This is a genomic window from Afifella sp. YEN Y35 (assembly GCF_047553465.1).
GTDB classification, from domain to species: Bacteria; Pseudomonadota; Alphaproteobacteria; order Rhizobiales; family Afifellaceae; genus Afifella; species Afifella aestuarii.
Genome location: NZ_CP180203.1, coordinates 57,672 through 113,904, shown reverse-complemented (window position 1 = coordinate 113,904; position 56,233 = coordinate 57,672). Strand labels below are relative to the sequence as shown.

The 56,233-nt window shown below is 63.5% G+C and carries 53 protein-coding genes (1 of these 53 running past the window's edge); 15 read left to right on the top strand and 38 right to left on the bottom strand.

Annotation, left to right across the window (positions count from 1 at the left end):
* The first annotated feature begins 68 nt into the window (after positions 1-68).
* Positions 69-818, top strand: a complete 750-nt coding sequence (gene phnF, locus ACK8CP_RS00520) for a phosphonate metabolism transcriptional regulator PhnF (RefSeq protein WP_234628837.1) — start codon at positions 69-71, stop codon at positions 816-818.
* Here the strand turns inward: phnF and ACK8CP_RS00515 are convergent.
* The 13 genes from ACK8CP_RS00515 to ACK8CP_RS00455 all read right to left on the bottom strand — a co-directional run bounded on the left by ACK8CP_RS00515 (position 781) and on the right by ACK8CP_RS00455 (position 14,043).
* Positions 781-2,124, bottom strand: coding sequence for a glycerophosphodiester phosphodiesterase family protein (locus tag ACK8CP_RS00515; RefSeq protein WP_414832980.1), 1,344 nt, complete (start codon positions 2,122-2,124; stop codon positions 781-783). The two genes, phnF and ACK8CP_RS00515, sit on opposite strands and share 38 nt — an antisense overlap.
* A 140-nt stretch (positions 2,125-2,264) precedes the next feature.
* Positions 2,265-2,567, bottom strand: coding sequence for a cytochrome C oxidase subunit IV family protein (locus ACK8CP_RS00510; protein ID WP_414832979.1), 303 nt, complete (start codon positions 2,565-2,567; stop codon positions 2,265-2,267).
* Positions 2,564-3,208, bottom strand: a complete 645-nt coding sequence (locus tag ACK8CP_RS00505; protein ID WP_414832978.1) for a cytochrome c oxidase subunit 3 — start codon at positions 3,206-3,208, stop codon at positions 2,564-2,566. Before ACK8CP_RS00505 ends, ACK8CP_RS00510 begins: the two co-directional genes overlap by 4 nt.
* Positions 3,201-4,862, bottom strand: a complete 1,662-nt coding sequence (gene ctaD / locus ACK8CP_RS00500; RefSeq protein ID WP_414832977.1) for a cytochrome c oxidase subunit I — start codon at positions 4,860-4,862, stop codon at positions 3,201-3,203. Before ctaD ends, ACK8CP_RS00505 begins: the two co-directional genes overlap by 8 nt.
* Positions 4,855-5,802 carry a cytochrome c oxidase subunit II gene (coxB, locus tag ACK8CP_RS00495; RefSeq protein WP_414832976.1) on the bottom strand — a complete coding sequence of 316 codons (948 nt, stop codon included), beginning with the start codon at positions 5,800-5,802 and terminating at the stop codon, positions 4,855-4,857. The genes ctaD and coxB overlap by 8 nt, the downstream gene beginning before the upstream one ends.
* Positions 5,799-6,593 carry a hypothetical protein gene (locus ACK8CP_RS00490; protein ID WP_414832975.1) on the bottom strand — a complete coding sequence of 265 codons (795 nt, stop codon included), beginning with the start codon at positions 6,591-6,593 and terminating at the stop codon, positions 5,799-5,801. Before ACK8CP_RS00490 ends, coxB begins: the two co-directional genes overlap by 4 nt.
* Positions 6,590-6,940 carry a hypothetical protein gene (locus tag ACK8CP_RS00485; protein WP_414832974.1) on the bottom strand — a complete coding sequence of 117 codons (351 nt, stop codon included), beginning with the start codon at positions 6,938-6,940 and terminating at the stop codon, positions 6,590-6,592. The genes ACK8CP_RS00490 and ACK8CP_RS00485 overlap by 4 nt, the downstream gene beginning before the upstream one ends.
* The gene (locus tag ACK8CP_RS00480) at positions 6,933-7,991 is read right to left on the bottom strand and encodes a hypothetical protein (RefSeq protein ID WP_414832973.1); all 1,059 of its coding nucleotides are present in this window, start codon (positions 7,989-7,991) and stop codon (positions 6,933-6,935) included. Before ACK8CP_RS00480 ends, ACK8CP_RS00485 begins: the two co-directional genes overlap by 8 nt.
* Positions 7,988-8,485: a c-type cytochrome gene (locus tag ACK8CP_RS00475; protein ID WP_414832972.1), complete on the bottom strand. Its 498-nt coding sequence runs from the start codon at positions 8,483-8,485 to the stop codon at positions 7,988-7,990. The genes ACK8CP_RS00480 and ACK8CP_RS00475 overlap by 4 nt, the downstream gene beginning before the upstream one ends.
* Entirely contained in the window at positions 8,482-9,000 is a 519-nt protein-coding gene (locus ACK8CP_RS00470) for a DUF3341 domain-containing protein (RefSeq protein ID WP_414832971.1), read from the bottom strand. The genes ACK8CP_RS00475 and ACK8CP_RS00470 overlap by 4 nt, the downstream gene beginning before the upstream one ends.
* Positions 8,997-10,307, bottom strand: coding sequence for an NrfD/PsrC family molybdoenzyme membrane anchor subunit (nrfD, locus tag ACK8CP_RS00465; RefSeq protein ID WP_414834309.1), 1,311 nt, complete (start codon positions 10,305-10,307; stop codon positions 8,997-8,999). The genes ACK8CP_RS00470 and nrfD overlap by 4 nt, the downstream gene beginning before the upstream one ends.
* 83 nt (positions 10,308-10,390) lie before the next feature.
* Entirely contained in the window at positions 10,391-13,213 is a 2,823-nt protein-coding gene (locus ACK8CP_RS00460; RefSeq protein WP_414832970.1) for a 4Fe-4S dicluster domain-containing protein, read from the bottom strand.
* 176 nt (positions 13,214-13,389) lie between these two features.
* Positions 13,390-14,043, bottom strand: a complete 654-nt coding sequence (locus tag ACK8CP_RS00455; protein ID WP_414832969.1) for a cytochrome c3 family protein — start codon at positions 14,041-14,043, stop codon at positions 13,390-13,392.
* Positions 14,044-14,352: 309 nt separating this feature from the next.
* On the opposite strand from ACK8CP_RS00455, the gene ACK8CP_RS00450 reads away from it, so the two are divergent.
* Positions 14,353-15,360 carry an SDR family oxidoreductase gene (locus tag ACK8CP_RS00450; RefSeq protein ID WP_414832968.1) on the top strand — a complete coding sequence of 336 codons (1,008 nt, stop codon included), beginning with the start codon at positions 14,353-14,355 and terminating at the stop codon, positions 15,358-15,360.
* Positions 15,361-15,484: 124 nt separating this feature from the next.
* On the top strand, positions 15,485-16,522 hold the full coding sequence (gene galE / locus ACK8CP_RS00445) for a UDP-glucose 4-epimerase GalE (RefSeq protein WP_414832967.1): 1,038 nt from the start codon (positions 15,485-15,487) through the stop codon (positions 16,520-16,522).
* Between the two features lie 18 nt (positions 16,523-16,540).
* Here the strand turns inward: galE and ACK8CP_RS00440 are convergent, their stop codons facing one another.
* From ACK8CP_RS00440 to ACK8CP_RS00410, 7 genes are all read right to left on the bottom strand, one after another.
* Positions 16,541-17,440: a CehA/McbA family metallohydrolase gene (locus tag ACK8CP_RS00440; protein WP_414832966.1), complete on the bottom strand. Its 900-nt coding sequence runs from the start codon at positions 17,438-17,440 to the stop codon at positions 16,541-16,543.
* Positions 17,441-17,552: 112 nt separating this feature from the next.
* Positions 17,553-18,386: an IclR family transcriptional regulator gene (locus ACK8CP_RS00435; RefSeq protein ID WP_414832965.1), complete on the bottom strand. Its 834-nt coding sequence runs from the start codon at positions 18,384-18,386 to the stop codon at positions 17,553-17,555.
* 281 nt (positions 18,387-18,667) lie between these two features.
* A complete protein-coding gene (locus ACK8CP_RS00430) occupies positions 18,668-19,576 on the bottom strand; it encodes a LysR substrate-binding domain-containing protein (protein ID WP_414832964.1) in 909 nt (302 codons plus the stop codon).
* 96 nt (positions 19,577-19,672) lie between these two features.
* Positions 19,673-20,791 carry an ABC transporter ATP-binding protein gene (locus tag ACK8CP_RS00425; RefSeq protein WP_414832963.1) on the bottom strand — a complete coding sequence of 373 codons (1,119 nt, stop codon included), beginning with the start codon at positions 20,789-20,791 and terminating at the stop codon, positions 19,673-19,675.
* A 2-nt stretch (positions 20,792-20,793) separates the two neighbouring features.
* A complete protein-coding gene (locus tag ACK8CP_RS00420; RefSeq protein WP_092810207.1) occupies positions 20,794-21,678 on the bottom strand; it encodes a carbohydrate ABC transporter permease in 885 nt (294 codons plus the stop codon).
* A complete protein-coding gene (locus ACK8CP_RS00415; RefSeq protein WP_307155679.1) occupies positions 21,675-22,574 on the bottom strand; it encodes a carbohydrate ABC transporter permease in 900 nt (299 codons plus the stop codon). Before ACK8CP_RS00415 ends, ACK8CP_RS00420 begins: the two co-directional genes overlap by 4 nt.
* A gap of 108 nt (positions 22,575-22,682) precedes the next feature.
* A complete protein-coding gene (locus tag ACK8CP_RS00410) occupies positions 22,683-23,945 on the bottom strand; it encodes an ABC transporter substrate-binding protein (RefSeq protein WP_234628856.1) in 1,263 nt (420 codons plus the stop codon).
* A 178-nt stretch (positions 23,946-24,123) separates the two neighbouring features.
* On the opposite strand from ACK8CP_RS00410, the gene ACK8CP_RS00405 reads away from it, so the two are divergent.
* Complete coding sequence (locus tag ACK8CP_RS00405; protein ID WP_170130501.1) at positions 24,124-25,206, top strand: LacI family transcriptional regulator; 1,083 nt, start codon at positions 24,124-24,126, stop codon at positions 25,204-25,206.
* 30 nt (positions 25,207-25,236) lie between these two features.
* Complete coding sequence (locus ACK8CP_RS00400; protein ID WP_414832962.1) at positions 25,237-25,953, top strand: D-lyxose/D-mannose family sugar isomerase; 717 nt, start codon at positions 25,237-25,239, stop codon at positions 25,951-25,953.
* Between the two features lie 10 nt (positions 25,954-25,963).
* Here ACK8CP_RS00400 and mgrA read toward each other — a convergent pair whose 3' ends face one another.
* Positions 25,964-27,001 (bottom strand): L-glyceraldehyde 3-phosphate reductase, encoded by a 1,038-nt coding sequence (gene mgrA, locus ACK8CP_RS00395; RefSeq protein ID WP_414832961.1) that lies wholly within the window; start codon positions 26,999-27,001, stop codon positions 25,964-25,966.
* Between the two features lie 259 nt (positions 27,002-27,260).
* Between mgrA and ACK8CP_RS00390 the strand changes: the two genes are divergently transcribed.
* A complete protein-coding gene (locus ACK8CP_RS00390; RefSeq protein WP_414832960.1) occupies positions 27,261-28,832 on the top strand; it encodes an AAA family ATPase in 1,572 nt (523 codons plus the stop codon).
* Between the two features lie 8 nt (positions 28,833-28,840).
* Here the strand turns inward: ACK8CP_RS00390 and ACK8CP_RS00385 are convergent, their stop codons facing one another.
* Positions 28,841-29,824, bottom strand: coding sequence for a zinc-dependent alcohol dehydrogenase family protein (locus tag ACK8CP_RS00385; protein WP_414834308.1), 984 nt, complete (start codon positions 29,822-29,824; stop codon positions 28,841-28,843).
* Between the two features lie 149 nt (positions 29,825-29,973).
* On the opposite strand from ACK8CP_RS00385, the gene ACK8CP_RS00380 reads away from it, so the two are divergent.
* Positions 29,974-32,733 (top strand): bifunctional acetate--CoA ligase family protein/GNAT family N-acetyltransferase, encoded by a 2,760-nt coding sequence (locus ACK8CP_RS00380; protein WP_234628860.1) that lies wholly within the window; start codon positions 29,974-29,976, stop codon positions 32,731-32,733.
* A 96-nt stretch (positions 32,734-32,829) separates the two neighbouring features.
* Here the strand turns inward: ACK8CP_RS00380 and bchJ are convergent, their stop codons facing one another.
* Together bchJ and bchE are read right to left on the bottom strand one after the other, a co-directional pair.
* Entirely contained in the window at positions 32,830-33,450 is a 621-nt protein-coding gene (gene bchJ, locus ACK8CP_RS00375; protein ID WP_234628861.1) for a bacteriochlorophyll 4-vinyl reductase, read from the bottom strand.
* A 57-nt stretch (positions 33,451-33,507) separates the two neighbouring features.
* A complete protein-coding gene (gene bchE, locus ACK8CP_RS00370) occupies positions 33,508-35,277 on the bottom strand; it encodes a magnesium-protoporphyrin IX monomethyl ester anaerobic oxidative cyclase (RefSeq protein ID WP_234628862.1) in 1,770 nt (589 codons plus the stop codon).
* Between the two features lie 393 nt (positions 35,278-35,670).
* Here bchE and ACK8CP_RS00365 point away from each other — a divergent pair, with 393 nt between their 5' ends.
* On the top strand, positions 35,671-36,681 hold the full coding sequence (locus tag ACK8CP_RS00365; protein WP_414832959.1) for an NAD-dependent epimerase: 1,011 nt from the start codon (positions 35,671-35,673) through the stop codon (positions 36,679-36,681).
* Positions 36,682-36,690: 9 nt separating this feature from the next.
* Here the strand turns inward: ACK8CP_RS00365 and ACK8CP_RS00360 are convergent, their stop codons facing one another.
* Positions 36,691-37,407 (bottom strand): fumarylacetoacetate hydrolase family protein, encoded by a 717-nt coding sequence (locus ACK8CP_RS00360; RefSeq protein ID WP_414832958.1) that lies wholly within the window; start codon positions 37,405-37,407, stop codon positions 36,691-36,693.
* Between the two features lie 162 nt (positions 37,408-37,569).
* Between ACK8CP_RS00360 and ACK8CP_RS00355 the strand changes: the two genes are divergently transcribed.
* From ACK8CP_RS00355 to ACK8CP_RS00340, 4 genes are all read left to right on the top strand, one after another.
* Positions 37,570-39,156 (top strand): peptide ABC transporter substrate-binding protein, encoded by a 1,587-nt coding sequence (locus ACK8CP_RS00355; RefSeq protein WP_234628865.1) that lies wholly within the window; start codon positions 37,570-37,572, stop codon positions 39,154-39,156.
* Between the two features lie 126 nt (positions 39,157-39,282).
* Positions 39,283-40,206, top strand: a complete 924-nt coding sequence (oppB, locus tag ACK8CP_RS00350) for an oligopeptide ABC transporter permease OppB (protein ID WP_234628866.1) — start codon at positions 39,283-39,285, stop codon at positions 40,204-40,206.
* Between the two features lie 8 nt (positions 40,207-40,214).
* Positions 40,215-41,348, top strand: a complete 1,134-nt coding sequence (locus tag ACK8CP_RS00345) for an ABC transporter permease (protein ID WP_414832957.1) — start codon at positions 40,215-40,217, stop codon at positions 41,346-41,348.
* Position 41,349: 1 nt separating this feature from the next.
* Positions 41,350-43,008: an ABC transporter ATP-binding protein gene (locus tag ACK8CP_RS00340; RefSeq protein WP_414832956.1), complete on the top strand. Its 1,659-nt coding sequence runs from the start codon at positions 41,350-41,352 to the stop codon at positions 43,006-43,008.
* 62 nt (positions 43,009-43,070) lie between these two features.
* Here ACK8CP_RS00340 and ACK8CP_RS00335 read toward each other — a convergent pair whose 3' ends face one another.
* Positions 43,071-43,742 (bottom strand): class II aldolase/adducin family protein, encoded by a 672-nt coding sequence (locus tag ACK8CP_RS00335; RefSeq protein WP_128291134.1) that lies wholly within the window; start codon positions 43,740-43,742, stop codon positions 43,071-43,073.
* 141 nt (positions 43,743-43,883) lie between these two features.
* Between ACK8CP_RS00335 and mtnA the strand changes: the two genes are divergently transcribed.
* A complete protein-coding gene (gene mtnA / locus ACK8CP_RS00330; RefSeq protein WP_414832955.1) occupies positions 43,884-44,990 on the top strand; it encodes an S-methyl-5-thioribose-1-phosphate isomerase in 1,107 nt (368 codons plus the stop codon).
* A gap of 15 nt (positions 44,991-45,005) precedes the next feature.
* Here the strand turns inward: mtnA and ACK8CP_RS00325 are convergent, their stop codons facing one another.
* Positions 45,006-45,479 (bottom strand): MarR family winged helix-turn-helix transcriptional regulator, encoded by a 474-nt coding sequence (locus ACK8CP_RS00325; protein ID WP_234628869.1) that lies wholly within the window; start codon positions 45,477-45,479, stop codon positions 45,006-45,008.
* A 69-nt stretch (positions 45,480-45,548) separates the two neighbouring features.
* Here ACK8CP_RS00325 and ACK8CP_RS00320 point away from each other — a divergent pair, with 69 nt between their 5' ends.
* Together ACK8CP_RS00320 and ACK8CP_RS00315 are read left to right on the top strand one after the other, a co-directional pair.
* Complete coding sequence (locus ACK8CP_RS00320; protein WP_414832954.1) at positions 45,549-46,280, top strand: NAD-dependent epimerase/dehydratase family protein; 732 nt, start codon at positions 45,549-45,551, stop codon at positions 46,278-46,280.
* A 136-nt stretch (positions 46,281-46,416) separates the two neighbouring features.
* Complete coding sequence (locus tag ACK8CP_RS00315) at positions 46,417-46,782, top strand: cupin domain-containing protein (RefSeq protein WP_414832953.1); 366 nt, start codon at positions 46,417-46,419, stop codon at positions 46,780-46,782.
* A gap of 126 nt (positions 46,783-46,908) precedes the next feature.
* Here the strand turns inward: ACK8CP_RS00315 and mtnK are convergent, their stop codons facing one another.
* The 11 genes from mtnK to ccoO all read right to left on the bottom strand — a co-directional run.
* A complete protein-coding gene (gene mtnK / locus ACK8CP_RS00310) occupies positions 46,909-48,204 on the bottom strand; it encodes an S-methyl-5-thioribose kinase (protein ID WP_414832952.1) in 1,296 nt (431 codons plus the stop codon).
* A 92-nt stretch (positions 48,205-48,296) separates the two neighbouring features.
* Positions 48,297-48,488, bottom strand: a complete 192-nt coding sequence (locus tag ACK8CP_RS00305) for a hypothetical protein (protein ID WP_414834307.1) — start codon at positions 48,486-48,488, stop codon at positions 48,297-48,299.
* Entirely contained in the window at positions 48,419-48,988 is a 570-nt protein-coding gene (locus ACK8CP_RS00300) for a glutathione S-transferase N-terminal domain-containing protein (RefSeq protein WP_414832951.1), read from the bottom strand. The genes ACK8CP_RS00305 and ACK8CP_RS00300 overlap by 70 nt, the downstream gene beginning before the upstream one ends.
* Positions 48,989-49,126: 138 nt before the next feature.
* Positions 49,127-49,558, bottom strand: coding sequence for a hypothetical protein (locus ACK8CP_RS00295; RefSeq protein ID WP_234628874.1), 432 nt, complete (start codon positions 49,556-49,558; stop codon positions 49,127-49,129).
* Positions 49,551-49,751, bottom strand: a complete 201-nt coding sequence (gene ccoS / locus ACK8CP_RS00290) for a cbb3-type cytochrome oxidase assembly protein CcoS (RefSeq protein WP_128291128.1) — start codon at positions 49,749-49,751, stop codon at positions 49,551-49,553. Before ccoS ends, ACK8CP_RS00295 begins: the two co-directional genes overlap by 8 nt.
* Positions 49,748-52,054: a heavy metal translocating P-type ATPase gene (locus ACK8CP_RS00285; protein ID WP_414832950.1), complete on the bottom strand. Its 2,307-nt coding sequence runs from the start codon at positions 52,052-52,054 to the stop codon at positions 49,748-49,750. Before ACK8CP_RS00285 ends, ccoS begins: the two co-directional genes overlap by 4 nt.
* Positions 52,051-52,548 (bottom strand): FixH family protein, encoded by a 498-nt coding sequence (locus ACK8CP_RS00280; protein WP_234628876.1) that lies wholly within the window; start codon positions 52,546-52,548, stop codon positions 52,051-52,053. The genes ACK8CP_RS00285 and ACK8CP_RS00280 overlap by 4 nt, the downstream gene beginning before the upstream one ends.
* 8 nt (positions 52,549-52,556) lie before the next feature.
* Positions 52,557-54,089: a cytochrome c oxidase accessory protein CcoG gene (gene ccoG / locus ACK8CP_RS00275; protein ID WP_414832949.1), complete on the bottom strand. Its 1,533-nt coding sequence runs from the start codon at positions 54,087-54,089 to the stop codon at positions 52,557-52,559.
* A gap of 355 nt (positions 54,090-54,444) precedes the next feature.
* Positions 54,445-55,377: a cytochrome-c oxidase, cbb3-type subunit III gene (gene ccoP, locus ACK8CP_RS00270; RefSeq protein ID WP_234628878.1), complete on the bottom strand. Its 933-nt coding sequence runs from the start codon at positions 55,375-55,377 to the stop codon at positions 54,445-54,447.
* 2 nt (positions 55,378-55,379) lie between these two features.
* A complete protein-coding gene (locus tag ACK8CP_RS00265) occupies positions 55,380-55,586 on the bottom strand; it encodes a cbb3-type cytochrome c oxidase subunit 3 (RefSeq protein WP_128291124.1) in 207 nt (68 codons plus the stop codon).
* A gap of 4 nt (positions 55,587-55,590) precedes the next feature.
* On the bottom strand, positions 55,591-56,233 hold the 3' portion of the coding sequence (ccoO, locus tag ACK8CP_RS00260) for a cytochrome-c oxidase, cbb3-type subunit II (protein WP_234629388.1). The gene runs 89 nt beyond the window's last position; the window shows 643 of its 732 coding nt (coding positions 90-732); its start codon lies off the right edge, out of view; its stop codon occupies positions 55,591-55,593.

Below are 56,233 nucleotides of genomic sequence, written 5' to 3'. Positions count from 1 at the left end.
AAGCATACAATAGGCAGACAAGCTTGACACAACGATGACGGTCCGACGCTCGGGGGACGAAAACGACGATGGAGAATGTGCATCGCGGAGCCGGCGTTTCGTTGTGGCGCCAGATCGCCGATCTGTTGCGCGGCGAGGTACTGTCGGGGCGCTGGCCGGCCGACACGGCCCTGCCCTCCGAAAGCGCCTTGTCGGAGCGTTTTGGCGTCAACCGCCACACGCTGCGCCGCGCGCTCGCGGCTCTTGCCGCGGAGGGGCTGGTGCGCTCCGATCAGGGCCGCGGCACCTTCGTCACCTCGGAGCGCCTCGCCTATCCGATCTCGCGGCGCACGCGCTTTTCCGAGATCGTCAGCCGTCAGGCACGGGCGCCCGGCGGCCGCCTGATCGCAAGCCGTATCGAGCCCGCGCCCGTCTGGCTCGCCGACCATCTGAAGCTCGCGCAGGGCACGCCGCTCATCACGCTCGAAACCCTGAGCGTCGCCGATGGAGTACCGATCTCAACGGCAAGGAGCTGGTTTTCCGCCGAACGGTTTCCCAATCTCGTGGCGGTCTATGCCGAAACGGGATCGATCACCCGGGCACTCGCCCATCACGGGGTCGAAGATTATGTCCGCCGCTGGACCAAGGTGCGTGCGCGACCTGCAGAGCCCGCCGAAAACGAGAAACTCGCTCTGCCGCGCGGGGCGACCGTCCTCGTGACGGAATCGCTCAATGTCGAACCCGACGGCACGCCCCTGCATCTGTCGCTGACGAGTTTTGCGGCGGAGCGCATGGAAATCGTCATCGAAGAGGACGGCAACGACAAAGGGCGCCTCTGACGGCGCCCTTTCCGTGTTCGCCCCCGAGGTTGGGCGGCTGCTTCAGATCCATGCAATTGGCATAATAGGTGACGGTCGCCGGCCAGTCGGAGAACATGCCGATAACGCCGACATCCTTGGCGAGCACGTCGATCACCTCGTATTCGTCGCCCGGATGCGAGATCGCATCCTTGACCGACTGATAGTAGTAGCCGCCACCATCGGTCAGCGTGCCGGAGCGCTCGAGCGACCAGGTGATGATCCGAAGTCCCGCCTCCTTCGCAGCCTTCGCATAGGCGGACGGCACGATCTCTCCCGCCTCGTCGAGGGTGAGGAGCATATGGCTCGGCGGCGCGATGATCTTCACGCCCTCGTCGGCAAGCTCCTGCATCGACGGCTCAAACGTCTCCGGATTGTTGGCATCGAAGCCTTCGAGCGTCTCGTCACGATCATCGAGAAAGACACCCTGCTTGCCGAACTCCGGATCGTTCTTGATCCAGAAGAGAATGTCGCGGAGCTGGAAGGATTGCGGATAGACGTCGCTCGGATCGACGCCCGCCTCCTTGTATTCGTCGATCATCTGCTGGGCGTAGTCATCCTGGGTGTACTCACCCTCGAACGGCATCTCCACGCTCGGCTCCTTGAGCTCGGGCGTGAACTTGACCCCGAGATCCTTGAAGAGCGCGATCGATTCCTTGTGGGACATCAGCTCGCCGTTCGTGGCGTAGAGGTCGGTGCGCCAGGACGGCGTCGCATCCATGAATTCGGCAACGCTCGTCGCATCCGGATTGCCCGCATCCATTTTGCCCTTGAGCGACTTGAACTCCGCAAGCGTCAGATCGGACGTGCAGCACTTCACCTCAGCCTTCTTGTCGCCGGAGGCCGGGCTGAACGGGGTCGTGCATTTCGCAGCGAGATCGTCGTGGGCGAGAATATCGGTCGTCGTGGCGAGATCGCATTGCGAATGCCGGCAGACGAGCTCGCGATCCTTGGTGAAGGCGACGTCGCATTCGATGATGCCGGCCCCCATCACGGCCGCCGCCTGATAGGACTGGCGGGTGTGTTCGGGAAACTGCATCGGCGCACCGCGATGGCCGATGGAAAAAGCCGTGCGATAGAACGGCCCAGTCTCGCAGGCCTTCAGCGCATCCTTGAGCTCGCCCTCGTCCATGTCGTTGACGAGATAGAAAGGCCGCGGGCCGAGCTGCGCCTGCGGACGCGCATCCTGCGGGTGGGAATCCTGGGCGAGCGCATCGGCTGCAAAGCCGCAGACCACACCCAAAAGGGCGCCGGCGGCAAAGGCCGAACGAACGAGAACGTGCTTCATGGGCTAATTTTCCTCGATGGCAAACGCGATGGCAAAGCGGACCGCACAAGGCCGAGACCTCGCATAGACGCGGGGCGCAAACACGAAATGTCGCGCGGATGACGGGAAGATGAAGCATCGAAGGAAGAACCGTCCCGGCGTCAGCGCGTGAGATAATCGCTAAACGTCAGAACGAAGAGCGCGACGAGCCACAGGCCCGAGGCGCCGGCTGCAAGGCGCAACAGCGCGCCGGATCTGGAGAGATGCATGAAAACCACTGAGGAAAGGCCCGCCATCACAACGGCGACCGCAAGATTGACGACCACCTTCCAGATGCCGATCGGCCAATAGGCGACCCACCAGGAGGCGAGGAAGAGCACCATCAGCGCCGCCCAGACGAAAAATTCGGGAAAGAGAAGCTGCCGCAGGTCAGGCTCACGCCGATCGTTCCGCCCCGCCATCATGACCGCCCCACGAGATAGAGAAGCGGGTAAAGAAAGATCCAGATCGTGTCGACGAAGTGCCAGTAGAGGCCCACGACCTCGATTGTGCTGGTCTTGTCGGGCACGACACGCCCGCGATGGACGAGGATCGCGACGACCGCCCAGGCCCCGAGCCCGATCGCCATATGGAGAGCATGGATGCCGGTCATCGCCCAGTAGAAGGAGACGAAGATCACGGCGTGTTCCGAAAGGTCGAAGAGAGGGTCGCCCGGGACGAAATGGCTCTCGATGTCGTGGTGGTATTCGTAGCCCTTGAGCGCCAGGAAGACGAGGCCGAGCGCGATCGTCGCCGCAATCAGCCTGACGACGAGGCGCGAACGCCCGAATTCCGCGGCCTTCACGGCAAGTGCGGCGGTCAGACTCGAAATCAGGAGAATTGCCGTATTGGCACTGCCGATGAGGACGAGCGTCTCGCGTCCGGCCTCCTCGAACGCGGCCGGATAGGCCATGCGATAAAGCGTATAGCCGAGAAAGATCGCGCCGAAGAACAAGACCTCGGTGCCGAGGAAAATCCACATGCCGAACTCGGCCGCCTGCCGCTGCTGGCCACGGTCGTCGAACTGTTCGGCAACAATGCCAGCGAAGGGGCTGATCTCACGCATCCTTCGGTGTCCCCTCCGGGTGGTAATTGTAGGGATCCTCGCGGACGACCGGCGTGGAAAAGAAATTGTGCTGGGGCGGCGGAGAAGCCGTCGTCCATTCGAGCCCCGTCGCCTTCCAGGGATTGGCCGAGGCAACGCGCCCAAAGAAAAGCGACCAGCCGAGATAGAAGAGCGGCATCAGATAGGCGACGGCCAGAAGCACGGCGCCGAGCGTCGAGGCGACGTGGAACATCTGAAACTCCGGCGCATAGGCATGGTAGCGCCGCGGCATCCCGAGATAGCCGAGTATGTATTGCGGGAAAAAGGTGGTGTTGAAGCCGACGAACATCATGATCGCCGCCGCCTGCGCCCAGCGTTCCGGATAAAGCCGGCCGGTGATCTTCGGCCACCAGAAATGCAGGCCTCCGAAGAAGGCCGACACCATGCCGCCGACCATGATGTAGTGGAAGTGGGCCACGACGAAGTAGGTGTCGTGCACATGGAGATCGATCGGCACGGAGGCGAGAAAGAGCCCCGTCAGACCGCCCATGGTGAAGAGGCCGACGAAGCCGAGCGCATAGAGCATCGGCGCCTCGAAGGTGATGCGGCCCCGAAACAGCGTCGCCGTCCAGTTGAAGACTTTGATCGCCGAGGGCACCGCCACCATGAAGGAGAGGAACGAGAAGACGAGGTTCGCATAGGACGACTGGCCCGAGACGAACATGTGGTGGCCCCAGACGAAGAAACCGATGACGGCGATCGCGAGGATCGCGAGGACCATCGCCGTGTAGCCGAAGACGCGGCGCCGCGCGAAGCAGGTGATGATCTCCGAGACGACGCCCATGCCCGGCAGGATCATGATGTAGACGGCCGGATGCGAGTAGAACCAGAAAAGATGCTGGAAGAGCAGCGGATCGCCGCCCCGCGTGGGATCGAAGATGGCAAGCCCGAACCAGCGTTCCCCCACGATCAGGAGGAGTGCCATGGCGAGCACCGGCGTCGCCAGGAGCATGATGAGGCTCGTCGCGTAATTCGCCCAGATGAAGAGCGGCAGACGGAACCAGGTGAGCCCAGGGCAGCGCATCGTATGCGTGGTGACGATGAAATTGAGCCCGGTCGCGATCGAGGAAAAGCCGGTCAGGAAGACGCCGAGGGCGGCGATCGAGACATAGGAATTGGAATAGAAGCTCGAGAACGGCGTGTAGAAGGTCCAGCCGGTATCGACACCGCCGAGGATGATCGCCGAGAGCGCCAGAAGACCGCCGCCGATGTTGAGATACCAGGAAAAGAGATTGAGGCGCGGAAAGGCGAGATCACGCGCGCCGAGCATCAAGGGCACGAGGAAATTGCCGAGCGTCGTCGGGATCACCGGCACGAGGAAGAACCAGATCATGGTGATCCCGTGCAGGGTGAAGAGCTTGTTGTAGGTGTCGTCGGCGACGAGATCGCCGGCCGGCGTCAAAAGCTCCAGCCGGATGAGCGTCGCCGCCGCCCCCCCGATGAAGAAGAACACGGTCGTCGAGATCGCATAGAGAATGGCGATCCGCTTGTGATCGATGGTGAAGAGCCACGAGGAAAGCGTCGACCCGGATTCGTTGAGATAGGAGCGCCCGAGCGCCTCATCCGTCGTTTCGGCCGTCTCCACGGCGCCGCTGTCTGCGGTCGTGTCAGTCATCGCGGGCCTCTTGCTGTGGCTTCTTCTTCAGATAGGCGAGAAGCGCCAGAAGGTTCGCCTCCGAGACCCGTCCGGCAAAGCTCGGCATGATCGGCTTGAAACCGGCGACGACATCGCGCTTCGGCTGCAGGATGGAATCGCGCAAGTAAGCGTCATCCGCCTCCACGATCCGCCCATCGGCGAGCGCGACGGGAGAGCCGTAGACATATTCGAGGGGCGGGGCACGGACATTGGCCTTGTTGCTGTGACAGCCCGAACAGCCGAGCGTCGTGAACAGTCGCTCGCCCTGGGCCGCCAGCGAATTGTCGGCTTCCTGGTGGGAAAGCCAGTCGGCGTAATCCTCTTCTTCCATGACGATGACCTTGCCGGTCATCTTGGAATGCTGCGTGCCGCAATATTCCGCGCATAAAAGACCATAGGTCCCGGGCCGGTCGGCGACAAAGGCCATGGCTTCCGTATGGCCCGGCACCACATCCCGCTTAATGCGCAGGGCCGGCACGTAGAAGGAATGGATCACGTCCTGGGAGTTCATCGAGAGGCGGATCGCCCGGTCCGCCGGCACATGCAGCTCGTTGATCTCACGCTCGCCGCCAGCGTGCTCGATCTTCCACATCCACTGCTTGCCGACCACATTGATCTGCAGCGGCTCCCCCGCCGGCGTCATGGCGCCAAAACCTTGCGCCGCCGCCCAGCCGAAGATCGTCACGAAGAGAAGCAGGGTGGCGAGCGTCCAGCCGGTTTCGAACTCCCGCTGCAGCAGCGATGGCAATTCCGAGCGGTCGGCGGTGGAATTCTTCCGATAACGGATCGAAAGCCCGATAATCAGGCCAGCGACGAGAAGGATGATGAAGGCGGAGAGCGCGGTCGCCGAGAAAAACAGGAGATCGGTTTGACGCGCCTGTTCCGACGCCGCCGCGATAAAGCTGGAGAGACCATTCATGCGGCACTCTCCCGGCCCTTGCCGCGCCGCTCACGCCACAGAAGCGTCAAGACGAGCGCGGCGATCGCAGCCACACTCAAGGCGGCGGAGATCGTGAGGATACGCGCAATCAGCGGCGAATAGGTGCCGGTCGCAGGATTCCAGCCATAGCAGAGCAGGAACAACCGGTCGCCGAGCGATCCGACACTGCCGTCGCCGGCATCCGTTAAGGAGAGACGGAAATCGAGAGGTTCCGAGGCGAATGGATCGACATAGCGGCGGATCTCGCCGGTTTTGTCGAGCAGGACGGCGGCGGTCGGATGGGCGAACTGATCGCGCTCCTTGTCGTAGGAAATCCGGATACCCGCCGTATCGAGGAGATGGGCGATCTCGCTCTTGTCGCCGCGCAGAACGCGCACCGCCTGCCAGCGCTCCGTCTTCGGGATGTGCTCCTCGGCAAAGGTTTTCGCCTCCGCCTGCCCGTCCTTTGGATCGAGACCGATGATGGAAAGATCGAAATCGTCACCAGGCTTCAGCGTCAGCCCCGACAGCCGCGACAGGAGGGCGTCGGCCGAGACGCCGCAGGAGGTCTCGCAGGTGAAATCGACGAAGAGGATGAGATCGGGTTTGTCGCCGGAAGCCGGCAGCGGCGCAGGCTCTCCTTCAAGATCGACGAGATGATCGGCCTTGAGCGGCGCGCCAATCCGCTTGGTGACTCCGACCGTGTCGATCTCGGATTTCGCGAGTCCCGCAAGAGCGACGCCTGGCATGGCGGCGAGACACAGGGAAAGAACGAGAACGAACGATCTCATGGCGTCTCCTCCGATCGTGGCCGCAGGAGTGGCGCGTAGGGGTCGGGTCGGGCGGCAACGGTCTTCATCGCCTCGTCGATCGGCATCGCCGCGGCGTCGTTGAGGCGCTTTCCTTCGCGCGCCCGATAGGCCTGCAGATCGGCGACAGGATCGACCTGAAGAGCCGGCCCCGCCGGCCGCATCGGCCGCGGCAGGGTCTGTTCGATCGGTTGCCCGACGAAATTGAAGAGGAACGCCACGAGGCCGAGCGTAAAGACCATGAGACCGAGAAGAGCCGCGCCCGCCAGAAACACTTTCGTCCCCGGGACCTCGGCCGCTTCGTGGGCACGCCAGCTTTGTTCAGGCATGACGCTCCTCCCCTTCGTGACGTGTGCCGAGGAGCGACACGACGATGGCGAGCCAGGCGCCGCCGAGAACAATGGTCAGCAAAAGCGCAAGCCACGCCGCTGCCGGCGCGAGCCCGACGAGCCAGGTCAGGTGCAGATAAAGGCCGACGAGACAAAAGAGGCCGGCAAACCCTGTCCAGCGCGCACTCTTCCGCACCGCAGAGAAGAGAAGCATCGAAAAGGGCAGAACCGAGCCGACGATGAAGGTGGCGGCGACAAGCGCGGTGCCGGAGGGCGTAAGCCGTGCCACATACCATCCGACCTTCTCCGGCAGATTGCCGGACCACATGACCAGATACTGGATGAAGGCGAGATAGGTGACGCCGAGAATGGCCGCGATGAGGAGACCGGCAAAATCGCCGTTCCGAACCTCCTGACCGAAGACCGCACGCAGGACAGCGAGAAGCGCGAGCGCCGATCCTATCTGCGAGACGCTGAGGAGCGCCGGATAGGCGGTGGAGAACCATTTCGGGTCGAGCGACATCAGCCAGTCGATGCTGCCGAAACTGATGCTGAGGCCGTAAAGGAGGATGCCGAGCGCCGAAATCACCGGCCCGAGCGGCACGAGAGCGGCAAGGACCGCAAGCACCGACCAGATCGCCAGAATGACGATGCTGCGCAGGAGGAAGGCGGGAGCGTTGAGATAAAACTCTGCCACCGCCTCGTGCCGCACAGCCTCCGCATGACCGGCCCAGACATAGATATCGGGCAGCGCCAGCGCGATCGGCACGAAGGCGACGGCAAGGAGCGGCATCGTGAGCGCCATCGCCGCCAGGAAGGGCCGCGCAACAAAGCCCCAATCGCCGCCCGTCAGGCCGTGCGCGAGAAGCAGGACGAGACTTCCGGCCGGAAAGCCGAGCAGGAAGAGCCAGGCGATCAGCCAGGCACCTGAAAGCCCCGACGGCATCAGGAAAACGGCGGCCACAACGAGCGCCACCGCCACGATCGCCGCGAGGAGAAGAAGCGGCATCCGCCGACGCTGCGGGCGCAGAGAGAGCGCGGGGGCTGTCATTGCCCGCCTCCTTTCTGCATCTGCGAGACCTGCAAGGCGCGCAGATAAAGCGCAATCGCCCAGCGATCTTGGGGCGGCACGCGGTCGCCATAGGAATACATGACGCCATAGCCATGGGTGATGATATCGAAGATGTGCTGCGCCGACGTCGCCCGGAGCCGATCCGAATGAAATGATGGCGGCTGCGGGAAACCGCGTTCGACGATCATGCCGTCGCCATAGCCGGCATAGCCGTGGCACGGCGCGCAGAAGATCTCGAAGCGCTCGCGCCCCCGCTGAACGAGCGTGGATGTCGGCTTCGGCGGCGCCAGGGCCTGTTGCGGATCGACCGGATCGGAGCGCGCCACGACGCCCTCCGGCAGCGACCTGGCGGCGCTGTGACCCGCAAAAGCCTCGGCAAAGGCATAAGTCTTCAGCTTCGGCTGCTTCGCCATCTCCTGTTCCTGACAGCCGGCAAGCACGAGAAGAGCGGGGAGGATGACGAGCCACCTCATGCCGGCACCTCGTCGATGACGATGGGTGAGAGCCCTTGGAGGAGGTTACGCGCCGCATTGGCGTCGCCATCGACCGTCACGCGGAGAAAGAAGAGATCGTGCGACGCGCGATGGAAATTCGGCGCGGCAAAGAGCGGCTGATGGAGTTGCGTCAGGCCGGAACGGAGGATGAAGGCCACGAAGCCGGCAACGACCGCGAACAGAACTGTGAGCTCGAAAGTCACAAGCATGAAGGCCGGCCAGGAGAACAACGGCCGGCCGCCGGAATTGATCGGGTAAGCGACCACGGCGCTCCACGCCTGCAGGCCGAAGCCGCAGGCAGCGCCGATCACGCCGGCGACGGCCATGACGAGGCGGATGCGCGTCGGGCGATGGCCGATCGCTTCCGCCACGCCCTCGATCGCAAAGGGCGAATAGGCTTCGAGATCGGAGAAGCCCGCCTCCCGCGCCTCCTTGATCGCGTCCATCAGCTCGCCGGGCTCGGCGAAACCGGCAAGCAGATGATGCCCGCTCATGCGCGCCTCCTCTGCCAGTCGAACTGCTTCACCTCATGCAGCGAAATGAAAGGTACGAGCCGCACGAAGATGAGGAAGAGGAGCGTGAAGAAGCCGAGCGTGCCGAACCACAAGGTCCAGTCCCAGATGGTCGGCGTGTAGATCTGCCAGCTCGACGGCAGATGCCCGTGCGAGGGCGTCGTCGTGGTGATCAGGATGCGTTCAAGCCACATCCCGAGATTGATGGCGAGCGCCACCGCCAGGATGAGCTTCGGCGTGCGCCGCACCGCGGGCACCCAGAGGGCGAGCGGGGTGACGCAATTGCAGGCGAGCATCAGCCAGTAATAGGGCGCGTAGGCGCCGAAGAACTTGAAGAGGATGAGATCGCGCTCCGCCTCCGAGCCCGCATACCAGGCCATGAACCATTCCGTGGCGTAGGAGATGGACATGATGAGCGACAGGAAGAGGAGCATCTTGCCCATCACGTTGAGATGGCTTCGGGTGACGAGCCCCTGCAGGTTGAAGGCCCAGCGGATCGGGATTGCGAGCGTCACCACCATGGCAAAGCCTGAATAGGCCGCACCAAAGACGAAATAAGGCGGGAAGATCGTCTCCGCCCAGCCGGGTGCGAGACCGGCCGCGAAGTCGAGCCCGACGACGGAATGGACGGAGAAGACGAGCGGCACGGCCATCGCCGCCGCCGTCTTGTAAAAGCTCTCGAGCCGCAGCCAGTCGGAGGCGGAGCCCGTCCAGCCAAAGGACATGAAGCCGTAGAGCGCCCGCCGGAGTCCCGGAGCCGCCCTGTCGCGCGCGGTCGCGAGATCGGGAATGAGGCCCGTGTACCAGAAGAGGAGCGAAAAAATCAGGTAGCTCGCAATGGCGAAGAAGTCCCAGACGAGCGGGCTGCGCCATTGCGGCCAGACGCCCATCGTATTGGGATAGGGCATGAGCCAGTAGAAGAACCACGGCCGTCCGAGATGCAGGATCGGGTAGAGCCCGGCAATGGCGGCGGCGAACAAGGTCATTGCCTCGGCGAACCGGTTTACGGAGGCGCGCCATCGCTGCCGCGTCAGAAGCAGCATCGAGGAGATGAGCGTGCCGGCATTGCCGATGCCGATCCACCAGACGTAATTGGCGATCGCGAAGCCCCAGATATTCGACTGGTTGAGACCCCACACCCCGATCCCGTTGGCGAAGAGCCAGAGGATCGACACGACCATCATCACCGTCAGCGCCAGACTGACGAGGAGCGAGATCCACCAGATGCGCCCGACCCGTGTCATCAACAGCGGGTTCATGACCTCGCTGGTGATCGCCTCATAGCTCATCGGCTCCGGCAGATATTGCGCTGGGCCACGCAAGGGTTTTTGCCGCGCTTCGGCCGTCTCCGGCGTCGTGGAGGCGCTGGCGCTCATGCGCCCTCTCCCGGCCCGGATCCGGCGCTTTCCGCCTCGGCACGGATGCGCGCCAGATAAGAGGTGCGCGGCCTCGTCCCGAGCTCGCCGAGAAGGTCATATTCGTGCCGGGCGCCCTTCAGCCGCGAGACGAGACTGTCCTTGCGATTGATGTCGCCGAAGACGATCGCCTGCGTCGGGCAGGCATTCTGGCAGGCGGTGCGCACCTCCCCTTCCTGGAGCTCCCGCCCCTCTCGGTCGGCGCGCTGCTGCGCCCGGCTGATGCGCTGCACGCAATAAGTGCACTTCTCCATGACGCCGCGGCTTCTGACCGACACATCCGGATTGGCGGCCGCGTGATAGAGCGGGTCGTCGAGGTTCTCGTAGGCCTGTTCGTCGCCATAGCCATAGAAGTTGAAACGACGAACCTTGTAGGGGCAGTTGGCCTGGCAGAAACGCGTCCCGATGCAGCGATTGTAGACCTGGACATTGAGGCCTTCGCGATCGTGAACCGAGGCCTCGACCGGGCAGACCGGCTCGCAGGGCGCCTTCTCGCAATGCATGCATGGCACAGGCTGGAAGAGCACCTCCGCCGCGTCCGGATCTCCGCGGAAATAGCGGTCGATCCGGATCCAGTGCATCTCGCGGCCGCGCTCCACCTCCTCCGGCCCGACGACAGGGATGTTGTTCTCCGACTGACAGGCGGTCACGCAGGCGCTGCAGCCGATGCACACTGACTGGTCGATCACCATGCGCCAGGCCGCATCGGGATAGTCCCAATCGGGATAGAGCGAGGGCGGCACCTCCTCGTCTTTCTCCTCCGTGCCATGCCGGAAATCGGCGAAGCTGAGATCGCGGATGATCTCGCGCCCCTCCATATCGGAATGCTCCTGTGTGCGGATGAGACGACCCGTATCGCTCGTCGCGCGAAGCTCAGCCCCGGTCGCATGCCACAACGCATCAAGGCGGCGCAGCGGATTGACGTCGACGCCGACCGCGGAACCGATGACCCCGGCCTCCGGCCGCCCGTAGCCGACCGCGAGCCCGATCACCCCGTCCGCCTGACCGACGGCCACCATCGCCGGCAGCATCAGCCGGCTCTCGCCGAGGCTGATGTCCAGAAGGTTCCCGTCTTCGAGCCCGAGATTGCGCGCATCGCGCGGCGAGACGAGCGCCGCATTGCCCCAGACGAGCTTGGTCACGGGATCCGGCAGTTCCTGCAGCCAGGCATTGTTGGCAACATCGCCGTCCCAGAGTTTCGCGTCGGGGCGGAAGACGAGTTCATAGCCATCGTCCTCCACCGCCAGTGCAACAGGTTTGGGCACAGCAGCACCGCTCGGCCGGAAGCTCTGCGGCGCCGAGCCTTCCACGAACCCGGCGCGCAGGCTCTTTCGCCACCAGGTCTCGAAATCGCCGGCACCGCTCGCGCGCTGCCAATGCGCGCGCAGCACCTCGCGATCATCCGCATCGAGTTCACCGAAGAAGGCGCCGAGCACAGAAAAGAGCGAGCGGCCACGAAACAGCGGCGTGATCAGCGGCTGGAGCAAGGTGACGGTGCCGTCGGCGGCGCGCGCATCGCTCCAGGCTTCGAGGTCGTGCAGCGCCGGCAGATGCCAGGTCGTGCGCGCCGCCGTCTCGTTGCGGTAAAGCCCGTGATGCACCGAGAACGGCACCTTGCCGAGGAGGTCGGCGAGATCGAAATCCCCCGGCGCGCTGTAGACGGGATTGGTGCCGGAGATCAGGAGGGTTTCGACTTTGCCCGCATCGATCTCTTCGACAAGCTCACGCAAGCCCAGGTGAGACGGCGCCTCATTGTCGACAGGCAGAAACTCGACCGTCTCGCCAAGGCCACCGAGCTGTGCGTTGAGCCAATGGGCGAGCGCATGCACCTCCGCCGGCTGTGCAGCCCCGGCGACGACGAGCGCCTGGCCGCGATGGGCCGAAAGCTCCCGCACCAGGCGCTCGACGAAGACCCGGACGTTTTCATCGACCCTGCCATCCGGCAGGTTGTCCGCGCCAAACCGGGCGGCGATCATCTGCGCAAGCTCTGCGACCCGCCCGCGTCGCACGGCAAGCCGCTGATCCGCATTGGAGCCAGTGAGGCTCAGAACCGGCTCGATGACATGAAGCCGAAGGAAGCTCTCCGGCTTATCATCCCAGACCCGCCGCGCCGCGCCGAAGCGCGCCGCGTTGAGCGTCTGTTCGGGCCCGGCACCGAGAAAATCCGCGTCGAGTGACAGGACGCAACGGGCACGATCGAAACGGTAGACGGGGTTCAGCCGCCGCCCAAAGGCGAGTTCGCTCCCGGCCAGGACATTCTCCTCGCCGAGCGGATCCCATTGATGCCAGCGCGCCTCCGGGAAGCGATCGAGCAGCGTCGAGATCTGGTCGAAAAAGGTCGGCGAGGTACTGGGGCCGGTCAGGATCCTGAGCCCCTCTCCCCGCTTGGCGCGATGGCCCTCGATGCGCGGCAGGAATTCGGCAGCAAATCCGTCCCACGAGGCGGTGTCGGCCCCCTTACGCACCGCCTTCGAGCGATCCGGATCGTAAAGCGACAGGATCGCGGCCTGGGTAAAGGCGTCGCTGCCGGACGCGGCCGGGTGATCGACATTGGGCTCGAGCTTGGTCGGCCTTCCATCAAATGTCTGGCCGATCACCGGCTGGGCGATGCCGGCAAGCGTCACGGCCGTCGCAAAGGCCAGCGGCTCACCCGGCACCAGCCGCTCCGGCATGTTCACATAGGGAACGATCGCCTCCGGCTGACGGCCGCAGGCACCGGCCGAAACGGCCGCGCTCGCCGCCATCAGCTTCAGGGCGGTGCGCCGATTGACCGGGCCCATACGGATGCCATCCGGAAATTCTTTCGTGGTCTCCGCCGCCCGGTCTCCGGACCTCTGCGCTTTAGCCGCCCCCGCTGGCGAGGAGCGATCGCGCGCGGAGAGCGAACGCCACAAGCGCTCAGGCCCGCCGCCACTCCCACAGCTACCGCCGCAACATCCAGGCTCTTGAGGCGGTTTCAGCGATGACATGTGGAGCAATCTGTCAGTTTTGCAGGATCGATGCCGTAGCGCTTCAGCCGTTCATGGCCATGGATCTTACCGTCGGCGGAGTTCCAATTGGTGGCGAAGACATCTTCGGGGGCGCGCAGGTTCTTCGCCGGATCGCGGTGGCAGTCGAGACACCATTGCATGGTCATCGGCTCGGCCTTCTGCATGAGCGGCATCTTGTCGACAGAGCCGTGGCACGTGGTGCAGCCGACGCCGTTTTCGACATGAACGGAATGGTTGAAATAGACGTAGTCCGGCAGGTTGGTGACGCGGTTCCAGGCAATCGGCTCATCCTTGGCGAGGCTCTCGCGGATGGGGCGGAGCATCTCGGCATTGGTCCAGAGCTGCGAATGGCAGGTCATGCAGGTATGTGTCGGCGGCACGCCGGCGAAGGCCGCCTCTTCCACACCCGTATGGCAGTAGCGGCAATCGAGACCGAGACCGCCGACATGATGCTGGTGGCTGAACGGCACTGGCTGGTCGGGAGTGAGACCGATGTCGTTGGTATAACGCGAGCGTGCCATCACCCCAGCAAAGACAAGAGCGGCGACAGGCACGAAAACGACAGCGACAAGCGCGACCTTGACGATGGCGTTGCTGCGACGGCGGAAAATCTGGGCCATGGATCAGCTCAGACTGACCCGGGCTGCGGACACAATGCAACCGCAGGCGCTGAAGAAAGTCGTGGAAGGTCCCCCAGACTGCATCAAGCGCAGCCCCCTTTTATTTGACCACGACGCCCGGTCCGGCCCCGCATTGCGCGGTGATCCGTCCCGCCGTCACCTCTGGGGGACGCCGAGAAGTGGATTTCTTCGATGCGGACACGCCCCGTCACGAAGATCACCCGGAACGGAGGCCAGTTCCCGCGTCGAACCTTTTTTCTCGCGACGTGTTGAAGGTGCGGGACCAATCACGACAACGAGGAAAGAAAGTTGGCCAGAACCGAGAAGACTGTCGTCATCACGGGCGCCTCGGCCGGTGTCGGCCGCGCCGTGACGCGGCGTTTCGCACGAGATGGCGCGCGGCTCGGGCTCATCGCGCGCGACCGCCGACGTCTGGAAGAGACGGCGGAAGAGGTCCGCGCCCTCGGCGGCGAGGCGATCATCTTTCCAATCGACGTTGCGGATGCGGAGAAGGTCGACATCGCCGCGGAAGAGGTCGAGCAGCGCTTCGGTCCGATCGACATCTGGATCAACGTGGCGATGGTGACGGTTCTGGCACCGGTCGCAAGGACGACACCCGAAGAATTCCGCCGGGTGACCGAAGTCACCTATCTCGGCTGCGTGCACGGAACGCTCGCCGCCTTAAAGCGCATGCAGCCACGCAATTACGGCACGATCGTCCAGACGGGCTCTGCCCTCGCCTATCGCTCGATTCCGTTGCAGGCGCCTTATTGCGCCGCCAAGCACGCAATCGTCGGCTTCACGGATTCGCTGCGCTGCGAGCTCATCCACGACAATTCCGCGATCAAGCTCACGGTCGTGCATCTGCCCGGCTTGAACACGCCGCAATTCGACTGGGCGCGCAACAAGATGCCGCGTCGGGCGCAGCCGCTACCGCCGATTTTCCAGCCCGAAGTGGCCGCAGACGGCATCTATTTCGCCGCCCATCATCCGCGTCGCGAACTCTGGGTCGGCCGCTCCGCCTATCAGGCGATCCTGGGCCAGAAGGTGGCGCCCGGCCTTCTCGACAAGATGATGGCTGAAAAGGCCTATGAAGGGCAGATGGCCGCCGAGGCAGAGATCGAGCGGCCGGACAATCTCTTCGAGCCCGTCGCCGGCTCCTATGCCGCGCATGGCCGCTTCGACGTCAAGGCCCAGAACACGGCACCGGCCCTCTGGGCAACGGAGCACCGCGAGGCGATCGGCAAGGGAGCGGGCATCGCCGCCGCGGGAGCACTCGGCTGGTTCATCGGCCGAATGCTGTCGTCGAGGCGGTGACAAGTGGTGCGTCGCGCAGATGGTTCAAATGGTGCATGGCGAGCTTTAAGACGGCACGAAATGAAATTCTAAGCGTTTGCTGTTAGGAAAAGCGCCGGAAGAAAAGGCTTCTGAAGGAGGGCGCATGCAGGCCACCGTTCTGGTTGCCGGCGGCAACGGCTACATCGGCAGCCATGTCGTGGTCGAGCTGGCACGGGCGGGCTATCGGCCCGTCATCGTCGACAATCTCGCCAATTCGCATCCCGAGGCTGCGCGCCGGGTCGGCCAGATCGCCGGGGCGGAGATCCCCCTCCTCGTCGGTGACATTCGCGACGCAGCTTTTCTCGACCGAGTTTTCATCGAAAACACGATCGACGTCGTCATCCATCTCGCCGGCCTCAAGGCTGTGGGCGAATCCGTGGAGAAGCCGCTCGCCTACTACGATGTGAATGTCGGCGGTGCCGTCTCGCTGTTTGAGGCGATGGCCCGCCACACGGCGACACGGCTCGTCTTTTCGTCCTCGGCCACCGTCTATGGGGAACCGCAGACCGTGCCGATCGACGAGAGCTTTCCGGTGGGCGGGGTCACCAACCCCTATGGTCGAACCAAGATGATGATCGAGGAGATCATCACCGATACGGTCGCCGCCGACATGGCCTGGCAGGCGATCAGCCTGCGTTATTTCAATCCCGTCGGCGCCCATGAGAGCGCACTCATCGGCGAAGATCCGATGGGCATTCCGAACAATCTCTTTCCCTATATCGCCCAGGTCGCGGTCGGGCGGCGGGACCATCTGCGCGTCTTCGGCGGCGATTATCCGACCCACGACGGCACCGGTGTGCGCGATTACATCCATGTCGTCGATCTCGCCCGGGCTCATGTGAAGGCGACGGAAGCGCTTCTTTCCGGCGGGGTGGCGCCCGGCACGCACCGGCCGATCAATCTCGGCACCGGCCGGGGCTACAGCGTCCTCGACACCGTGAAGGCCTGGCGGCGAGCCACCAACCGGTCGATCCCTTACGAGATCGTGGAGCGCCGCGCCGGCGACATCGCCACATGCTACGCCGACCCGAAGCTCGCAGCCGAACTTCTCGGCTGGCAGGCCGATCTGGATCTCGACGCCATGTGCCGCGATCACTGGCGGTGGCAGAGTCAGAACCCGAACGGCTACACCGGAGATTGAGCCCGAGCCTCAGAGAGCTCAGTCGAGCCGGACCGGGTTTGACCACGCAAGACGCCCGGCCGCATCGGCAACGATGAGGCGGAACCAATCACCTTCGAAACGCTCGCTCGACAGGCGTACGCGCGTCAGGTCCCGCCCCCATTGGTTCTCCGATTTCGCGCCACGACCGACAAGGGCGACATTGACCGCCGGCGAGCATTCCACCAGCACCTCGCCATCGGCGATGGAAAACCCTTCGATCACTGGACCCTGGCTGGAATAGAAAAGGCCGGCCTTGAGCGCCTCCAAAAGCGCTTCGGGCGTGTTCTCCGCAGCCTTCACCATCACCCAGGCTGCGAGCCCTTCCTCATATTTGAAATGCGTATCGTCGGACGCAAAGGCGGAGAGCGCATAGCCTTCGTTCAGGAGCTCATCGAGAAGATAGGTCCCGTCGGCACGCGCGGTTTCGAGATCGCAGGTGTAATTGTAGATCTCGACGGAATGGGCATGCGCCGCCATCGCACGGCCGTCTTCGATCGTGAGACCGGACCATTGCGGATGGGCGATCCCGACGAAGGCGCCCGCCTCACGCGCCCGCTTCGCGAGCGCGAGCCCGTCCTCGGCCTTGCCGGTCGCCTCGAAATCTTCAGGCAGCCCGGCGGCCAGAATATGCCACAGCTCGCCATGGCTGGTCGCATCGGCATGAAGTTCGGCACCGAGAAGCGTCGTGAAGCCCGTGCTGCGAAACAGCCGCGTATCCGTGACCGGAAAATCGAAGCGGCTGAGAAAATGATCCGACAGGCAGAGAAAATCGTAGCCGGCGTCGCGGTAATGGGCGCAGACCGCCTCAGGCGACAGCCCCCCGTCCGAGCGGTCGGAATGTGTGTGAAGATTGCCGCGCCAGAAACGGCCCGGCGCCTGAAATGCCCGCATACCCATGGAGAACCCCCTCACTCAACCGAGGAGAAGCGATATGACGCCTCCATGGCAAGGCAATGACAGAAGGAGGATGAGCGCGCGTGCGATCGAAACTGGTTTCGACGAATGCCCCTCAGGCGGCCTCACTCGTCAAATTCCAGCCGAGCTGGCTCGAAATCTGCCGGGCAGCCGCCATGTTGCGCTGGATGATGGCGGCGAACGCGGCGCCGCGCGCATCCATGCCGGCGACCGAAACGCCGAGCCCGCCAAGCACATTGCCGCTCGCATCGCGGATCGGCGCGGCCGTGCACACCGTCGCCGGGCGAAATTCGCGGTCGTCGACGGCATATCCCTGCACGGCAACGGCAGCGATCTCCCGGCGCAATCTCGCCTCGTCCGTGATGGTATTGTCCGTGTAGGAGCGGATTTCCACTCGCGCCAGAAGCGCATCGAGAGCAGACGGTGACAGTCCCGCGAGGAGCACCTTGCCGAGCGCGGTGCAATGGGCGGGACGATGGCTCACAGTATGAGACGGAAGGCGGCCCTGCGGCTCCGCCTTTTCCAGATAGCAGATCTGGCCGTCGACAAGCGTCGCGATTTGGACCGTCTGGCCGATGGTGGCGCACAAATCCCGCATGATGGGACGCGCGAGGCTCGTGAGCTCGCCGCGCGATTGCGCACCGGGCTGCAGACGCGCGAGGCTCGGACCGATGCTCCAGGTGCGCGTCTTCGGCCGCCAAAGCGCATAGCCGCCATCCGCCAAACTGCGCAAAATGCGCAAAACAGTACTTTTATGCAGACCGACGCTGCGACTGACTTCCGTTAGGGAAAGCGGCTCCTCGGCCGCGGCCAGAACTTCCAGGATGCCGAGCGAACGATGCAGCACCTGGATGGAAGATCCGGACGAAGCGCGCGCATTTCCTGCACTTTCGTCGCCATTTGATTGATCCACCGTGACACCGCTCATCTTCTTAATCCCGACACGTGCCGCAGGAAATCGGCACCTCATAGGCCAATCATCGCGCCGTCCATGCAGTCTCGCACGACCGACTGCACGCACATTCGCCTCTGCAAAGGCAGCCACAAAGCCAAGCCACCAGCAAAGGCGAGGAGGAATGAGCCATTCTTCTGATCAAATTTCAAGTATCATATGGTGAAATTGATGCAATCTGGCTTGGGCGAGACTGACCTTAAGGTTAGATTGTCGCTCCAGCGCCGCGGCAGACGCACGTTTTCACCCAAAATTGCTCAAACGTGCGACAAAAGAACATCCCCGTTCTGATCGGTCAATCGACCAATCAGAGCCCGCGCCGCGCTGCTGGCATAACGGTCAGGATGGCGCAGCAGGGAAAAATCCCGGCGCGGCAGATCGACGGGGACGGATTGAAGCCGGCCGGACTCGATCGCTGCCGCGACCACATGCTCGGAAATGATGGTTGCGCCGGCACCCGCCTCGACGGCCTCGCGCACGGCCTCGTTGCTCGGCAGAACGAGCGAGATCACCAGATCGTCGACTTTGATTCCGTCCCGCGAGGCGAGTTCTTCAAGCACGGCACGCGTTCCCGACCCGGCCTCCCGGATGACCCAGGACAGCGATGTGAGATCGACCCCGCCCGCCTCGCTCGCCACGGGCAGGGCGCGCCCCGCGGCAACCACGAGCACCAGCCTGTCGCGGTCGACGAGGCGGCGGAGGAGCTCCGTATGTCGAATGGGTCCTTCAACGAGACCGAGATCCGCCCGCCCTTCGGCAACGGCATCCTCCACCTGGCGGGTATTGCCGATAACGACATCGAGGTCCACGCCCGGAAAAGCTTCGTGAAAGGCCGCGAGGCGGCGCGGCAGCCAGTAATTGGCGATCGTCTGGCTGGCCGCGATGGCGACGCTGCCGCGGGCGGGATCCGCGATGTCCTCGAGGACATTCTGCGCCGAGGCCACCCGCTTGAGGACAGCGCGTGCCTCCGGCAGGAAGCGCTCGCCCGTCTCCGTCAGTTCGATGCCCCGCCCCACCCGGTCGAACAGGCGGGCACCGTAGCGTTTTTCCAGCGCGGCGATCGCCGCGGAAGCGGCCGACTGTGTGAGGCCGAGCGCGGCTGCCGCCCGGGTGACGTGCCGCCGCTCGGCGACGGCCACGAAGACGCGCAATTGATCGAGGGTCATGCCGCAATGATCGACGCAAATGTTCGATCAGACAATACGCATGCGGAGGTCCGATGAATCCGAGTTTCGGCGCGGAGCGCCTCAAGCGGCCCCTTGTCAGGCGATGCGGGTACCGTCCTGCGGATCGAAAAACACGGAACGCATCATGTTGAAGGCGAGCTTCACCTGCCCGTCTTCTTCGATCGGGCTGTTGGCCCGAAGCCGCGCTGTGAACTCCTTGCCGCCGAGATGCGTGACGACATAGGTGTCGGCGCCCGTCGGCTCCACTATCTCCGCCCGGCAGGTCGCCTCCACGAGGTGGCCCGCCTTCTGGTCGGCAGCGTCCGGATCCGTCACCGCTTCCGGACGGATGCCGAAAGTGATGGTGCGGCCCACCCAATCTCCGAGCTGATCGGCCAAGCCTTCCCGCACCGGCAGGAAGAGCGCGCCGTTTGAGCGCTGCTTCAACGAGACACCGATCGCCCCGTCCTGCTTCTGCACTTCGGCGGGAACGAGGTTCATCGCCGGCGAGCCCATAAAATCCGCCACGAAGAGATTGGACGGATTGTTGTAGACTTCTTCCGGCGAGCCGAATTGCTGCAACACGCCATCCTTCAGGATTGCAATCGTGCTCGCGAGTGTCATCGCCTCGATCTGATCGTGCGTCACGTAGACGATGGTGGTCCCGAGCGTCGCATGAAGCCGTTTGATCTCCATACGCATGTCGACGCGCAGCTTGGCGTCGAGGTTCGACAGCGGCTCGTCGAACAGGAAGACCTGCGGTTTGCGCACCAGCGCCCGTCCCATGGCGACGCGCTGGCGCTGACCGCCGGAAAGCTGACCCGGACGGCGATTGAGAAGCTTCTCGATCTGCAGCATCTCCGCCACTTCCTGGATCGCCCGGTCGCGCTCGTCTTTGGGGACGCCCCGCATTTCCAGGCCGAAGGCAAGGTTTTTTGCCACCGACATGTTCGGGTAGAGCGCATAGGACTGGAACACCATGGCGATGTCCCGCTCCGACGGTTTGAGCTCGTTGACACGCTCGCCGGCGATGCGGATCTCGCCCTTCGTCACGCTTTCGAGCCCCGCAATCGTATTGAGGAGCGTCGACTTTCCGCAGCCGGAGGGACCGACGAGCACGAGGAAGTCCCCCTCCTCCACGGCAAGATCGATGCCCTTCAGAACGTCGGTCTGGCCGAAGGATTTGTAGAGACCGTCGATTTCAAGAAACGCCATGTTCAGCCCTTCACAGCGCCGGCCATCAGCCCGCGCACGAAATAACGCCCCGACACGATGTAGACGACGAGCGTCGGCAGAGCGGCCAGCACGGCGCCGGCGAAGTGAACGTTGTATTCCTTCACGCCGGTGGACGAGCTGACGAGGTTGTTGAGCGCCACCGTCATCGGTTGCGAATCGAAGTCAGAGAACGAGGCTCCGAAGAGGAAGTCGTTCCAGATATTGGTGAATTGCCAGATGATCGTAACGACGATGATCGGCCCGGAACTCGGCAAGAGAATGCGCCAGAAGATACGGAAGAAGCCCGCCCCGTCGACCTGAGCGGAGCGGATGAGCTCCGTTGGGAACGCCGCGTAATAATTCCGGAAGAAGAGCGTCGTGAAGCCGAGCCCGTAGACCACATGCACGAGGACGAGACCGGGAACCGTGCCGGCGATGCCGAGCGTGCCGAGCACCTTCGCCATCGGAATGAGCACGATCTGGAACGGGATGAAGCAGGAGAAAAGTATCAGCCCGAAGACGATGGAATCGCCCTTGAACCGGTACTTGGTCAAGACGTAGCCGTTGATCGCACCGAGAACCATCGAGATGGTAACGGCCGGGATCACCATCAGGAACGAATTGACGAAATAGGGTTTGAGCCCGGTCGCCTGCACGCCCACCTGCGCCTCGCTCCATGCCGAAAGCCAGGGTTGAAGCGTCCAGTGCTGCGGCGGCGCGATGAGATTGCCTGAGCGGATCTCATCGAGCGGCTTGACCGAATTCAAAAGCATGATGACGAGCGGCAGGAGATAATAGACCGCAAAGACGATCAGCACCGCGTAGAGGATCGCCCGTCCGAAGACAGAGCCCGACCCCAGCTGCGGGCCTTCGGTTGCCGTGCTCATTGCTCTCGCTCCGTCGACAGCTCGCTGTAGAGATAAGGCACGATGATGGACGCGACCATCATCAGCATCACCACCGCGGAGGCCGCACCGACGGCCATCTGGCTGCGCGTGAAGGTGTAGGAATACATGAACGTCGCAGGCAGCTCCGTCGCACGCCCTGGCCCGCCATTGGTGAGCGCGATGACGAGGTCGTAGGATTTGATCGCCATATGGGCGAGGACGACGAAGGCCGACAGAAAGGCCGGCCGCAGCATCGGAATGATGATCCTCCGATAGAGCTGCCAGGGCCCCGCCCCGTCGATCTGGGCGGCACGCATGATTTCCGTGTCGATCCCCCGAAGGCCCGCCAGGAACATCGCCATGACGAAGCCCGACGATTGCCAGACGGCCGCAATCACGACGGTGTAGATCGCCATTTCGCGGTCTTTGATCCAGCCGAAATGGAAACTCGTCCAGCCGAGCGCATGCATGGTGTGGTCGAGCCCGATGCCGGGATCGAGGAACCATTTCCACGCTGTGCCGGTGACGATGAAGGAGAGCGCCATCGGATAGAGATAGATCGGCCGCAAAACGCCCTCGCCGCGGATCTTCTGGTCGAGAAGAATGGCGAGCAGCAGGCCGAGTACGCAACAGATGACGATGTAGAGAGACCCGAAGATCGCGAGATTCTTGAGCGCGATCCACCAGTTCGGCAGGTCGAATAGTTTGACGTAATTGCCGAGGCCGATGAAGTCGAAGCGCGGCAGAAGCGTCGAGCTCGTCATCGACAGATAGACGGTGAAGATGATGAAGCCGTAGACGAAGAGCACGATGACGGCAAAGCTCGGCGCGAGAACGATGCGCGGCAGCCAGTCCTGCAGGCCGCGCCGGAACGCGCTCGATCGGCGCGGACGCACAAGCGGCTCCGTAGCGGTGGTAGAAGTCGCGGTCACTGGGGCGCCCTCAACGCTGAAGATGATGGGAAGCCCCGGCCTGAGTCGGCCGGGGCGAGATCATCAGAAGCGTCAGCGGGCCGACGCAACGGCGTCGACGAGAGCCTGAACGGCCTCCTCGGACGTGTACTCGCCGTTGAAATGTGCCGTGACGACGTCGAAGACGGCGTTCTTCACCGCAGACGGCGCGCCATAGCCATGCGCGAGCGAACCATAGAGGTGGTTGTTCTCATTGGCCTCGGCGAGCTGCTTCATGCCTTTCTGAGCGCAGGCATCGAACTCGTCCGGCGCCACGTCGGTGCGCGCCGGCACGGAACCCTTCACCTTATTGAAGGCGATCTGGAATTCCGGCGACATGACGGCGGAAGCGAGCTTCAGCTGCGCGTCGCGCTTGTCTTCGCCCACCTTGAACATCACGAACTGGTCGGAATTGAAGAGAACCGAGCCTTCCGTTCCCGGGAAGCGCTGGCAGAGGAAATCCTCACCCGGCTTCATGTCGGCGCGCAGGAACTCGCCCTTCGCCCAGTCGCCCATGAACTGCACCGCGGCCTTGCCGTTGATGACCATGGCGGTGGCGAGGTTCCAGTCGCGACCGGAGAAGTTCGGATCGACATAGTCGTGAAGCTTCGTCATCCGATCGAAGACCTGCTTCATCGTATCGGAGCCGAGCGTCTCTTCGTCGAAATCGTTGAGCGCTTTCTTGTAGAAGTCCGGACCGCCGGTGGCGAGCACGACGGCCTCGAACACGGTCGCGTCCTGCCAGGGCTGACCGCCATAAGCCACCGGCGTGTAGCCGGCTTCCTTGATCTTATCGAGAACCTCGATCAGCTGATCCCAGTCCTTGATGTCGCCTTCGACGCCGACTTCGTCGAAGATCTTCTTGTTGGCCCACATCCAGTTCGTCGAATGCACGTCGACCGGGGCGGCGATCCACTGGCCTTCGCTGTTCTTGGAGAATTTCTGCAGAGCGGTCGGAACGACGTTGTCCCAGTTTTCCTTCGACGCAAGATCGGAAAGGTCCGCGACCACGCCCTGGTCGGCCCATTCGGTGATGTCGTAGCCAAGCATCTGCACGGCGGTCGGCGCATTGCCCGAAGTGACGCGCGAGCGCAGCACGGTCATCGCCTGGACACCCGAGCCGCCGGCCACAGGCATGTCTTCCCAGGTGACGCCTTCTTCTTCGAGCTGTTTCTTCAGAACGTTGAGCGCTGCAGCTTCACCGCCGGCGGTCCACCAATGCAGCACTTCCACGGTCTCTTGAGCCGCAGCACTTCCGACAAACAACGCCGCGCCAGTGGCAAGGCCAGCGAACGTCGATACGAATTTCTTGTACATGAGTTGGAAAACCTCCCGAATAATCCACCGTCGTGTGGCTTCCGGCCGATTGCTCGAACCGACCGCGGCGGTAGTCCAATCTGTAACGTTACAGATCGCCGCAAGTCAAACGCTACAAGCCGTTTGCAGAAGCGGGAATGCGCGGCATAGGATGCCACCCCCATCAGGAGGCGAAAACATGCCGCCGAAGCGGCCCGAGTTCCGAAAGATCAGCGATAACAAGAAACAAGACAGCTTTGCGCGCCCCACTTTGCGCACTTTGGCGGAGCTGACAGGGCTTGGTGTCACGACGGTTTCGCGCGCCTTGAAGGATGCTCCGGAACTTTCGGTTGAGACCAAGGCCAGAGTGCGCGCTCTGGCTGAGGAGATCGGCTACAGACCCGACCGGGCGGGGATCCGTCTGCGCACCGGCAAGACCCTCGTCATCGCTCTCGTCCTCGATCAAAGCGACGCGATCGCCGAATTCGCCCGCCGCATGATCTTCGGCATTTCGGAGATTTTGCGCGACACGCCCTACCATCTCGTCGTCTTTCCACAGGTGATGGGCAGCGACCCGATGGAGCCGATCACCTATATCGCGGAGACGGCAGCCGCAGATGGCGTGATCTTCACCCATACGCGGCCGCAGGATCCGCGCGTGAAGCTCCTTTTGGAGCGCGGCATGCCTTTCGTCACGCACGGCAGGACTCGGCTCGGCCATCCGCATCCCTTCCATGATTTCGACAACGAGACTTTTGCACGGCTCGCCGTGGAGCACCTCGTCGCGCGCGGCCGCAAGCGGCTTGCGCTCGTCACGCCGCGCCCGGAATTCACCTATGCGGAGTTCATGCTGAAAGGCTTCCGGGAAGCGGCAGACCGCGCCCGGGTCCAGCATGACCTGATGCCGGGGCTCGATCTCGATTCAAGGTCGCAGGCGTTCCGCAAGGCGGCAATGCGGCTTGGCGAGGCGGAGAACCCCTTCGATGGCTTCATCTGCGCCAGCGAAACCCGCTCGGTTGCGCTGATGGCGGGCCTCAACGACGCCGGCCGCGTCGTCGGGCGCGATGTCGATGTGGTCGCCAAGGAAACCTCGGATCTCCTCGACAACGTCTGGCCGCCGATCGATTCCTTTTGCGAAGACCTGGTCCTCGCCGGCAAGGAGCTTGCGAGCTTCCTGCTCGCACGCATGCGCGGAGCGCCGGTGGACACCCTCACCTCGCTCGCCACTCCGGGCTTCCGCCAGCGCACCGGCCGGCCCTGTGCCGGAAAGCACACACTTTGATCAAAGCCTAAGCACTCCTCAGAGGCACCCATGCGACGCTCAGACATCAACGCCATCATCAGGCAGTCGGACGAATTCATCCGCTCTTTCGGCTTTCTGCTTCCGCCCTTTGCCTATTGGCGCCCGAAGGAAATGCAGGCGCGCTTGAGCGAGATCGAAGGCATCGTCTCCGGCCGCCTCGGCTGGGACATCACCGATTATGGCGGCGGCGATTTCGACAAGCTCGGGCTTTTCCTCTTCACCGTCAGAAACGGCGATACGGCCGATCTCGCCCGCGGCCGCGGCATGCTCTATGCAGAAAAGATCATGATCTCGCGGCGCGATCAGATCTCTCCGATGCATCGCCACGTGATCAAGGCGGAAGACATCATCAACCGCGGCGGCGGCACGCTGGCACTCGAGCTGTTTGCCTCCGATCCGGACGGCGACATCGACCAGGAAGCCGAAGTGCTGGTCGCCACCGACGGGATCTGGCGACGCCTGCCGGCGGGCGGCACATTGCTGCTACAACCGGGAGAAAGCGTCACCTTGCGGCCTGGCATGTGGCACGCCTTCTGGGCGGAAGGCAAAGACACGCTCATCGGCGAAGTCTCGACCGTCAACGACGACCTGACGGACAATATTTTTCGCGATCCCGTCAGCCGCTTTTCAACGATCGAGGAGGACGAGGAGCCGTTGCACCTCCTCGTCTCCGATTATCCGGCGTGGCTGGAAAACGCCTCGGGCCGGGCGGTCGCCGGCTCGTAAGCGCGGTCTCTCACCGCTCCGCCGAGCGCGCCCAAAGATTGACCCCACCTTCGACGGCATAGCGGTCGATGTCGGCGAGCTCCTGCTGTGAGAATTTGCGTTTTTCGAGCGCGTCGACGAGCTCGCTCACCTGTTCGGGCCGGCTCGCGCCGATCAGCGCCGTCGTCACCCGCGGGTCGCGCAAAACCCAGGAGATCGCCATCTGCGCCAGGCTCTGGCCGCGACGCTGGGCGATCTCGTTGAGGCCGCGGATACGGCTCAGATTGTCGTCGCTCAAGAAGTCGGAAGAGAGGGTCTTGTCTTGTGCGGCACGGCTCTCCTTCGGCACGCCGCCGAGATATTTGTTGGTCAGCATGCCCTGGGCGAGCGGCGAGAAGACGATCGTACCCATGCCCTCGCCCTGCAGCGTGTCGAGAAGACCGTCCTCCTCGATCCAGCGGTTGATGAGCGAGTAGCTCGGCTGATGGATGAGGCAGGGCACGCGCATCTCGCGCAGGATGGCGACCGCCTCGCGCGTCCGCTCCGAATTGTAAGAAGACAGCCCGACATAAAGCGCCTTGCCCTGCTGGACGGCCGAGGCGAGCGCTCCCATCGTTTCCTCGAGTGGCGTTTCCGGATCGAAACGGTGCGAGTAGAAGATATCGACATAGTCGAGTCCGAGGCGCTTCAGGCTCTGATCGAGGCTCGACAGAAGGTATTTGCGGCTTCCCCATTCGCCATAGGGCCCGGGCCACATGCGGTAGCCCGCCTTTGTGGAGATGACGAGCTCGTGGCGGTGCGCGGCGAAATCGCTTTTCAGCATCCACCCAAAGAACACTTCCGCAGCACCCGGCGGCGGGCCGTAATTGTTGGCGAGGTCGAAATGGGTGATGCCCTGATCGAAGGCCGTCCGGCAGATCGCCCGCGCCACGTCCTCGCGCGCGTCTTCACCAAAATTGTGCCAAAGGCCGAGCGACAGGGCCGGCAGCAGAAGCCCGCTCTTGCCGCAGCGGTTATATGTCATGTCTTCGTAGCGGTTCGGCGCGGGCCGGTAGCTTGCGCTCGTCATCACCTCTCCCCTCGTGTCTCCAGTCGACGCGGGCTCCTGAAAAACCTCTTCGGCTTGGAGCCCCGTCGCGATCGTCGTGAAGGACATAGCGCATGGTCGGAGCGGACAACACCCGCAGCACGTCCAAGGCGCGGCCATAGCTTCCTTACGAAATTGAGACGCGAAAAGGATGACCCTGCGAAAGCCCCGCGATATGAGGGGCCGGGATGATCGGCGCCTGACGGGCTGCGCCGGCTGGAACGCAAAGAGCGGGAACGGAATGAACAAGAACAGCGACTTGCCGGCACATGTCGTGGAAGATCAAAGCGCCGTCTTCGCCTTCCTTGCCGATCCCGTGACCCACGGCCTTAAAAACGAAATCAAGCGCATCGACACGCATGGCGCGGTCGTTTTCCTTGCCGGCGACGACGTCTACAAGCTGAAGCGCGCCGTCAAATTCCCCTTCATGGATTACTCCACGCTCGCATTGCGCAAGACCGCCTGCGAGCGGGAAATCGCCGTCAACAAGGAAGCCGCACCGGACATCTATCTCGGCATCGTGGCGATCACCCGTGATGGCGACGCGCTGACGCTCGGAGGCGACGGTGAGCCCATCGAATGGGCGGTCCATATGCGCCGCTTCGACGAGACGAAGACCCTCGATCTCATCGCCGAAAAGGAGGGACTCCCCCAGGAGCTGTTGAAGTCTCTCGTCAGAGAAATCCTCGCCGCCCATGAGCGCGCTCCCAGGCGCGACACCGGTCCGGCGATCGCCTCCCTCGCCTCCTATCTCGAGCAGAACAGCGAGGCCTATGCCGAAAATCCCGAGCTGTATCCGCAGGACCGCGCCGCCGCTCTGACCGAGGCCTCGAAAATGGCTCTCGCCGCGCTCACGCCGCTCCTCCAGGCACGCGGAGAGGCCGGCTTCGTGCGCCGCTGTCACGGCGATCTGCATCTGCGCAACATCGTCCTGATTGCGGACAAGCCGACGATCTTCGACGCGGTCGAATTCGACGAAGCGATCGCAACAGGCGACGTCCTCTACGACCTCGCCTTCCTCCTCATGGATTTGTGGGAGCGCGGCCTCCACCGCGAAGCGAACACCGTCATGAACCGCTATCTGTGGGGCAGCGATGCGTCCGAGATCGACGGGCTCGCGGCCCTGCCCTTGTTTCTCTCCATCCGCGCCACCATCCGCTCCAAGGTCATCGCCGCCGCGCTTCCTCACCTCGACGGGGAGGAAAAAGCGGCGAAGGCAGCCGAGGCACGCCGGTATTTTACTGCCGCAGAAGCGTTCCTTAAGCCGGTACGGCCACGCCTCGTGGCGATCGGCGGGCTTTCAGGCTCCGGCAAAACGACGCTTGCCGCGCGCATCGCGCCGCAATTCGGCCGCGCGCCGGGAGCGGTGCATCTTCGAAGCGATATCGAGCGCAAGCGCCTCGCCGGCGTCGGCGAGACGGAGCGTCTGCCGGACAGCGCGTATGCGTCGAATTTCACCGCCCGCGTCTTCGACACGCTCTGGCACAAGGCGGAGCGTGCCTTGAAGGCCGGCGCGAGCGTCATCGTCGATGCCGTCCACGCGACACCGGCGGAGCGGCGACAGGTGGAGATCGTCGCCCGGGACAATGGCGCCGATTTCGCGGGCCTGTGGCTCGAGGCACCCATCGAGACCCTAATCGACCGCGTCCGCTATCGCAACAACGACGCTTCCGACGCCACGGCCGAAATCGTCCGCCGCCAGACGGGCTACGAGATCGGCGAGATCGCCTGGCCGCGCCTCACCGTGACGGGAAGCGTGGACGATTCCGTTGCCCGAGCCCTGAAAACTCTCGGCTTCTCCGCCGATCGATGACGCCCCGCTCAAGGGATCAGGACGGCAGCCCCGGTGAGTGCCCCCGATCGTAAGTCCGCAAGAGCGTCATTGGCTCTGTCCAACGGATAGGAAGCCGTCGTCGTTCGCACCGGCACCTCGGGCGCCAGCGCCAGGAATTCATCGCCGTCGGCGCGTGTGAGATTGGCGACCGAGCGGACGACACGCTCGCCCCACAAGAGTTCGTAGGGAAAGCTCGGAATGTCGCTCATATGGATGCCGCCGCAGACGACGACCCCACCTTTCTTCACCGCCTTCAAGGCTGCAGGAACAAGCGCGCCTACCGGGGCGAAGATGATGGCCGCATCGAGTTCGTCCGGGGGCTGATCGGAGGAATCACCGGCCCACACGGCACCGAGCTCGCCCGCAAAAGCCTGCGCTTTGAGATCCCCCCGTCGGGTGAAGGCATAGACCGAGCGTCCCTGGTGGCGGGCCACCTGCGCCACGATATGCGCGGCCGCGCCAAAGCCATAAAGGCCGAGACGTTCGGCCTCTCCCGCCATCCTGAGGCAGCGATGACCGATGAGCCCGGCGCACAGAAGCGGCGCCATCTCCGCATCCGCTCCCCACTCGCCGAGAGGAAAGACGAAATGCGCATCGGCCACGCAGAACTCGGCATAACCGCCATCGATCGTGTAGCCGGTGAAGCCCGGACGGTCGCAGAGGTTCTCCTGTCCCGAACGACAATAGACGCAAGTTCCGCAGGTGTGGCCGAGCCAGGGAACACCGACGCGATCGCCCTCTTTGAACCCGCTGACATTCCCCCCGCACGCCGCCACACGGCCAACGATTTCGTGACCGGGAATGAGCGGCAGTTTGGGGTTTTGGAGCTCCCCATCGACCACATGCAGATCGGTTCGGCACACCCCGCAGGCGGAAATCTCAATCAGCACCTCGCCGGGTCCTGGCCTTGGGCGTGCAAGATCCTTTAAAAGGAGAGGAGCGCCGGGCCGCTCCAAAACCATTGCGCGCATCGTCGCCGTCATGATCACCCTCCGCCATCCGGTGGAAAATGCTGCACCGCGGTAAATTTCACGTTGTTGCCACTCTCTGGCTTGACGCCGGTCAAAGCCGCGCCTCGTTAGGAGCATAGAACGGCAGCGCATCCGCAAGGAACATTTCCATGACCATCCGCAACCTGGACAAGGCCTTCGCACCGACTTCGGTCGCTCTTATCGGTGCAACGCCCCGCCCTGGCTCCGTCGGGGCCAAAGTGCTCGCCAATCTCCACAGCGCTGGCTTCAAGGGCCCGATCTGGACCGTCAATCCGAAATATCCCTCGATCGACGGCGAACGCTGCTTCCCCTCGATCAAGGATCTGCCCGACGCACCCGACCTCGCCATCATCGCAACGCCGCCGGAGGCCGTGCCCGGCCTGATCACAGAGCTCGGCGAAAAGGGCACCCGCGCCGCCGTCGTGCTGACGGCCGGCATCGAGGAAGGCAACGGCCTGATGCAGGCCATGCTCGACGCGGCCCGGCCTTACACCCTGCGCATCATCGGCCCGAACTGCTTTGGCATCTTCCTGCCGCATATCGGGCTCAACGCCAGCTTCTCGCACATTTCGCCGCGTCCGGGCCGCCTTGCTTTATTGTCGCAATCCGGGGCCATCGCCTCCTCGATCATCGACTGGGCGGGCAACCACGCCATCGGCTTCTCGAAGATCATCACGCTCGGCAATATGGGCGACGTCGATGTCGGCGACTGCCTCAACCAGCTTGCGACGGATCGCGATACGACGGCGATCCTGATGTATCTGGAAACCGTCCCGCACGGTCGGAAATTCATGTCCGCCGCCCGCGCCGCCTCGCGCGCCAAGCCGATCGTCGTCGTCAAGGCCGGCCGTCACGCGGCCGCAGCCAAGGCTGCCCTCACCCACACCGGAGCGATCTCCGGCGCCGATGCGGTTGCCGACGCCGCCTTCCGCCGCGCCGGTCTTTTGCGGGTCGGGCAGATCGAACAGCTCTTCGACGCCGCAGAAACCCTGACGCGCCTCAAGCCAACCAAGAGCCGGCGCGTCGCCATCGTCACCAATGGTGGCGGCGTGGGCGTGCTCGCCGTCGACCAGCTGATGGATGAGGGTGGCGTCCTCGCCGAATTGTCCCCGGAGACGATCGAGGAACTCGACAAGGTGATGCCGCCGACCTGGTCGCGCACCAACCCGATGGACTTGATCGGCGACGCCCCTCCCGAGCGCTATGTGGCGGCGACGGAAGCAGCGCTGGCCGACCCGAACGTCGATGCGCTTCTCGTACTCAATTGCCCGACCGCACTTTCCTCCGCCGATGGCGCGGCCGAAGCCGTCATCTCGACCGTCAAAGCCGACCGTGCCCGGCATCCCTATCCCAAGCCGGTTCTGACCTGCTGGCTCGGGGGCGAGACGGTGATGAAGGCACGCGAGAGGCTACGGGCAGCGGGCGTCGCGACCTTCCTCAGCCCCTCGGACGCGATCCGCAGCGTCGGCTACCTGACCGACTGGCACAAGGCTCAGGCCCTGTTGATGCGCACGCCACCGAGCTTGCCGGATGATTTCACCTGGGACGCCGAGCGCGCCCGGGCCGTCATGGTGAAGGCGGCGGAAGAAGGCCGCAGCGTCCTGACCGAGCCGGAAGCCAAGGAGGTTCTCGCGGCCTTCGGCATTCCGATCGTCAAAACGGTGATCGCTCGTACGATCGAAGAGGTCGAAGAGACGGCGCGGGAGCTCCTGCGCGATCACAAGGCGGTCGTCGTGAAGCTCCTGTCTGCGGAAATCACGCACAAATCCGATGTCGGCGGCGTCGTCCTCAACCTTTCGACGCCCGAAGAAGCCGTCAACGCCGTGCGCATCATCACCAAGCGGGTCGAACGTAGCCGGCCCGACGCGCATATCGAGGGCTTCACCGTGCAGCCGATGATCCGTCGCACGGCGGCGCATGAACTGATCGTCGGCATCGGCAACGACCCGTTGTTCGGCCCGACGATCGTCTTCGGCGCCGGCGGAACGGCCGTCGAAGTCATTGCCGACAGCGCCACCGGCCTGCCACCGCTCGATCGCAACCTTGCCCGCGATCTCATCGAGCAGACCCGCATCTCACGCCTTCTCGACGGCTATCGGGACATTCCCCCCGCCGACATGAATGCGCTGGAGCTGAGCCTCATCCGCCTCTCGCAGATGGCGGTCGACCTGCCCTCGATCACGTCGCTCGACATCAACCCGCTTCTCGCTTCGAGCGACGGGGTGGTGGCGCTCGATGCGCGCGTCGCCTTCGATCCCAAGCAGGTGCACAAATCCGGGCCCAACCGCGACATGGCGATCCGGCCGTATCCGAGCGGCTGGGACAGCACGGCGGATCTCGCCAGCGGCGCCAGCGTGATCCTGCGGCCTCTGATGCCGACGGACGTGCATCTCTACCCGGAATTCCTCGGCAAATTGTCGCCCGAGGACATCCGCATGCGCTTCCTCGCGCCGCTGAAGACCCTGCCGGAAGAGATGGTCGCAAGGCTCACCCAGATCGACTATGCGCGCGACATGGCCTTCGTCGCACTCGATCCGGAATCGGGCGAGCTTCTCGGCGTCTCGCGACTTGCCGCAGATCCCGATCATGTCGAGGCCGAATATGCGGTGACCGTCCGAAGCGACATGAAGGGGCGCGGCATCGGCTGGCTGTTGATGAAGCAGATCATCGAATATGCGGCAGCCGATGGCATCGAGCGGCTTTACGGCGTCATCCTGCCGGAGAACCATACGATGCTGTCGATGTGTCGGGAGCTTGGCTTCGTCGCCGTCTCGAGCCCCGAAGCCGACGGCCTGCGCCATGTGGTCATTCATCTTGAGGCCCCTGCCTCCGAGGAAGAGGCGGAAGCCTCCGTCGGATCGCAGCGCCCGCGGCTGATCCCGTCCTAAACGGGTTTTCAAAGTCGAACGGAAACGGGCGCCTCGAGGGGCGCCCGTTTTCATTTTGCCTGATCGGATTTTTCCGCCCGAGGTGATCTCGGGGGCTTAGCGCCAGCGCAAGTCGAAGACGACGCGCGGCTGGAAGCCCTCGCCCTCGCGCCGCACGACAGCCCGCGTTCCGCGGTGGACGAGGCTGCGGAAAAGCTCCTGGAAACAGCCACTGTAATAGGCAAGGAGTACGGCGTCGGTCGGCGTTCCCCGCACCGGCCCGCCTGCGATCGACACAACGACCGGATGGCTCGGCACGAAGGTGACGGCACCGCTGCCGACGAAGGTCCACGCATGGCGCCGGATCGCCGCCAGGAATAGCCGTGCCCTGAGCCAGGGCGGCAGAAACGGCATGATGCGCTGGAAAGGCTTCGGAATGCGGCGCGCCAGAAGATAGGTCGCGGTCAATTCTCCGGCGCGGAAGGCGGCGTCCTCGGCCTCTTGCGGGGCGAGAACGGCGAGCGCCGCATCATGGAGGCGCATCACCTCCCGCTCATCGACCATTTCGGTCGGCTGAGCATCGAGATAATGCAAAAGGCCCGCCTGAGCGAACACGCTCTGGCAGGCCTCTCGCCCCACAATGGCGTTCAACGCCTCATCCATGCGGATGATGGCATTGGGTCCAATTCGCGCGGCCGGTTGAGACGGGACGTGATCCGCAGCCGAAACCGCGCTCACGTCCCGCTCTCGCCCCCCGACTCGCGTCGGCTCGTCGGTCACGGCCATAGCCGCGCCCTAATGCACTGTCGCCCGCGGCTTCTCCACCTCGGCCGGAGCGGGATTGGATGAGGTGATCGCCTCATCGTAATCGTCTCCATCCTCCGGCAATCCCTTCGGAGCACCGCAAGCGCTGACGGCGGCCGGCGTCATCACCGCCTCGTCGTACTGATCGCCCTCGTCGATCTCCTCGGCATGACCGTTGGCACCATTGGCGCCGTTCACACCGTTGGCGGCGACCTCTGCAGGAACCCGCTTCTTCTTCAGTTTGCGTGGCGGCGGCGCGCTCTTCAGATCGGCAAGCTGGCGCCGATCGAGCGTGCGGGTCTCGTCGAAACCGAAATCGACTTTCTTCTTCGACTGCGGACCCCAGTAATTCACACGACCGAGATCGTAGAACTCACGCCGCATGCCCGACCGCATGAAGGCCTTCAGGCAGCCCATCATGTAACGCCGCAAGGTCTTGTCGCGGATCCACGGATAGTGGAACAGCATCTTGCGCATGTAGAAGCGGCGGTAATTGTGCATGACACGATCGAGCAGGGTCGCCCGATCCATCGCCGCCGGCTTCACGATCGGCGTGACGAAGTTGTACTTCTCGTAGTCGAAGATCTCGACCTTATCGCCGAGTTCCTGGAAAAGATCGGCAAACGGCCACGGCGTGTACATGGACCAGTTGGCCATCTCCGCGCCCCAGTCGATCACCATGCGGTAGGTCTCTTCCAGCGTCTCCGGCGTCTCGTTGTCGAGACCGACGATGAACTGCGCCTCCGCCATGATGCCGTTCTTCTTGAGAAGCTGAACGGCACGCTTGTTCTGTGCGACCGTGGTCTCCTTATTGAAAAGATCGAGCTTCAGCTGCGCAGCGGCTTCCGTGCCGAGAGACACGTGGATGAGGCCGGCCTTGCGATAGAGCGGCAGAAGCTTCTCGTCGCGGATGACGTCGGTAACGCGCGTGTTGATGCCCCACAGAACCGGCAGGTCGCGCTTCACCATCTCTTCGCAGAAGCGGATGAACTTCTTGCGGTGAATGGTGGGCTCTTCGTCGGCCAGGATGAAGAATCCGACCCCGTGGTTGCGCACCAGATCCTCGATCTCGTCGACCACCTTGAGCGGGTCGCGGACACGGTAGTTGCGCCAGAATTTCCACTGCGAGCAGAACGAGCAGGTGAAGGGGCAGCCGCGCGCAAAGTTCGGCACGGCGACGCGCGTGTTGAGCGGGATATAGATATACTTTTCCCAGTCGAGCACGCTCCAGTCCGGCTTGATCGTGTCGACATCGGCGATCGGCGGCTCGGCCGGCGTCGCGACGACCTGATCGCCGTCGCTATAGGCGATGCCGAGAACCTTCGACCGCGCTTCCGTCCAGTCGCCGCTTTGAAGCGCCTTCATCACATTGACGATGACGGCCTCGCCCTCACCCCGGATGATGGCGTCGATCCACGGCGCCTCGGTCAGGACCTGGCGATACATGAAGCTCGCATGCACGCCGCCGATGATAGTCAACGCGTTCGGATGCTCTTCCTTCGCGATCTGAAGGACACGCTCGGCCTTATAGATGGACGGCGTGATCGAGGTGGCGCCGACGACGTCCGGCTTCTCCTCGCGGATGATACGTCTGAGCTCCTCATCCTCGATACGGTCGGTCATCGCATCAATGAAACGGATATCGGTAAAACCGGCCGTTTTCAGAGCGCCCGCCAGATAAGCAACCCATGCGGGTGGCCAGTTACCTGCGATCTCCGCGCCACCAGAATGGTAGTTCGGATGAATCATGAGAATGCGCATCGATTCCGTCTCCGGGAGAGGTCGCTTGACAGTTTCCATTGTAAGGTCTGCGTGACACTTCACTTTGATGTCGATCAAATGACACGCAGAGCGGGCTTTCTTGCACCCACTTGAAGGTCGGTCTGGACGTGGTCGCACGTATCTGTCGCGCGGAATTGACACTGTTTCGGCGGCCGCGCGAGAGGCGGAAGCGCCGCAGCCTTGCGGTAAGTCGCCGCGCATCGAGACCTCTTCGGACCCGGTGGCTCTTTGCCTGCCGCACGCCCGGTGTTAGGAGCCGGAGCTCCGGCACCCGCGATCGAAGACCCGTCCCATGCTTTCCTGTGCCCCGGCCCAAGGCCGCGCTTTCGCAGTTCCGCTCGCCGTCCCCGCCATGAGACGGGGGTGTGTACGATGAAAGTGCTCGTCACCGGCGCCGCCGGCTTCATCGGCTTCCACACGGCGCAGCGTCTTCTCGCCCGCGGCGATACGGTGATCGGCGTCGACAATCTCAACGATTATTACGACGTGACCTTGAAAGAAGCGCGGCTTGCCCGGCTTGAGGCCGAGCCCGGCTTTCGCTTTTGCCGCCTCGATCTCGCCGATCGCGAAGGCAGTGCCACGCTCTTCGCCGAGGAGCGGCCGGACCGCGTCGTCCATCTGGCGGCCCAGGCGGGCGTGCGATACGGCCTCACCAATCCGCACGCCTATGCGGACGCCAATCTCGTCGGCTTCCTCAATGTCCTCGAAGGCTGCCGCCACAATGGCGTCGTCCATCTCGCCTTCGCCTCGTCGAGCTCCGTTTATGGCGCCAACACGGCGATGCCGTTCAGCGTCGCCCAGAACGTCGATCATCCGCTCAGCCTGTATGCCGCGACGAAGAAGGCGAATGAGCTGATGGCGCATTCCTATGCGCATCTCTACCGCCTGCCGGTGACCGGCTTGCGCTTCTTCACCGTCTACGGCCCATGGGGTCGCCCGGATATGTCCCTCTTCCTGTTCACGCGAAAAATCCTCGCCGGCGAGCCGATCGAGATCTTCAACAACGGCCACCATTCCCGGGATTTCACCTATATCGACGACATCGTCGAAGGCGTGGTGCGGGTGCTCGATCATGCGGCCGAGCCGGACGGGGAATGGGACGGCGCCGCGCCGAACCCCGCCTCCTCCTCGGCACCATACCGGCTCTACAACATCGGCAACAATCAGCCGGTCGAGCTCATGGATTTCATCGCCGCGATCGAAGAGGCGCTCGGCCGCAAGGCGGAAAAGATCTTCCTGCCGATGCAGCCTGGCGATGTGCCGACCACTTACGCCGATATCGAGGCGCTCGCCGACGATCTCGGCTATCGGCCGACGACGCCGATCAAGGAAGGCATCGCCCGTTTCATCGCCTGGTACCGCGATTTCTACGCCCAAGCCTGAGCGGCGCCGTCATTCCGCCGGCCCGATCGCGATGGCGAGCTCCTCGAGTCGCTCGATCTGAACGGACAATTTGTCGCCCGGCTTCACCGCTCCGACACCGGCGGGTGTGCCCGTATAGAGGAGATCGCCGGGCTTCAGGTGATAATAGTGTGACAGATGGGCGATCAGCTCCGGCACGCTCCAGACCATATCGGACAGTCTCGCCTGCTGCCGCACCTCGCCATTGACGCGCGTTGTGAGCGTCTGCTCGTCGATCGCGCCGAAATCGGACGCGGGCATGATCGGCGCGATCAGGGCGGAATTCTCGAACGCCTTGCCGAGATCCCAGGGGCGGCCTTTGGTCTTTGCCGCGCCCTGCAGGTCGCGCCGCGTCAAATCGATGCCGGAGGCGTAGCCGAAGACGCAACCCATCGCCTCATCCGGCGAAACTTGAAAGGCAGGACCTCCGAGCGCCACCACGAACTCTCCTTCGTAATGGCAATCCTGCGTGCCCGGCGGATAGGCGATCGTCGCTCCCGACAAAGCGACCGCATCGGCGGGCTTGGTGAAATAGAACGGTGCCTCGCGATCGACCTCGGCGCCCATTTCCCGCGCATGGTCGGCATAATTGCGACCGACGCAGAAGATCCGCCGCACCGGGAAAACCGCCGCGGCTGTCGCAATCGGCACGCCGACCGAGGGCGGCGGCGGGAAGACGAAACGAGGCTTTTCCTCCGATGGGCTCATAAGGGCGCCTCCTTTGCGCGTGCGGCGACAGGCCTGTGGACACCGCGGCACAGGATTTCGACGCTTCCGTGGCGGCAAGTTGCCATACAATCGATTCCGCGCGTAGTGTCCCCGCACGTTAGGCTGGGCTTTTGAAGTCCGCCCTCTCAAGGAGGATCAGGAATGCGCAGATTGTTGTCCAGGTTCGTTCTGGGCGCAGCGGCGGTAGCATTGATGGCCGCGAGCGCCAGCGCCGAGGTCACTTATACACGCGGCAACGACGCCGACCCCGAGACGCTCGATCAGCACAAAACGTCGACCATTTCGGAAGCGAATGTCCTACGTGACCTTTATGAAGGCCTCGTCGTCTACAGCTCTTCAGCCAAAGTCGTTCCCGGCGTCGCGGAGAGCTGGGAGACATCGGATGACGGTCTGACCTGGACCTTCCACCTGCGCGACGATGCCAAATGGTCGAACGGTGAACCTCTGACGGCGGAAGATTTCGTCTTCTCGTATCAGAGGATCATCAACCCGGAGACCGGCGCCAAATACGCCAACATCCTCTATCCGATCAAAAACGCCGAAGCGGCCAATTCCGGCAAGGTTCCGCCCGAAGAGATTGGCGTCAAGGCGCTCGACGAGCACACACTCCAGTTCACCCTGGAAAACCAGACACCATATTTCCTCGAGCTGCTGACCCATCAGACCAGCCTGCCCGTCTATCCGCCTGCGGTGAAGGAGTTCGGCACCGATTTCGTGCAGCCGGAGAACATGGTGTCGAACGGCGCCTATACGCTCCAGGAATTCACGCCGAATTCGCGTATCGTCCTCGTCAAGAACAAGAATTTCCATGATGCCGACAACGTTGCCATCGACAAGGTGATCTACATTCCCTTCGAGGATCGCTCAGCCTGCCTGCGGCGCTTCGAGGCCGGTGAAGTGCAATCCTGCTCCGACATTCCAACCGAGCAGATGAAGTATGTGAAAGACACGCTGGGCGACGAAGTCCATATCGTTCCGTATCTTGGCACCTATTATTACGCGGTGAAGGCCGACAAGGAGAAGCTTTCCGACGTGCGCGTTCGCCAGGCCCTGTCGATGGCGATCGATCGCGAATTCATCGCGGACGAGATCTGGGCCGGCGCCATGCTGCCCGCCTATTCGCTGATCCCCCCCGGCATCGGCAATTACGGCGAGCCGGCTTATGCCGATTACAAGGACATGGATCCGCTCGACCGCGAAGACAAAGCCATCGAGCTGCTCGAAGAGGCAGGGTACGGAAAAGACAACCCGCTGAGCGTCGAGATCCGCTACAACACCGGCGAAAACCACCAGAACACAGCGACGGCGATCGCCGATATGTGGAAGAATATCGGTGTGAAGACGACTTTCGTGACGGCGGATGGCGCCACCCACTACGCCTATCTGCGCGACCAGGGCGACTTCGACATCGCGCGCGCCGGCTGGATCGGCGATTATTCCGACCCGCAGAACTTCCTGTTCCTGGTGGAAAGCAACAATCCGGGCTTCAACTACGCCAACTACGACAACCCGGAATACGACGCGCTGATGGACAAGGCCGCAGAGACCAGCGACCTCGACGAGCGCGCCGAAGTCCTGAAGCAGGCCGAGACGATTTTCATGCGCGACCTGCCCTTCATCCCGATCCTTTATTACTCCTCCCTCAGCCTGGTTTCAGACAAGCTGCAAGGTTGGGAGGACAATCTCGTCAACGTCCACGGAACGCGGTGGATGTCCCTCGAGCAGTAATCGGGCTGACGCAGAGGTTCCCGCGCACAGGATGTGCGGGAACCTTGAGCCTCCTCTGGGTTTTTCTGCAATCATAGAAGCTGCCTAACTGATGGGCAGGCTTCGCCTTCCACCGACGGAGCGGCGATGCTGAGCTATGTTTTGCGCCGGATGGCGACGGCCATTCCGACGCTCTTTGTCATCATAACGATATCGTTTTTCCTGATGCGCGTGGCACCGGGCGGACCGTTCAATCTGGAACGTCCCCTCGAAGCCAAGGTGATGGAGAATTTGAACCGCATCTATCACCTCAACGAACCGCTCTGGCGGCAATATCTGCTCTACCTGAGCAACCTGCTGCACGGCGATCTCGGACCGAGCTTCGTCTACCGTGACTTCTCCGTGGGCGATCTTTTCGCCGCTGGCCTGCCGGTGTCGATTCAGCTTGGCGCATCGGCGCTCACGCTCGCCCTCATCATCGGCACGGTTTTGGGCTCGATCGCCGCGCTGAAGCAGAATTCCACGATCGATTATCTCGTGGTCGGTGTCGCCACGTTCGGCATCACCATTCCCCCCTTCGTCATCGCCCCCGTGCTGTCCTTGATTTTCGGCGTGTCGCTCGGCTGGCTCCCCGCCGGCGGTTGGGGCAATGGCGCCCTTCCCAACAAGATCCTGCCGATCGTCACGCTCGCCCTGCCGCAGATCGCCATCGTCGCGCGCCTCATCCGCGGAGCCATGATCGAGGCCTTGCGCTCCGACCATGTGCGCACGGTGCGGGCCTATGGCTTGCCGACCCGCGTCGTCGTCATGGTGCATGCCCTGCGGGCGGCCATTCTGCCGGTCGTCTCCTATCTCGGCCCCGCCGCCGCGGCACTTCTGACCGGCTCGATCGTCGTTGAAACGATCTTCGGCATTCCGGGCGTCGGTCGCTATTTCGTCCAGGCGGCACTCAATCGCGACTACACGCTCGTCATGGGCACGGTCGTGGTCGTCTCCATCTTCGTGGTCGTGTTCAACATGATCGTCGACCTTGTCTATGCGTGGCTCGATCCGCGCGTCCGCTACGATTGAGCTCGAAAATGTCGATCGCTGAAGAACCCATCACCCTCGACGAGCCGACGATCTCTGGCCGCTCGCTGTGGCAGGACGCGCTGGTACGCCTCAGGCGCAACAAGGCGGCGATGACGAGCCTGTTCATTCTCGTCGTCATGGCTGTCGCCTCGCTCGTCGGGCCTCTCGTATGGCCGCATCCTTATGACCGCGTCTATTCGGAATATGTGCGCGTGCCGGCGAGCCTTGAGGCCTATCCGCACGAAGAGCGCATCGTGCCCGAAATGGAACGCTCGCTTGCCCGCGCCCGTGTCGACGTCGCTTCCGTCGAGGTTGAAGGCGATAAAGTGCGCGCCGAGATCACCGATGACGACGAGGTCGATCCGCGTATCACGCGCTATGTCGACCGCTCCGACCTCTTCTCCAATGCCAAGATCACGGAGACGTCGGCCGATGGCCGTTCTGCCGTGCTCGAAGCGGATGTCGCGCGGCTTTATTTCATAGCCGGCACCGACGGCAACGGGCGCGATCTCCTGGCGCGAATCTTCATGGCGATCCGCATCTCGCTCGCCATCGGACTTCTGGCGACCGTCGTCGCCCTGATGATCGGGGTCGCCTACGGCGCCACTGCCGGATATCTGGGCGGGCGCGTCGACAACGTCATGATGCGCCTCGTCGACGTGCTTTATTCGCTCCCGTTCATCTTCTTCGTCATTCTGCTCGTGGTCTTCTTCGGGCGCAATTTCGTGCTGATGTTCATCGCCGTGGGCGCCATCGAATGGCTCGACATGGCGCGTATCGTGCGTGGCCAAACCTTGAGCTTGAAGCGGCGTGAATTCGTCGAGGCGGCGGAGGCGTTGGGCGTCTCCAACGCAGGGATCGTGCGCCGTCACATCATTCCGAACGTTTTGGGTCCGGTCGCCGTCTACATGACGCTTCTGGTACCGAAGGTGATCCTCCTGGAGAGTTTCCTCTCCTTCCTCGGTCTCGGCGTCCAGGAACCCCTGACGAGCCTCGGCGTGCTCATTTCCGAAGGTGCCAAGAACATGCAGGGGGCCAGCTGGCTCCTGCTTTATCCCTCCATCGCTCTCGCCCTCATCCTGTTTTCGCTGAACTTCATCGGCGATGGCCTGCGCGACGCGCTCGATCCGAAGGACCGCTGACATGAGCACCCCCGAAAACGTGCTGTCCGTCCGCGATCTCAAGGTGAGTTTCACGCTCGCCGACGGTCAGGTCGATGCGGTCCGCGGCGTCAATTTCGATGTCGCCTCCGGCGAAACCGTCGCCATCGTCGGCGAATCCGGCTCCGGCAAGAGCCAGACGGTGATGTCGCTGATGGGGCTTTTGGCCTCCAACGGCCGTGCCAGCGGCGAAGCGCTCTATCGCGGCGACGACCTTCTGCGTCTCTCTCCGCGTCGGCTCAACCGCATCCGCGGCGACAAGATCACCATGATCTTCCAGGAGCCGATGTCCTCGCTCGACCCGCTCTACAGGATCGGCCGGCAGATCGCCGAACCGATGATCCATCACGGCGGGCTGAGCGCCAAGGCGGCGCGGGCGAAGGCGCTCGAACTTCTGAAGCTCGTGCGCATCCCCAATGCCGAGCGGCGTCTCGACGCCTATCCGCATGAGATGTCCGGCGGCCAGCGCCAGCGCGTCATGATCGCCATGGCGCTCGCCAACGATCCCGACATCCTCATCGCCGACGAACCGACGACCGCCCTCGACGTGACGATCCAGGCGGAAATCCTCAGGCTCCTGAAGGATCTCCAGGACCGGCTCGGCATGGCGATCGTCTTCATCACCCACGATCTCGGCATCGTTCGCCGTTTTGCGGACCGCGTCTATGTCATGCGCGCCGGCGAAGTGGTGGAACAGGGTGCCGTCAGCGAGATCTTCGTGCGTCCGCAGCACCCCTATACGAAGATGCTTCTGGCCGCCGAGCCGGAGGGACACAAGGAGCCAGTCCCAGAAACAGCGCCCGTCCTCCTTCAGGGGCGCGGCGTCTCCGTCTCCTTCAAGATCAAAGAGGGGCTCTTCGGCAAGAATTCCTTCGAATTGAAAGCCGTCGACAACCTCTCTTTGACGCTGAGGCAAGGCCAGACGATCGGCATCGTGGGCGAATCGGGCTCCGGCAAATCGACGCTCGGGCGCGCGCTGTTGCGCCTCATTTCAAGCCGCGGCGACATCATCTTCGAAGGTCAGGATCTGACCGGCGCGGATCTTCGCCGCGACCGCCCTCTGCGCCGGCAATTGCAGATCGTCTTCCAGGATCCCTACGGGTCGCTGTCGCCGCGCCTCACGGTCGGGCAGATCATCACCGAAGGGCTTCTCGTCCACGAGCCGGAGCTCGGCCGCAAAGAACGCGACCGCCGTGCTGTGGAGGCGCTCAAGGAGGTGCAGCTCGATCCGTCGATGCGCAACCGCTATCCGCACGAATTCTCAGGCGGCCAGCGGCAGAGGATCGCGATCGCCCGTGCCATGATCTTGAAGCCGAAAGTGCTCGTCCTCGACGAGCCCACATCGGCACTCGATCGGTCGGTGCAGAAGGAGATCGTAGACCTGTTGCGCAAATTGCAGCGCGAGCACAACCTCTCCTATCTCTTCATCAGCCACGATCTCTCGGTGGTGCGGGCACTTGCCGACACCGTCATCGTCATGAAGGAAGGCAAGGTCGTGGAAGAAGGGCTGACGGAAGACGTCTTCGCCCGTCCGCAGAAGGACTACACGAAAGAACTGATGGCGGCGGCCTTCATGAGCCAGGAGGCCCGCAAGGATGCCGAGCAGGAAGCGGCCTCGAAGCAGGAGGCGGAGGCGTCCTAAGCCTCCCGGCCCCAGGCGTGCCGCCCGGGCCGGTTCCGTGAATAAAATACGCGCGCGGCGTCTTACGCGTCGCGCGCCTGCTCCACGGCAAGTCCGTAGCCGGACATGAGCTCGCCGGCTTCGGCAATCTCGTGTTCAGACAAAAGCACCGGGCCGCCGATCAGAAGCGCCTGGTAATAGTGGCGCGCGAGCGCTTCGAGCTCGACGGCAAGCCACATCGCCCTCTCCAGATCGGCGCCGATGGCGATCATGCCGTGATTGGCGAGAAGGCAGCCTTTTCTCCCCTGAAGCGCTTCGAGCGCGACCTCGGACAATTCCTTGGAGCCGAATTTGCGATAGGGGGCGCAGCGGATCTCGGCTCCGCCAAAAGCGGTCACCATGTAATGACAGGCGGGGATCTCCCGCCGCGCGATCGCAAGCGTCGTCGCATAGGGTGCATGCGTGTGGACGGTGGCGCCGATTTCCGGCCGCGCCTTGGCAATGTCGAGATGAAACCGCCACTCGCTCGAGGGCTTGTTCGGCCCCTCATAGGCGCCGTATTCGCCATTGAGCGGCAGGGCCGCGATCATTTCCGGCTCCAGCTCGTCATAGGGAATGCCGCTCGGCGTGATCAGAAGCCGGTCCTTGTAACGCGCGGAGATGTTTCCAGCCGTGCCCTGATTGAGGCCGCTTGAATTCATCTCGCGACAGGCGGCGATGATCGCCTTCCTCAGCGCTTTCTCTGTCTTGCTCATGGCACTTCCTCCTGTCTCGGCGCTATCATGAAGCGGCACGTTCCGCCATGCGGCGCACAGGGATGCGCCTGGCCTTTGCGTCTCATTGACAGGCCGGCGCGGCGCTCCGACCATGTTCGGTGTATTCTGCAGGAGGACGAGATGCAGGTCGATGGCACGCCCTATCGCACCGTCTGGCTGGGTGACGACGGTGAGACCGTCGAGATCATCGACCAGACGAAGCTGCCGCATCGTTTCGAGATCGCACGCCTTGAGACGATGGAGGACGCGGCAACCGCCATCAAGGACATGCTGGTGCGCGGCGCGCCCCTGATCGGCGCCACCGCCGCTTACGGCATGGCGCTCGCCGCCCGCAGCGATCCCTCCAACCATGCACTCTCCGCCGCCTACGGCCAACTTCATGCGACCCGCCCGACGGCCATCAATCTCCGCTGGGCGCTCGACGAGATGATGCAGGCTCTATCACCGCTATCGCCGAGCGAGCGATCGGCGCGCGCCTATGAGCGCGCCGCCGAGATCGCCGACGAGGATGTCGAGATCAACCGGGGCATCGGTCGGGCCGGGCTTCCCATCATCGAGGCGATCTGCGCGGGCAAGCGGCCGGGCGAGACGGTCAACATCCTCACCCATTGCAATGCCGGCTGGCTCGCGACCGTCGATTGGGGCACCGCGACGGCGCCGATCTACATGGCGCATGAGGCGGGTATTCCCGTCCATGTCTGGGTCGACGAAACGCGGCCCCGCAACCAGGGCGCCTCACTGACCGCCTGGGAACTCGGCCATCACGGCGTGCCGCATACGGTGATTGCCGACAACACCGGCGGCCATCTCATGCAGCATGGCATGGTCGACATGGTGATCGTCGGCACCGACCGCACCACGGCTTCCGGCGACGTCTGCAACAAGATCGGCACCTATTTGAAGGCGCTCGCCGCCCGCGACAATTCCGTGCCGTTTTATGTCGGCCTGCCCTCGCCCACGATCGATTTCCGCGTCCATGACGGGGTGAAGGAGATCCCCATCGAACAGCGCTCCGGCGAGGAGGTGGCAAAAATCACCGGCCGCACTTCATCCGGAGAGATCGAAACCGTCACAATCGTGCCGGACGGCTCACCGGTCGCCAATTACGCCTTCGACGTGACACCCGCCCGCCTCGTCACCGGCCTCGTGACCGAACGCGGCGTCATCGAGCCGACACCCGAAGCAATCGCCGCAGCGTTCCCGGAAAGGGTGCGGGTGGCGGCTTGAGCGGCGATCCCACTGTCAGCCCGCATTCAGCCGCGATACGGCGACCAACCAGCGGCGGATTTCGGCTGTGGTTTCCTCGCTGAAGCCTTGAGCAAGTTCCGCCTCCACCGCCTGCACGCGCGAACGGCAAGCTTGCAGTAGGTCGTTCCCAGATGGGGTCAGGTCGATCCGCAGAATCCTGCGATGCACCTCGTGCGGCCGGCGCTGGATATGTCCGGCGCGCTCCAGGTTCGCCACGATCACATTGGTCGTCTGGGGCGTAAGGAGGGCCATACGCGCGATGTCGGCGTTGGACTGACCCGGATACGCTTTCACCATCGTCATCACCGCAAATTGTGGCGGCGTGACCTCAAGGTCGGCCAGGGCGCGATCCATGCGCAGGCGATGGGCCGCAGCGGCCTGTCGCAGCAGATAACCAAGATATCCGCCCTCGCCGCGTTTGCCCTCACCAATCTCGGGCAATTTCGTCTGATCGGCACTCTTGCTCATTATCAGTACCCTGATATGTTATCAGAACTATGATAAATAAAGTTCAGGTGACACGAAAGGGTGTGCGGTATGGCGGGAAAGGTTTTTGTGGCGGGAGCAAGCGGCGCGGTCGGCCGCCGACTGGTTCCGATACTCATAGCCCAAGGTTGGCAGGTCGTTGGTCTGACACGCCATAAAGAGAAATGTGCAGAGCTTGCAGCACTTGGGGCTGAGCCTGTCGTCGGCGACGTGTTCGACGCGGCATGCCTCGAAGAAGCCGTTACGCACGCAAGGCCCGATATCGTCATCCATCAACTGACCGACCTTCCGCCCGGCCTCGATCCGGCGGAGATGGAAGAGGCGACCGCACGAAATGCCCGTATCCGCGACGAGGGCACGTGCAATCTCGTCGCCGCCGCGACGGCGGGACACGTTCAGCGCTTCATCGCGCAAAGCGTGGCCTTCGCCTACGCAGATGGACATTTGCCGCACCGGGAGGGCGATGCGCTCGCAATCGAGGCATCAGGTCGGGCGGGCATTTCCGCGCGCGGCGTGGCAAGTTTGGAAAGGCAGGTCCTCACGGCTCCGTTCGAAGGTGTGATCCTGCGCTACGGACGGCTTTACGGCCCCGGAACCGGCTTCGCCAAAGCGGCCGGGGCAGCGCCCGTGCATGTCGACGCGGCGGCATATGCGGCTCTTCTCGCCGCTGATCGGGGCGAAGCTGGCGTCTACAACATCGCCGAGGACGACGGCGCGGTTCTGAGCGAAAAGGCGAGACATGACCTCGGCTGGTCGGCCGACTGGCGGATGGGAGAACCCTGAAATGAGCCTGATGCTCCGCTCCCATCACCGCCCATGGCAGCGCTCGACTTTGCGGCGCAGGGGCTGGGCCCTACTCCTGGTCACCGCTGCGGGCGCAGCCTCACTCTATCCGCCGCTCCACTCCAGATTTTACGAAATGAGCGACGCGGACGGTTCCGGTGCGGCGGCACGGCCCCAAACATCGATGAGGATCTTGGCTTGCACACCGTTGCCGGACGTGGAGGGCAAGTCGATCACGACAGCGTTGGTGCACTTTCCCCCGGACGCCTTCACGCCGGAGCATCGGCACCCCGGCTCGGTCACGGCCTACGTCCTTGACGGTACCATCCGTTCCCAACTGGCCGGCGAAAGAACTGGCACCTACGTCGCCGGCGGGACTTGGTTCGAGCCGCCAGGTGCAGTCCATCTTTTCGCGGAGAATGCCAGTTCGACGGAAGCAGCCGATCTGTTGGCGATCTTTGTTGCAGACGACAATTGCGGTCCGCTGACGATTTTCAAATAGCCGGCCTTCGATGGGAAGGCGACCGGACGATCGCAATCGGTATGAAGACTGGCTCATCAGGCGCCTTCTCGACATGGCGAGGCGAGCACAGCCAATTGGCGTGCTCGCACGTCATCGACACATGCCTTACCCGCCGAGTTTCGGCTCCCAGCCGTTGAGCCGCTCGGCCTGGCCGCAGACGGCCTCGATCGAGCCATAGGCGCGCGTATTCACCATCATGTCGCGGGCGAGCCGCAGGCAGCGGGCTTCGGCGGTGGCGCGTACGCGCTCGTCCCCGATCTTTTCCAGATCGATGTTGTGGGCGAGACCCAGAATACGGCGGATCATCTTGGCGGCGGCAAAGCCGAGCGTGTCGGCGAAAAGCCGGTCGAGATAGGCCTCGCGCTCCGCCGCGAGACGCGTCTTCCCCGCCTCGGAGGCGAACAGCGGCGTGGGATAGGCGTCGCCCGTGCCATTCTCTTCCCAGAGCTTTTTGAACTTGGCGCGAAAGCCGTTCCAGAACTCGGTCGTCGCCTGAAGCACCCAGGCGCGATAGGCGTCGCGTCCGCCCGGCTCGCTCTCGTGACCCACCTGCGAGAAATAGGCGATCAGAAGGTTCGCGATCACCGCGCCGGTATCGAAGCCCATCGGCCCCATGAAGGCGAATTCCGGATCGATGACGCGCGTCTCCTCCGGCGTCAGCATGACGGACCCGGTGTGGAGATCGCCATGCAGCATCGCCTCCGCATCGCACATGAACTTGAGCTTCAGGCGGGAAATGGCGACCTTCAGATCGCCGTCCTCGCGGATCGAGGCAGCGAGCGGATCGAGATAGGGCGCCGTCCAGCGGTTCCGCTCCGCCACCATATAGGGCTCGGTAAAAATGAGGTCCTCGGTAATCTTGCAGAGCTCGGTGTTGCCGGCGAAGGCGCCGACCATCGCCTTCTTCTCCGCGGCCTTGAGCGCGAGATCGGAGGTAAAGAACAGCGTGTTGGCGGCGAAAGTGGAGAGATCATCGGCGAATTTCGGATAGACCGTCCCGGCGATCATGCCATGCCGCATGATGATATGCGGCTCCAGAAGCTCCATGGCGATGAGCGCCAGCGTCTCGTCGTAGTGGTAGATCTCCGGAACGAGGCCCGGCGCATGCTGCGCTTCGCGGCTGAGCGCCATATGTTCGAAATGCGCACGCTCCAGCGGCAGCGGCCAGCCCTCGCCGACGAGGCGGAGATAGGGCAGCGCCTGCTTGACCGCGACGCCGCTTTCAGACCCCCGCACCTTGAAGACGAGATTGAGATTGCCGTCTCCGACCTCCTCGATCGTCCACGCGGCGGGATCGCCGCCGAGCCGGTCACGCACGGCGGAAATCTCGGCGAGATAGCCGCGAAGGCTTTCCGGATCATGGGCGCGGTAGCCCGGCGGGACTTGCAAGGGTGCGGTCATCTCATCCTCCCCGCCCCCACGCGGCGGGGGCTCGACCTCTTCCGGGACGATGCAACTCCCTTGGGCGACGCCCTGCAAGACCGCGCGTTGCCTCAGGCGGCGAAGCGTGCGCCGCGCGCCAGACCATCATGGAGATCGAGGCAGCGTCCGAACCAGTCGGCGACGGCATCGTCGGGATCGATCGGCAACCCGCCATGGATGACGGCCAGCCACATCAGGGTTCCAAAAGGAATGTAATCGACAAATCCCGGCTCGTCGCCGGCGAGCCAGGGATGGAATTCCAGCGTCCGGCGGAGCGGCGCCAGTGCCTTGTCGAGTTCGGGCTGACGAGCCCAACATCCTGCTGCGCTTCTTCGAGAGGCAGGCCGAGGCGGCTTTCCCGGCTCTCGCGGAAATACTCTTGATCGGCATCGTCGAGCTGATCGTGGATATCCTTCACGATCATGCGCAGGATCGGCGGATGCAGCGTGGCAAACGTGGCGCTTTCCATGAAACGCGCGGCCGCGATCCCGTCCGCGGCGGCAAAGAGCGGCGCCCGGTCCGGATAGGCATGTTCCAGATGCACCGCGATCTCGAAGGAATCGCGCACCCTGACGCCATGGTCGTCGAGCACAGGCACCGTGCGCACGACATCGGGTTCGATCGCCGCGACACCGAGAAACGGCGTCGGCACGGTCTCGAATTCGAGACCCTTATGGGCAAGTGCCATCTTGGCGCGCCAGCAATACGGGCTGAAGCGCAGATTGCGGTCTCGCCCGCACAAATCGAAAAGCCTTCGCGTCATTGTTCCCCCTCGAAAACCGGCGCGTTGGAAAGCCGGCGAAGGTTAACGTCGTTCCGATTTTCTAGGAAGCCGGACGCAACGCCGCGAGGAAGCGGCGAGACGCGTCGGGGTTACCTCGAAGGCGTTACTTCAAGGGCGTTACTGCGACGGCGTGAAGGAGATCACCGCAAAGCAGATGGAGAGAAGCGCCGACAGCCAGACGATCGAGACATAGCGCTCGATGATCCTACGGCCTTCGACCGTGATGCCGCGCATGCCGCCGGCGGTGACCCGCTGGGCGATATGGGCACCGGTCAAAACGATGACGAAGAGGATCTTCACATAGAACCAGGCGCTCACCTCCCTCTCCGTCATGCCGTAATGGCTCCACAGAAGCAGGACGCCGGTCAGCCAGACAAAGGCGAGAACCATGGTGGTGAAATTGCCGAGCGTGCGCCGGGCGAGCGCCAGAGCCCGCCCGCCTTCGCCCTCACGGCCAGCGCTGGCGCGCAGCATAACGTAATGCGAGACGGCCATGCCGGTGACCATCGCGATCATGATCAGATGCGCCATGCGCAGAATTTCATACATGTTGGGCTGCGTCCTCTTCCTCGCGCGCCTCGTTCCGGCGCTTCCCATCCGCAGGCTCGTCGTCGAGGAGAATGCGGGCGGCGGCACCGTCGAGGTCGTCGTATTGTCCGCTCTTTAGAGACCATAGAAACGCGGCAAGGCCAAGCGCGCCCAAAAACAACGCCGCCGGAATGAGAATGACGAGGATGGTCACGCCGCTGCTTCCCGGCCGGTATCGGCGAGCGCATTGCGCGGCTGCTGCTTTGCGGTCGCCCGCTTGCCAGCGCCGAGAGACAGGCGAAGCGCATTCGCCGTCACCAGGATGGAGGAGCTCGACATGGCGACCGCGGCGATGAGCGGGGTCGCAAAACCGGCGAGCGCCACCGGCACGGCGATCGCGTTGTAGGCGAGCGCGATCGCGAAATTCTCCAGGATGACGCGCCTTGCCCGGCGCGCGACGACGATGCCTTCCGCGACCGGTGCCAGCGCACCGGACGAGAGGACGAAATCGGCCGCAACCTGCGAAATGTCGGAACCGGTCGCGGGCGAAATCGAAGCCGCCGCGGCCGCGAGCGCCGGCGCATCGTTGATGCCGTCGCCGACCATCAGGACATGCCGGCCCTCTCTCTGCAACCGCTCCACTTCCGCGACCTTGTCGGCGGGCGTCACCCCGCCCTTCCATTCGGCAATGCCGAGGCCGCGAGCGGCCGCAGCGACCGCCTCCGGTCGATCGCCCGAGAGAAGATGCACGCCGAACCCCATCTCCTTGAGACGCGCGACGAGCGGCGCCGCATCGGGCCGCAACCGATCGACGAAACGGAAGGCCTTGGGCGCCGCCCCCGGGATCTCGAGCCAGATTTCCGAAAAAGCCCCGCCGCTCTCGGCGTGGTCTGTCTCGGCAACCCATTCCCGCCGTCCGAGACGCACGCGGCAGCCTTCGACGCGCGCTTCCATGCCCGCGCCGGGCTCTTCGCGCACATCCTCCACGGAGAGAGGCGAAACCCCACGGTCTTGAGCCGCCGCGGCAAGAGCCTTGGCGAGCGGATGGCGACTCTTGCTGGCCAGCGCCGCGGCCAGCGCCCAGGTCCTGCCGTCCACCTCCGGCTCCTCGGCAAGACGGGGATCCCCGCCGGTCAAGGTGCCGGTCTTGTCGAAGACGACCGTATCGACGCCGGCAAGACGTTCGAGGGCCGCGCCGTCCTTGACGATGATGCCTTCCTTCAGAAGCCGCCCGCTCGCCACGATCTGTGTCGCAGGCACCGCCAGGCCGAGCGCACAAGGGCAGGTGATGATGAGAACGGCGATGGCGATCATCAAGGAATCGTGCCAGCCGATGCCGACGAGAAACCAGCCGACGAAAGCGAGAGCCGCCAGGATATGGACGGCGGGCGCATAGATGCGGGCAGCACGGTCGGCGAGACCGACAAAGCGGCCACGGCCTGCTTCCGCGCCTTCCATCAGGCGGATGATGTCGGCGAGGAGACTGTCCCCCGCCCCCTTCTCCACCTTGAGACGGATCGGCCCTGTGACGTTGAGCGTGCCGGCGAAGACGGCACTGCCGTCCCGAACCGCCTCGGGCAAGGGTTCGCCCGTCAACGGTGATTTGTCGATGTCGCTCCAGCCCGAAATGACCGTCCCGTCGAGCGGCACACGCTCCCCGGCCGCCACTTCGACGACATCTCCAGGTTTCACCGTTCCCGCGCGCACGAGGCTGATACGGCCATCCTCGCCGACGAGCCGCGCGCTGTCGGCCGACAACGACAACAGCCGCGTCGCGGCGGCCCGCGCCACCCCCCGCATACGGAAATCGAGCACCCGCCCGATCAGCAGAAAGAAGAGGAGCGTAATCGAGGCATCGAACCAGGCATGCCGCGCGCCGATGATGGTCTCGTGCAGGCTCATCAAGGCGGCCAGCACGACGGCAAGTGAGATCGGCACATCCATATTGAGGCTGCGGGCGGAAAGCGCCCGCGCCGCGGAGCGGAAGAAAGGCCGCCCGGCATAGGCGATCGCCGGCAGCGCGATCATCGCCGAAATCCAGTGAAAGAGGTTTCGCGTCGCTTCGTCGGCACCGGACCAGACGGAAACCGACAAGAGCATGACATTGCCGGCGGCAAATCCGGCCACGGCGAGCGAGCGCAACAGCTCCGCTCCAGCCTCCTCGTCGGCGACATTGTTGAACACGGCGGGATCGACAGGCCTTGCCGCGTAGCCGACACCGCGGACGGCCGCGATCAGCTCTTCGGCTTCTGCCGTCTGCGGATTGAAACCGACCACCGCCTTGTGGGCCGTCAGATTGGCGCGCGCCCGCGACACACCCGCGACCGAGAGAAGGGCCCGCTCCACCTTCGCGAGGCAGCCGGCACAATGCATGTCCGGCACGATCAGCGTCAGCTCGGTTGCGCCGTCCTTCGCTTCGCGCAGGAAGGCCGGATCGACGTGATCATCAACAGGGTCGGGTTGCGATCGGGCAAGCTCGATCGCGGCAAGCGAGGCACCTTCCCCGCAGCAGCTCATGAGGCTGGTCCGCTATCGACCATCACCGGCTCGGTCGTGCGAAAGACCAGATCCTCGCCGGAGCGGACCTTGAGCTCCACCATCCAGCGCCCCGGCCCCAACGGATCATCGGCGCGATAGCCGTCGGCAACCTGCTGCAACATCACGAGACGATCCTCGTTCCAGTCCGAAGCACGCCCGATGATGGCCGAGACATCGAGACCCGTAATCGGCGCCCCGCTCTTGTCGCGCAGATCGACGGTCAGAATACCGCCGGTCGTGTCGAACTTCGCGTCCCAACCGCGCGCATCCTGCGCCCGGCTCGCCGCCAGCCATTTGTTGTAATTCTGGCTCGCGACGTAGGAGTTCTCGACGATGAGCCCCGGGAAGGTCGATGTCGCAAAGAAGGCCATCGTGAAATTCACGATGATGATGGTGCCGAAAAACAGCGAGATGATGCCGAAGAAATGCCAGCCGTTGAGGGGGTTTTCCTCGCTTGGCCAGAAAGCACTCATCACCCGTCTCATCGCGTCGGCCCGTGGAATTGCGCATCAGCCGAAGAAGTCTGACCCGTCTCGGGATCGGTGACAACAAAATCGAAATCCTGAGACCCGCGGGCCCCTTCCGGCATCACCACGAACACCCTGAGATCGCGCACGCGATCCGGCTGCACCTCGACGATCAGGTTCCGGCTCTTTTCCTCTTCCGCGCCAGCGTACCACATCTCTGCCCCAGGCAGCCCGTCGAGCGTCACCGAGAACGTCTTGAGCTCCGGCAGCATGTTGAGGAGCTTCACCGTATAGGTGTTGCGCACCGACCCGTCGGAGAGCGTCACGAAGAGCGGATTGCGCTCATGCAGGACGTTGATGTCGAGACGGTCGCGCATGGCGAGCGTAACGAGCATGGCAACGCCGATGAGCGACCAGAGCGTGAAGTAGATGACCGTGCGCGGACGCACGATGTGGGACACGGAAAAGCGGCGCTGCTCTTCCTTCGCCACTTCGCGGCCCTTGCTCGCCGCCGCAGCGGCATGGACCTGATAATCCTGCAGCGTCGAGTAGGAAATCAGCCCGCGCGGCTTGTTCACCTTGTCCATGATGTTGTTGCAGGCATCGATGCACAGAGCGCAGGTGATGCATTCCAGCTGCTGGCCGTCGCGAATGTCGATGCCCATGGGGCAGACCGCCACGCAGGCGTTGCAATCGACGCAATCGCCGGTGTCCAGCCCCTGCTGCTCGCTCTTCTTGCGATGCCGCGAGCGCGGCTCGCCCCGCCAGTCGTTGTACGTGACGATGAGCGAATCTTCATCGAGCATGGCGCCCTGAATGCGCGGCCACGGGCACATATAGGTGCACACCTGCTCGCGCATGAAGCCGGCGAAGACATAGGTCGTAAAAGTCAGGACCGCGATCGTCACATAGGCGGCAGGAGGCGCCTTCAGCGTCACGAGATCGACGGCGAGCCCCGGAGCGTCGGCGAAATAGAACACCCAGGCGCCGCCGGTCGCGATCGCGATGAGGAGCCAGATCGCATGCACGGTGGCGATCTTGCGGATCTTGGCGAAGCCCCAGGGCGCCTTGTCGAGGCGCATCTGGGCGTTTCGGTCACCGATGATCCATCGTTCGACCGCCATATAGAGGTCGGTCCACACCGTCTGCGGACAGGTATAGCCGCACCAGGCCCGGCCGACGACCGACGTGATCAGGAAGAGGCCGAGGCCCGCCATGATGAGCAGGCCGGCCACATAATAGAATTCCTGCGGCCAGATCTCGATCGAGAAGAAATAGAAGCGGCGACTGGCGAGGTCGACGAGCACCGCCTGGTCGGGCGCGTTCGGCCCCCGCTCCCAGCGAATCCATGGCGTCACCCAGTAAATGCCCAGGGTGACGAACATGATCAGCCATTTCAGCCGCCGGAAGGCACCGGAGACTTTCTGAGGAAAAATTTTGAGACGCGCCGCGTAAAGCGACCGTTCGTTACGGCTATTGACCGGATCGGCCTCGACCTGGTCGACAACCCCGCCCCCCGCGTAGGTGTCCTGATTCATCTTGGCCATTTAGATTCCATTGCTGCCGCGACAGCATGCGCGTGGATAGCTTGGAAACGGTCTAATCCGTTTGACCCAAGTCAATCCAGCTCGCCGGGACGGACTGAGCGCATTCGCCGCATGCGACAAGAAACAGCTCAGACGACAAAGCGCCACGCGACGAAACCAGGCGCGCGGTCCGGCCGGCTCAACCCAGCAGATTGCGGTTACGACAGAACATGGATGCCAGAAAGTCCTGCCTTCGTCGACGACGAACGGACCGGCGAGCCGGCCGCTTCGGACAATCATATCAGGAAAGCACGATATAAAGAAACGGGCAGCCATCGGCCGCCCGTTTTAAAACCTCAGATCGGAGAGACGCGCCTCAGTTCGCGGCGGTCGCATCCACGTTCTGACCACCGCCCAGCGACCACACATAAAGTGCCAGCTGCTTGATGGTGACTTCGTCGAGGCGCCCCGACCAGGCCGGCATGACGCCATGCTTGGGACTGTTCACCTGCGATTCGATCTGCTCGAGGTCCGGGCTGTAGAGCCACACCTGATCGTTGAGCGCAGGCGCACCCAGCATCTGCTGGCCCTGTCCGCTCTCACCATGGCACACGGCGCAATTGTCGGCGAAGACCTGTGCGCCCTCCTCGGCGAGAGCCCCGTCATGTTCGAGGCCGGACAGCGAGCGGACGTAATTCGCCACCTGCTCGATCTGGCTCGAATCCAACAGGCCGTCGCGGCCGAACGCCGGCATCTCGGAGATCCGCGTTTCATCGTCCTGTTCGTAGCGGACACCGTGCTGCAGCGTGGTGTGGATGTCTTCGAGCGTTCCGCCCCATATCCAGGCATCGTCATTGAGGTTCGGATAGCCATAGCCGCCCTCGGCACCGGAGCCGTGGCACTGGACGCAATTGACCTTGAACGCCGATTCACCGCCCCGGAAGGCAACCTGCATCAGCTCGTCGTTGGTGCGGATCTCCTCCAGCGGCGTGTCGCGGATCTGGTTCATCACCGCCTGGCGGCCTTCCTCGACGGCGGTCAGCTCACGCGCAATTGCTGAGCGGGAATGCCAGCCGAGAACTCCGTCGGTACCGGTTTTGATCAGCGGGATCGCTGGATAGAGCACGACATAGACGAGAGCGAAGATCGTGCAGCCGTAGAAGATGTACAGCCACCACTGCGGCAGGGGATTGTTGAGCTCCTTGATCCCGTCCCATTCATGACCGGTCGTTTCCGTCCCGGTGACCTTGTCGATCTCGACGCCATGGCCTCGCGGCTCGTTCGAAGCGCCATCTTTATTGGTGGCCATCATTACTCTCCACGTCCAGGAGTCTGGTCACGCGGTGGCTGCTCTTGAGCCGGCCGCTCGTCATGTTTGAAGGGAATATCGCCTTGGGCGCGGTAAGAAGCACGGGCGCCCGGACGATAGACCCACAGAACCGCCGCGGCGAAGACCAGGAGCATGAAGAGAAGCCCCCATTTGTCCGCGAAGTGGCGCAGGGTATCGTAGGTGCTCATCGCCTCACCTGAGATTGTCTTCGGCGAGCGGCTCGTAGGTGGTGAAGTCCACCAGCGTGCCGAGCATTTGAAGATAGGCCACCAGAGCGTCCATCTCCGTGATCTCCGACGGATTGCCGTCGAAGTCGCGCACGTTCACCTTCGGGTAGCGCTCTTCCAGACCGCTCGGATCGCCGTTGGGATCGACCTGCGCCCGCAGATCCGCCTGCGCATTGGCGATCATGTCCTCAGAATAGGGCACACCGACAACCGCGTTCACTTTGAGATGCTCGGCGATGTCGTCGGCCTTGAGCGGCGTTTTCTTGAGGAAGCTGTAGGTGGGCATGATCGATTCCGGCACCACGGAACGCGGATCGGTCAAATGCTCGACGTGCCACGCATCGGAATAACGCCCGCCGACGCGCGCCAGATCAGGCCCCGTCCGCTTCGACCCCCATTGGAAGGGGTGGTCGTACATGGATTCCGCGGCAAGCGAGTAATGGCCGTACCGCTCGACTTCGTCGCGCATCGGGCGGATCATCTGCGAGTGGCACAGATAGCACCCCTCGCGGATGTAGATGTTGCGACCGGCAAGCTCCAGCGGCGTGTAGGGCCGCATCCCTTCGACCTTCTCGATCGTGTTCTGCACGTAAAACAGAGGCACGATT

Coding starts and splice junctions, on each gene's coding strand:
- phnF (WP_234628837.1), top strand. CDS start 69: ATGGAGAATGTGCATCGCGGAGCCGGCGTTTCGTTGTGGCGCCAGATC.
- ACK8CP_RS00515 (WP_414832980.1), bottom strand. CDS start 2,124: ATGAAGCACGTTCTCGTTCGTTCGGCCTTTGCCGCCGGCGCCCTTTTG.
- ACK8CP_RS00510 (WP_414832979.1), bottom strand. CDS start 2,567: ATGATGGCGGGGCGGAACGATCGGCGTGAGCCTGACCTGCGGCAGCTT.
- ACK8CP_RS00505 (WP_414832978.1), bottom strand. CDS start 3,208: ATGCGTGAGATCAGCCCCTTCGCTGGCATTGTTGCCGAACAGTTCGAC.
- ctaD (WP_414832977.1), bottom strand. CDS start 4,862: ATGACTGACACGACCGCAGACAGCGGCGCCGTGGAGACGGCCGAAACG.
- coxB (WP_414832976.1), bottom strand. CDS start 5,802: ATGAATGGTCTCTCCAGCTTTATCGCGGCGGCGTCGGAACAGGCGCGT.
- ACK8CP_RS00490 (WP_414832975.1), bottom strand. CDS start 6,593: ATGAGATCGTTCGTTCTCGTTCTTTCCCTGTGTCTCGCCGCCATGCCA.
- ACK8CP_RS00485 (WP_414832974.1), bottom strand. CDS start 6,940: ATGCCTGAACAAAGCTGGCGTGCCCACGAAGCGGCCGAGGTCCCGGGG.
- ACK8CP_RS00480 (WP_414832973.1), bottom strand. CDS start 7,991: ATGACAGCCCCCGCGCTCTCTCTGCGCCCGCAGCGTCGGCGGATGCCG.
- ACK8CP_RS00475 (WP_414832972.1), bottom strand. CDS start 8,485: ATGAGGTGGCTCGTCATCCTCCCCGCTCTTCTCGTGCTTGCCGGCTGT.
- ACK8CP_RS00470 (WP_414832971.1), bottom strand. CDS start 9,000: ATGAGCGGGCATCATCTGCTTGCCGGTTTCGCCGAGCCCGGCGAGCTG.
- nrfD (WP_414834309.1), bottom strand. CDS start 10,307: ATGAGCTATGAGGCGATCACCAGCGAGGTCATGAACCCGCTGTTGATG.
- ACK8CP_RS00460 (WP_414832970.1), bottom strand. CDS start 13,213: ATGGGCCCGGTCAATCGGCGCACCGCCCTGAAGCTGATGGCGGCGAGC.
- ACK8CP_RS00455 (WP_414832969.1), bottom strand. CDS start 14,043: ATGGCCCAGATTTTCCGCCGTCGCAGCAACGCCATCGTCAAGGTCGCG.
- galE (WP_414832967.1), top strand. CDS start 15,485: ATGCAGGCCACCGTTCTGGTTGCCGGCGGCAACGGCTACATCGGCAGC.
- ACK8CP_RS00440 (WP_414832966.1), bottom strand. CDS start 17,440: ATGGGTATGCGGGCATTTCAGGCGCCGGGCCGTTTCTGGCGCGGCAAT.
- ACK8CP_RS00435 (WP_414832965.1), bottom strand. CDS start 18,386: ATGAGCGGTGTCACGGTGGATCAATCAAATGGCGACGAAAGTGCAGGA.
- ACK8CP_RS00430 (WP_414832964.1), bottom strand. CDS start 19,576: ATGACCCTCGATCAATTGCGCGTCTTCGTGGCCGTCGCCGAGCGGCGG.
- ACK8CP_RS00425 (WP_414832963.1), bottom strand. CDS start 20,791: ATGGCGTTTCTTGAAATCGACGGTCTCTACAAATCCTTCGGCCAGACC.
- ACK8CP_RS00420 (WP_092810207.1), bottom strand. CDS start 21,678: ATGAGCACGGCAACCGAAGGCCCGCAGCTGGGGTCGGGCTCTGTCTTC.
- ACK8CP_RS00410 (WP_234628856.1), bottom strand. CDS start 23,945: ATGTACAAGAAATTCGTATCGACGTTCGCTGGCCTTGCCACTGGCGCG.
- ACK8CP_RS00405 (WP_170130501.1), top strand. CDS start 24,124: ATGCCGCCGAAGCGGCCCGAGTTCCGAAAGATCAGCGATAACAAGAAA.
- ACK8CP_RS00400 (WP_414832962.1), top strand. CDS start 25,237: ATGCGACGCTCAGACATCAACGCCATCATCAGGCAGTCGGACGAATTC.
- mgrA (WP_414832961.1), bottom strand. CDS start 27,001: ATGACGAGCGCAAGCTACCGGCCCGCGCCGAACCGCTACGAAGACATG.
- ACK8CP_RS00390 (WP_414832960.1), top strand. CDS start 27,261: ATGAACAAGAACAGCGACTTGCCGGCACATGTCGTGGAAGATCAAAGC.
- ACK8CP_RS00385 (WP_414834308.1), bottom strand. CDS start 29,824: ATGCGCGCAATGGTTTTGGAGCGGCCCGGCGCTCCTCTCCTTTTAAAG.
- ACK8CP_RS00380 (WP_234628860.1), top strand. CDS start 29,974: ATGACCATCCGCAACCTGGACAAGGCCTTCGCACCGACTTCGGTCGCT.
- bchE (WP_234628862.1), bottom strand. CDS start 35,277: ATGCGCATTCTCATGATTCATCCGAACTACCATTCTGGTGGCGCGGAG.
- ACK8CP_RS00365 (WP_414832959.1), top strand. CDS start 35,671: ATGAAAGTGCTCGTCACCGGCGCCGCCGGCTTCATCGGCTTCCACACG.
- ACK8CP_RS00360 (WP_414832958.1), bottom strand. CDS start 37,407: ATGAGCCCATCGGAGGAAAAGCCTCGTTTCGTCTTCCCGCCGCCGCCC.
- ACK8CP_RS00355 (WP_234628865.1), top strand. CDS start 37,570: ATGCGCAGATTGTTGTCCAGGTTCGTTCTGGGCGCAGCGGCGGTAGCA.
- oppB (WP_234628866.1), top strand. CDS start 39,283: ATGCTGAGCTATGTTTTGCGCCGGATGGCGACGGCCATTCCGACGCTC.
- ACK8CP_RS00345 (WP_414832957.1), top strand. CDS start 40,215: ATGTCGATCGCTGAAGAACCCATCACCCTCGACGAGCCGACGATCTCT.
- ACK8CP_RS00340 (WP_414832956.1), top strand. CDS start 41,350: ATGAGCACCCCCGAAAACGTGCTGTCCGTCCGCGATCTCAAGGTGAGT.
- ACK8CP_RS00335 (WP_128291134.1), bottom strand. CDS start 43,742: ATGAGCAAGACAGAGAAAGCGCTGAGGAAGGCGATCATCGCCGCCTGT.
- mtnA (WP_414832955.1), top strand. CDS start 43,884: ATGCAGGTCGATGGCACGCCCTATCGCACCGTCTGGCTGGGTGACGAC.
- ACK8CP_RS00325 (WP_234628869.1), bottom strand. CDS start 45,479: ATGAGCAAGAGTGCCGATCAGACGAAATTGCCCGAGATTGGTGAGGGC.
- ACK8CP_RS00320 (WP_414832954.1), top strand. CDS start 45,549: ATGGCGGGAAAGGTTTTTGTGGCGGGAGCAAGCGGCGCGGTCGGCCGC.
- ACK8CP_RS00315 (WP_414832953.1), top strand. CDS start 46,417: ATGAGCGACGCGGACGGTTCCGGTGCGGCGGCACGGCCCCAAACATCG.
- mtnK (WP_414832952.1), bottom strand. CDS start 48,204: ATGACCGCACCCTTGCAAGTCCCGCCGGGCTACCGCGCCCATGATCCG.
- ACK8CP_RS00300 (WP_414832951.1), bottom strand. CDS start 48,988: ATGACGCGAAGGCTTTTCGATTTGTGCGGGCGAGACCGCAATCTGCGC.
- ACK8CP_RS00295 (WP_234628874.1), bottom strand. CDS start 49,558: ATGTATGAAATTCTGCGCATGGCGCATCTGATCATGATCGCGATGGTC.
- ACK8CP_RS00285 (WP_414832950.1), bottom strand. CDS start 52,054: ATGAGCTGCTGCGGGGAAGGTGCCTCGCTTGCCGCGATCGAGCTTGCC.
- ACK8CP_RS00280 (WP_234628876.1), bottom strand. CDS start 52,548: ATGAGTGCTTTCTGGCCAAGCGAGGAAAACCCCCTCAACGGCTGGCAT.
- ccoG (WP_414832949.1), bottom strand. CDS start 54,089: ATGGCCAAGATGAATCAGGACACCTACGCGGGGGGCGGGGTTGTCGAC.
- ccoP (WP_234628878.1), bottom strand. CDS start 55,377: ATGGCCACCAATAAAGATGGCGCTTCGAACGAGCCGCGAGGCCATGGC.
- ACK8CP_RS00265 (WP_128291124.1), bottom strand. CDS start 55,586: ATGAGCACCTACGATACCCTGCGCCACTTCGCGGACAAATGGGGGCTT.